The organism is Cellulomonas sp. P1_C4 (assembly GCF_056406355.1).
Genome location: NZ_JBFUAI010000022.1, coordinates 1 through 57,671 on the forward strand (window position 1 = coordinate 1; position 57,671 = coordinate 57,671).

Sequence of the window (57,671 nt, forward strand, 5' to 3'; positions counted from 1 at the left end):
GGCGGCGGCCGCGGCGCGCTGACCGGTGGCCGTCGCGTCGTCGGCCAGCTGGGCGGCGATGTCGGCCTCGGCTGCGCGGCCGCCCGCGACGAGCGACGTGAGCAGCTCCCAGCGCAGGTCGGTGTCGATCGACAGGCCGTCGAGGGTGGCCTTCCCGTCCAGCAGGTCGCGGACGGCGTCGAGCTGACCGGTGGTCGCGGCGCGCCCGGCGAAGGCCTTCACCAGCTGCAGCTGCGTGTCCGAGCCGGCCTCGGCGGCGCGCGCGAGCTCGAGCAGGCGGTCGGCCGCGGCGACCTCGGTGGCCGAGCGGTGCTCGGGGGCCACGTACAGGTCGAGCGCGGTGGTCAGCTGGCGCAGGAGCACCAGCACCACCGAGGAGTCGGTCTCGTGCGCGATGTTGTTCAGCACCAGGTCGACGAAGTCGCGCGCGGGCGTCTCGCCGTCCCGCGTCGCGTCCCAGGCGGCCGTCCACACCAGCGTGCGGGGCAGGGAGTCGTCGAACGAGCCCAGCAGGTCGATCGACGCGGCAAGCGACCGGTCGTCGAGCCGGACCTTGGCGTACGCGAGGTCGTCGTCGTTGACCAGCAGGAGCGCCGGGCGCGGCACGCCGACCAGCGCGGGCACCTCGGTGCGCGGGCCGTCGATGTCGAGCTCGACGTGCACCGTGCGGGCCAGCCGGCCCGTGGTCGGGTCGGGGTCGTAGCCGCCGATCGCGAGGCGGTGCGGGCGCTGGACGGGGTACTCGGCGGGCACCTCCTGCAGGACCGCGAACGACGTGATGACGTCGGCGTCGTCGACCTCGAGCGACGGGCGCAGCAGGGTCACGCCGGCCCTCTCCAGCCAGAGGCCCGACCACGCGGAGAGGTCGCGGCCGCTGGTGGCCTCGAGCTCCGTGAGGAAGTCGCGCAGCTCGGTGTTGCCCCACGCGTGCTTGGCGAAGTAGGCGCGCACGCCCGCGAAGAACTCGTCCTGACCCACCCACGACACCAGCTGCTTGAGCACGCTCGCGCCCTTGGCGTACGTGATGCCGTCGAAGTTGACCTCGACGTCCTCGAGGTCGCGCATGTCGGCGACGATCGGGTGCGTCGATGGCAGCTGGTCCTGGCGGTAGGCCCAGTTCTTCTCCAGCGACGAGAACGTGGTCCACGCGCTGGTCCAGCGCGTGGCCTCCGCGGTCGCGAGCGTCGACATGTACTCGGCGAACGACTCGTTCAGCCACAGGTCGTCCCACCAGCGCATGGTCACCAGGTCGCCGAACCACATGTGCGCGAGCTCGTGCAGGATCGTCACCGCACGGCGCTCGATGGTGGCCTCGGGGACCTTGGACCGGAACACGTAGGACTCGAGGAACGTCACCGCGCCGGCGTTCTCCATGGCCCCCGCGTTGAACTCCGGCACGAAGAGCTGGTCGTACTTGGCGAACGGGTACGGGACCCCGAAGGCACGCTCGTAGAAGTCGAAGCCCGCGCGGGTGATGTCGACGATGTTGTCAGTGTCGAGGTGCTCCGCCAGCGACCCACGGCAGTAGACGCCGAGCGGGATGGTGCGGCCGTCCTGGCTCGAGAGCTCGCGGTGCTCCGCGTGGTACGGCCCGGCGATGATCGCGGTGATGTACGAGGCGATCCGCGGCGTGGTCTCGAACGTCCAGGTCGCGGTGCCCTTGTCCACGCCGCCGTTGCGGTTGACGCCGTCCTCGACCACCACGGGCATGCCGACCTGCGGGTAGTTGGAGACGACCGTCCAGTGCGCCGGGGCGGTCACGGTGAACGTGAAGTTCGCCTTGAGGTCGGGCTGCTCGAACACCGCGAACACGCGCCGGGAGTCGGCGACCTCGAACTGGGAGTACAGGTAGACCTCGTCGTCCACCGGGTCGACGAAACGGTGCAGCCCCTCGCCGGTGTTCATGTAGGCGGCGTCGGCGACGACCAGGAGCTCGTTGGTCGCGGCGAGGTCGTCGAGCCGGATCCGGGAGTCCGCGACCACGTCGGCGACGTCCAGCGACCGGCCGTTGAGCACCACCTCGTGCACGGTCGGCGCGATGAGGTCGATGAAGGTGCTCGCGCCCGGGTCCGCCGCGAACCGCACCACCGTGCGGGAGGCGAAGGTCGTCGGCCCCGTCGTCAGGTCGAGGGTGACCTCGTACGACTCGGAACGGACGACGGCGGCGCGCTCGCGCGCCTCGGCACGGGTGAGGTTCTCTCCAGGCACGCAGGTACTCCTTGGGAGGCGATGGGCTGGCTCTTGGCCGGGTCGATCATCGCACCTGCGGGCGGTCGATCTCCTGCCGTGCGGGCCTAGGGTCGACGCGTGCACGCGACGTACGACGCCGTCATCGTCGGCGGGGGCCACAACGGGCTGACCGCCGCGGCCTACCTGGCCCGTGCCGGGCGGTCCGTGCTGCTGCTCGAGCGCGCCGACCACGTGGGCGGCGCGACGCAGTCGGCGCGGGTGTTCCCCGGCGTGGACGCCCGCGTCTCGCGGTACTCGTACCTGGTCTCGCTGATGCCGCGGCAGGTGCGCGACGAGCTGGGCCTGCGGCTCGACCTGCGCCGCCGCCGCATTGCGTCGTACACGCCGTCGGGGGACCGCGGCCTCCTGGTGGACACCGCCGACGACGCTGCGACGGCCGCGTCGTTCGCCGACGTCGGCGCGGCCGGCGATCTCGCCGCCTTCCGCGCGTTCGGCGCGCGCACCGCGGCGCTCGCGGAACGCCTCTGGCCGACGATGACCGAGCCGCTGCTGTCGACGGAGGACGCCCGGCGGCTGCTGGGGCCGGACGACTGGCGCGACCTCGTCGAGCGGCCGATCGGCGAGGTGGTCGACGCGACGTTCGGCACCGACCTCGTGCGTGGCGTCGTGCTCACCGACGCGCTGATCGGCACCTTCGCCCGCACCCACGACCCCGACGGGCGCGCGAACCGCTGCTTCCTCTACCACGTGATCGGCGGCGGGACCGGGGACTGGGACGTGCCGGTCGGGGGGATGGGCGCGGTGAGCGGCGCGCTGGAGTCCGCGGCCCGGGCGGCCGGGGCCGAGGTGCGCACGTCGGCCGAGGTCGTCGCGATCGAGCCGGGGAGCGCGTCGGCGCCGGCCGAGGTCGTGTGGACGGACGGCGAGGACGGCACCGAGCGCAGGGTCGGCGCCCGGCACGTCCTCGCGGCCTGCGCGCCGGCGGTCCTCGACCGGCTGCTCGGGCGTGCGCCGTCCGGCCCGGCGCCCGAAGGCGCCCAGCTCAAGCTGAACATGCTCCTCACGCGCCTGCCGCGCCTGCGTTCCGGCGTCGACCCTCGCGTCGCCTTCGCCGGGACCTTCCACGTGCACGAGTCCGCGACCGAGCTGGAGACCGCCTACCGCGAGGCGGCCGCCGGACGGATCCCGCAGACGCCCCCCGTGGAGACGTACTGCCACTCGCTCACCGACGACTCCATCCTCGGCCCCGGGCTGCGCGCGTCCGGCCACCAGACGCTCACCGCCTTCGGGCTGCACATGCCCGCCCGGCTCTTCGTCGCGGACCCCGAGGGCGCCCGCAGCGCGGCGCTCGCGGCGACGCTCCGCTCGATCGACAGCGTGCTGGCCGAGCCGCTGAGGGACTGCCTCGCGCTCGACGAGCACGGCGACCCCTGCCTCGAGGTGCGCAGCCCGGTCGACCTCGAGGCGGACGTGGGCCTGCCCGCCGGCCACATCTTCCACCGCGACCTGTCCTGGCCGTGGGCGGAGACGGACGACGAGGTCGGGACGTGGGGCGTCGGCACGTCGGACGCTCGTGTCCTGCTCGCGGGAGCCGGTGCCCGGCGCGGCGGCGGTGTCAGCGGCATCCCGGGCCGGGCCGCGGCCCTGCACGTGCTCGCCAACCTCTGACCACCAGGGGAATACAGGGACGTTCCCCGATGGTTGCGCGAGGCACCCACACCTTCGGAGGACCTTGTGACGAGCACGCCCACCACCCGCCCCGTCGTCGACTTCTGGTTCGACCCCGCCTGCCCGTGGGCGTGGATGACCTCCCGCTGGATGGACGAGGTCAGCGCCATCCGGGACGTCGACGTTCGCTGGCACGTGATGAGCCTGTCGGTCCTCAACGAGAAGCGGGACGACCTGCCGCAGCAGTACCGCGACATGCTGGACGAGGGCTGGGGCCCGGTCCGCGTCATCGTCGCCGCCGCCCGCGACCACGGCGAGCAGGTCATCAAGCCGCTCTACGACGCCATGGGCACGCGCCGCCACCCGGGCGGACGCAAGGACACCGCCGCGATCATCGCCGAGTCCCTCGCCGAGGTCGGTCTGCCGGCCGAGCTGGCCGACGTCGCCGGGACGGACGAGGTCGACGTGCTGCTGCGCGAGTCGCACGGCGAGGGCATCGGGCTCGTCGGCGAGGAGGTGGGCACGCCGGTGGTCGCCATCGACGGGGTCGGCTTCTTCGGCCCGGTCATCACCCCGGCTCCGAAGGGCGAGGACGCGGGACGGCTGTTCGACGGCCTCGCGCTCATGACCACCGTGCCCGGCTTCTACGAGCTCAAGCGCACCCGGACCGCCGGCCCGTCCTTCTGATCGCCTGACCAGGACGATTGGCCCGTCCGGTTCGTCCCGTGTGATCCTGGTCGCCGAGCCCGCCCGAGCACCGGGCGGGCCGGCGTCCCCACGGGGAGGATCGGAGCGGTATGACCTCGGCGCGCAACGTCCGGCTCTTCGTCATCGTCGACGTGGTGCTCGTCGTGCTCGCCGTGGTGCTGCTGCTCATGTTCATGAACAACGACGGCGACGGCGGCGGCGACTCTGCCGGTCAGACGCCGGCCGCGACAGCGTCGGCGGGCCCGTCGGCCAGCTCGTCCTCCACCTCCACGGAGCCGGTCGCGTTCGCGCTGCCCAGCGGCAACATCCAGTGCCTGATGTCGGTCGACGGCGTGACCTGCACCATCGCCAGCTACACGTACGCGCCGCCCGTCGTCGCGGGCTGCGCCGAGGTCACCGGGCACGTGCTGGTGCTCAACAGCGACGGAGTCGCGTTCGACTGCGTGAGCGGCCCCCCGCCGGCGGTCGCCGGTGACGACGTGCCGGTGCTCGAGTACGGGCAGGCGACGAGCGTGGGCGCGTACACCTGCAGCAGCGGGACCGACGGCGTGCAGTGCGTGGATGGGTCGGGCGTCGGCTTCAAGCTCGCGAGGGCCTCCTGGTCCGAGCTGCCGGCGTAGCGGCGGCCCGCCCGGACCAGGGCGCCCTGCTCAGCTGATCACCAGATCCGCACGCGCTCCTGCGGCGGGAGGTACAGCGCGTCGCCGGGCTGCACGTCGTACGCCGCGTAGAACTCGTCGACGTTGCGCACGACGCCGTTGCAGCGGAACTCGTTGGGCGAGTGCGGGTCCATGGCGAGGCGGCGGATGATCTCCTCGTCGCGGCCCTTCGCCTGCCACACCTGCGCCCAGCCGAGCAGCACGCGCTGCACGCCGGTCAGCCCGTCGATCACGGGGGCCTCGTCCAGGGGCCGGCCCAGCGCGATCCGGTACGCCTGCAGCGCGATCGACAGCCCGCCGAGGTCGCCGATGTTCTCGCCGATGGTCAGCTCGCCGTTGACGTGGTGCGACCCGCCCAGCTGCACGGGGGAGAACTCCGAGTACTGGTCGATGAGCGCCTTGGTCCGGGTCTCGAACTCGGCGCGGTCCGCGGCCGTCCACCAGTCCTCGAGCCGTCCGTCGCCGTCGTACTTCGACCCCTGGTCGTCGAACCCGTGGCCGATCTCGTGCCCGATGACCGCCCCGATGCCGCCGTAGTTGGCGGCGTCGTCGGCCTCGGCGTCGAAGAACGGCGGCTGGAGGATCGCGGCGGGGAACACGATCTCGTTCATGCCGGGGTTGTAGTACGCGTTGACGGTCTGCGGCGTCATGAACCACTCGTCGCGGTCGATGGGCTTGCCGATCTTGCCCAGCTCGCGGTCCTGCTCGAACGCGTTGGCGCGGCGGACGTTGCCCAGCAGGTCGTCGGCCGTGACCTCGAGCGTGCCGTAGTCGCGCCAGCGGGCCGGGTAGCCGATCTTCGGCGTGAACGCCTCGAGCTTGGCCAGGGCCTTGGAGCGCGTCTCCTCGCCCATCCAGTCCAGCTGCGAGATCGACTCGCGGTAGGCGGCCACGAGATTGGCCACGAGCCCTTCCATGCGCTCCTTGTGCGCGGGCGGGAAGTGCCGCTCGACGTAGACCTTGCCGACGGCCTCACCGAGCACGCCCTGCACCAGGGAGACGCCGCGCTTCCACCGGTCACGCAGCTCCTGCGCGCCGGTCAGCGTCCGGCCGTAGAAGTCGAAGTTCGCCTCCACCAGCTCGTCGCTGAGGTACGGCGCCCGGTCGGAGATGACGTGGTAGGCAGCCCACGCCTGCCAGTCGGCCAGCGGCTCGCTGGCCCACAGCACCGCGAACGCCTCGGCGAACGACGGCTCGCGCACCACCAGCTGGTCGAACGACCCCGCCGGCGCCCCCAGCGCGAGGACCCACGAGTTCCAGTCGAAGCCCGGCGCGCGCGCCGCGAGCTCGGTCAGGCTCAGCGCGTTGTAGGTGAGGTCGGCGTCGCGGTCCTTGACCACGTCCCAGTGGCCGGCGGCGAGCTTGGTCTCCAGCGCGACGACGCGGCCCGCGAGGTCGTCGGCGGCTGCGTCGTCCGCGGCGGCCCCCCCGAGGCGCAGCATGCGCGCGACGTGCGGGCGGTAGGCCGCGAGCACCTCGGCGTACTGCTCGTCGCGGTAGTAGGCCTCGTCCGGCAGCCCCAGACCGCCCTGCACGAGGTGCACGACGTACCGGGTGGGCTCCTTGGCGTCGTTGTCCACGTAGAACCCGACGACGCCACCGGCGCCGGTGCGCTGCAGGGCGCCCAGCGCCCCGGTCAGCTCGGCCTGCGTCGCCGCGGACTCCAGCAGCGCAAGGTCGGTGCGCAGGGGAGCCGTGCCGGCGGCGGCGATGGCGTCGGTGTCCATGAACGACGCGTAGACCGCACCGACCTTGGCCTCGACGGGATCGGTCGACCGACCTTCGGCGGCGGCGGCACCGGCGTCGGCGATGATGTCGCGCACCTGCTCCTCCGCCTGGTCGTGCAGGGCGCGGAACGAGCCGTCCATCGCGCGGTCGGCCGGGATCTCGTGCGAGGCGAGCCACCGGCCGTTCACGTGGGCGTAGAGGTCGTCCTGGGGACGGACCGAGGGGTCGAGGGCGGTGAGGTCGATGCCACTGCGCGTCATGGGCGACAGCCTAGGTTCGGGGGCAGGGACGAGGTCGTCTCTTATGCCGAGGGCGGACGGCCGCACGCCGACCAGTCCGGCAGGATGGGCCCATGCGCATCCACGTCGCCTCCGACCACGCCGGCTACGAGCTGAAGGTGGCGCTCGTCGAGCACCTCGGCGCCGCCGGCCACGACGTCGTCGACCACGGCGCCCACACCTACGACGCCCAGGACGACTACCCGCCGTTCTGCTTCGCCGCCGGCGAGGCCGTCGTCGCGGACCCCGGCTCGCTCGGCGTCGTCATCGGCGGGTCGGGCAACGGCGAGCAGATCGCCGCCAACAAGGTCGCCGGCGTGCGCGCGGCCCTCGCGTGGAACCTGACCACCGCCCAGCTCGGCCGGCAGCACAACGACGCGAACGTCGTCGCGATCGGGGCGCGCCAGCACTCCCTGGACGAGGCGCTCGCGCTGGTGGACGCGTTCGTGGCCGAGCCGTTCAGCCACGACCCGCGCCACCAGCGCCGGATCGACCTGCTCGCGGACTACGAAGCCGGTCGCTGACTACCAGACGTACGAGCAGAAGGGCGCGACGGGCCACAGGAACGCCGCCGCGGCGGACTGCAGCGCGCCGGGCGTCTCCTCGACCGCCAGACCGGCCCGGGCCTGTGCCGCGAGCGACCGACCGCCCAGGTAGGCGGCCCCGAGCTCGCGGACGTCGAGCCGCAGGTCGGCGGCCTCGTGCGTGCGGACGACGGTCGCGGCGAACGTCCCGTCCGCCTCCGCCTCACCCGTGACCAGCCGCCAGCGACCGGCGTTCGCGGGCAGCCGCGCGTCGGTCACCTCGAGGACCACGTCGACCGGCGCCGCGTACCGTCGGCCGGCCAGGGCGACCGGCAGGTCGAGCAGGCGGATCCACAGGTTGTCGTTCACCTTGGGCACGATGGCGCGGGGGTCCACCAGCAGGTGCAGGAGCGCATCGTCGACGGGGAGCATCGGACCCTCGACGGTGGCGGTGAGGTCGAGATCGAGCAGGAACGCCCAGAGGGTGTGCGTGGCCGCGGGGTCGAGCGCCACGGCCTCACGGACCTTGACCATGCCGGCCGAGCCGCCCTCCGCCCAGTTCTCCTTGCGTCGGAACAGCGCGTACGCGCGCACCGCCCCGGCCGCGTCGTGCACGGTGACGATGCGCAGCGGCTCGCCGCCGTCCCGCCACTCCGGCGGGTCGACCACGGCGCGCGTGCGCCACGCGTCGCTGTCGCGCGTCGTCCAGCCCGGTCGGCCGGCGCCGCCTGCCCGGTGGATCTCGTCGACGACCGTGCTGTGCACCGCGACGTCGGCCGTCGCGAGCCTGACGGTCAGCCCGTCCCTGCCGGCCACGTCCCGCAACGCGGCGCCGCGGGCGATCTTCACGCGGACGTCGTCGGCGGCCGAGCCGTAGCCGTACCGGCCGTAGATCGCGTGCTCGGCCGCGAACAGCGCAGAGACGGGTTCCGCGCGCGCGAGCGAGCGGGCGAAGTGCGACTCGATCATGGCCGTGAGCAGGCCCCGGCGGCGCTGGTCGGGCCGCGCGCCCACCCACGTCAGGCCCGAGCACGCGATCGTGTCGCCCGGCACCGGCAGGGCGTGCTCGTACGAGGCGTGGACCGCCGCGAGGCGGCCGTCCGGGTCCTCCACCGCCTGCGCGCGATCCCAGGCGAAGGTGATCGGCACGAGTGCGTCCGTCTCGGGCGTCGGGTGGAACCCGAACGCGAGCTGGTCGACCTCGAGGAACTCGCCCTTGCGGCTCTCAGGGACGTCGACGAGGCGGTATCCGGCGGGGAGGGGGCTCATGCCAGCCATCGTGCGCCATCGGAGGTCGCGGTGGCACCCCCATTTCCGGCGCGGACGACGCATGGCGGGCGTGCGACCTGCGGATACGCTCGCCGGGTGTGGGGGAGACGACGGGCACCGGAGCAGGGGCGCTTCACGCGCGCCACGCTCGCGCTGCGCCGGTGGAGCGGGCGGTCGCAGGCGAGCCTGACGGCCGTGCTGGTGCTGTGCGCCGGGCTCGTGACCGTCGGGGTCGCGCAGCTGCCCGAGTGGGTGCCGCCGTCGACCTTCCTGCTGCTCGAGGTCGTCGCGGCGTTCCTGCTCCGGCTCCGCACCCTGGTGGTGCTCGGCGTCGTCGTCCTGGGCTGCGCCTGGGGCCTGTGGTGGTGGGGTGCGCCGACCATGATCCCCGGCATCCTCGTCGTCATCACGGCGTCGGTGGTCGCGATCGTGGCGTTCGCGCGCGAGCGGGAACGGCTCGGGCTGCAGGGCGCTCCCGGCGACCTCATGCTGGTCGACCTGCGCGACCGGCTCGCCGCCCACGGGCGCGTCCCGCCGCTGCCGGAGGGGTGGAGCGTCGACAGCGAGATCCGGTCCGCCCACGCCGACGGCTTCTCCGGCGACTTCATGGTCGCGGGGGCCCGGTCCGGTGGCACCGCGCTCGAGATCGTGCTGGTCGACGTGTCGGGCAAGGGCCTGGACGCCGGCGTGCGCTCGCTGCAGCTGTCCGGCGCGTTCGGCGGCCTGCTCGGCGCGATGCCGCGCGACGAGTTCCTGGCGGCGGCCAACCAGTACCTGATCGACCAGGCGTGGGACGAGGGGTTCGCCACGGCGATCCACGTCGCGGCCGACCTGACCACGGGCGACTTCTGGGTGTCGTCCGCCGGACACCCGCCGGCGGTGCAGCTGCACGCGGGATCGGGTCGCCTCGAGCTGCTCGACACGGTGGGCAGCCCGGCGCTCGGGGTGGTCGCCGGGGTCCGGTGGCAGGCCCGCGCCGGCCGCCTCGACCACGGCGACGTGCTCCTGCTCTACACCGACGGCCTCATCGAGAAGCGCGGCGGTGACCTCGACCAGGGGATCGACCGGCTGATGGGCGCGGCCGACCGGGTGCTCGCGTCCGGCCGCGGCACCGCGGCAGCGGTGCTGGCAGGCGTGCGGGCGGGCGACGACGACGACCGTGCAGTCGTGCTGCTGCGGCGCGCCTGACTCAGGGCTGGATCGAGGCCGCCAGCCAGTCGGCGTAGCCGTCGCGCCCGCCGCCGGTCCGCAGGTGGATGTCGTCGCCGTACAGCCAGTCGCGGTGCCCACCCGCCAGGGTGTTCCAGTCGAGCACGTGCGCGTTCGGGTACTCGGGGACCACCCGGGCGAACAGGTCGTTGTCGTAGCCCGCCCACGTCCGCGGGACGTGCACGTTCACCAGGTAGACCCGGCGGTCCTTGGTCAGGTCGAGGAACGCCCGGAGCGTGGCCTCGTCGATGGGACCGTTGGTCCCGCCGTGCACGATGACGGTGTGGCCGAGCGTGCCGGCCGCGGCCACGGCGCGGACCTGATCCACCATGGTGCCGAACTGGCGGGACTCCACCGCGTCGACCGCGATGCCGCGGGCGGCGAGCTCGGCGGCGGCGCCGAGCATCACCGAGTCGCCGAACGCGGAGGCACCGCCGATCTCCTCGGGCGGCGGTGGCGGCGGGACGACCGCGACCGTCGGGGTGGGCGTGGGGGTGCTGGTGACCGTCGGCGTCGGTGCGGAGGTCGTCGTGTGGGTCGGTGACGGTCGCAACGACGTCATGGTCGGCTGGGCGCCCGGTCGCCACGCGGCGGCGTCGGTCGTCGCGCCGGGGACCTGGGCGAGGGCGGCGGTCGCGGCCCCGCCGACGATGAGCAGCCCGACCGCGGCCGCGACCACCCGCAGGAGCGTCCGCGGCCCGTCACCGCCCGGTCGGCGGACGCCGGCGAGCACGCGACCCAGCGACCCGTTGCGCACGGGGAGCTCGACGCAGCGGTACGACAGCTCCGCGATGCCGAGCACCGCAGCGAGTCGCAGGGGCGTCGCGAGCCACGGCGAGGCCTCGAGGTCGACGCCCGGACGGGTGAGCATGAGCACGGGCCAGTGCCAGAGGTAGATCCCGTACGAGCGCTCGCCGAGCCAGCGCAGCGGCTGCAGGCCGAGGGCGCGGCCGAGGATGCCGGCCGGGTCGGCGACCGCCGCGACGAGCACGGCGGCCAGCAACGAGAAGGCGAGGAAGCCGCCGCGGTACAGCGCCGCGCTGAACTCGTCGACCCAGACGAAGGCGGCGAGGACGCCGAGCAGGGCCAGGACGCCGAGCACGTCGGTCACCCCGGCCTCGAACCGCCGGACGGAGCTGCCGCGCTCACGCCACCACGGTCCCGACCGCTGCCAGGTGCGCCACGGCATCCAGACCGTGGCCATGGCCGCACCCACCAGCAGGCCCATCGAGTGCGTGTCCGTGCCGAAGTACACGCGGCTCGGGTCGTTCGGTACAGGCGCCGATCCGCGGATGGCCAGGACCGCCATCGTCACCGTGGACACCAGCGCCAGCACGGCCGCCACCTGCCCGACGCGGGCGCGCCCGGCGCGCAGCGCCAGCAGGACCACCAGCGGGAACACCAGGTAGAACTGCTCCTCGATCGCGAGCGACCACAGGTGCTGCAGCAGCGGCGGCCTGCTCACCATCTCGAAGTAGGAGCGCTCGGCCAGCACCTGCCACCAGTTCGACACGTACCCCGCCGCGGCGGCGATGTCCCCGCGCAGCTCGGCCGCCTCGCTCGGCATGGCGACCGCGACGCCGGCCATCGCGAGCAGCAGCAGGCCGAGCGCCGGGAGCAGGCGTCGGGCGCGGCGCGCGTAGAAGCGCCGGAACGAGAAGCGCCCGGTGCCCTCGACCTCGTCGAGCACGAGCGTCGTGATGAGGTAGCCCGACAGGACGAAGAACACGTCGACGCCGAGGAACCCGCCGCGCATCCACGGCGCCCCGAGGTGGTAGACGACGACGCCCGCGACCGCCAGGGCCCGGATCCCGTCGAGCCCGCGCAGGTGGGGCATCCGGGCTGCGGGCTGCACCAGCCGGACCGGCGCAGGGGGTTCCGCGAGGACCACCGCGGGCGCGGAGCGCTGGGCGGTGATGGTCATGGATCCCCCGGTCGGTGCCTCGATCGCGGGCGGCGGACCACCCGTGCGGCCAGGTTAAGTCGGGCGGTGCGGGGCAGAGCGCGAGGACACGCGGGGCGGGTCAGGTCTCCGGGAACCAGATCGCCGTGCGCAGCGCGACCCGCGTGCCGTCGGCGCTCAGCGGAGTCCCCTCGTCGGCCAGCAGGTCCAGCGCGCGGGTCCGGTGCCGGGCCGGCGGGCTCCCCGCGGCGTTGACCACGCGCCACCACGGCACACCCGAACCGGCCCGGCTGAGCACCTGGCCCACCTGCCGCGGACCGCCTCGCCGCCGGCCGTCACGGGCCTCCAGGCGCTCGCCGACGACCTCGGCGATCGTGCCGTACGTCATCGCCCGCCCGGCGGGGATCTCGTCCACGAGGTCGAGCACGGCCTCGGCGTAGTCGTCGTCCATGTCGGCTCCCAGGGTCCGGCTCGACCAGCGGGTCAGGCGGACGGGCGCAGCGCCTCCGCGATCGCCGGGAGGGTCCGCGGGTCGGCCTGCACCAGCATCGTCGTCACCGCCGTCGCCTCCCACGCGGGCAGCTGGGCGCGGAGGTCGTCGACGGTGCCCACGAGCGCGATGTCCCGCACCAGCTCGAGCGGCACCGCGGCGGTCGCCCGGGCACGGTCCCCGGCCAGGTAGTGCGCCTGGATCTCGTCGCACGCCTCGGTGTACCCGAGCCGGTCGAGCACCGCGCGGTGGTAGTTCGCGCCCTTGGCGCCCATCCCGCCGGCATAGAGGGCGATGAACGGGCGGACGCTGTCGGCCGCGCTCTCGACGTCGGCGCCCAGCACCACGGGGACCGTCGCGACGACCTCGAAGTCCTCGATCGCGCTGCGCTCGGGGGCTCGCAGCGCGAAGCCCTCGGCCAGCAGCGCCCGGTACTCGGCGTCCATCCGCGGCGAGTAGAACAACGGGAGCCAGCCGTCCGCGATCTCGGCCGACATGGCGATGTTCTTGGGGCCCTCGGCGGCGAGGTGGATGGGCAGGTCGGCGCGCAGCGGGTGCACGGTCGAGCGCAGGGCCTTGCCCAGGCCGGTGCCCTCGTCGGGTCCCAGGGGCAGGCGGTAGAACTGCCCGTCGAACGTGACCGGCGCCTCGCGGGCGAGGACCTGGCGCACGATCGACACGTACTCCCGGGTGCGGGCCAGCGGGCGGGGGTACGGCTGGCCGTACCAGCCCTCGACCACCTGCGGCCCGGACGCGCCGAGCCCGAGGACGAACCGTCCGCCCGAGAGGTGGTCGAGCGTGAGCGCGGCCATCGCGGCGGCCGTGGGGGTGCGGGCCGAGATCTGGGCGATCGCGGTGCCCAGCCGGATGCGGGTGGTGCGCGAGCCCCACCAGGCGAGCGGGGTCAGGGCGTCGGAGCCGTACGCCTCGGCGGTCCACACCGAGTCGAAACCGAGCTGCTCCGCGCCGAGGACCGCCTCCTGCGCGCCGGGCGGCGGTCCCGCCGACCAGTAGCCCGTGTGGTAGCCCAGCCGCATCGTCAGTCCTCCCGGTCCGGCGTCGCCGTCGACGCCCGCGCCAGGCTACCTGGTACCGCGGGTATCGCGTGCCTGGGGGACGCGGGACCGCGCGGCGAGGGTGTTGAGCAGCGCCGCTCCGGTGCCGGCGTCGTCGACGGTCACGACGAACGACCGCCCGCCGGTGCGCTCGACCTGCAGCCCCTCGCCGGTGCGCAGCACCACGCCGACGCGTCCTCCGCGCCCGACGCGGTAGCCCCAGCCGCCGAACTCCGGGAACGGGCGGACGGTGACGACGTCGGCGCGCACCACCTCGTCGAGGGGCACGACCATCCGCGGCCAGCCGACGGCCGAGCGCACGGTGAGACCGCGGCGGTCGACCGTGACGATGAACCACGTGCTGGCCAGCACGGCGGCCGCGACGACGAGGGCCGGCACCAGCACCAACGGCGTGGAGAGGAGCAGCCCGAGGACCGCGACCAGCACCGCCACGCCGCCGCCGACGAGCAGCGCCACGCGGCTGCGCGCATGCGTGACCCAGCTGGCCGTCTCGTCCGGACGAAGGTCGAGCACGGCGGCCGAGGGCGGCGGCGGCGCGGTCGTCGGGTCGTACGGGTCGCCGGGCGTCAGCCACGCACCCAGGGCGGCCGCGGCGATGCCCACGGCGAACGCGAGTGCGGCGACCAGGCCGATGCTGCTGATGTCCGCGGCGTCGGCCAGCCCGCGCTGCAGGTCGAGCAGCCCGACGGTCACGGTGCAGAGGAACGCGGTGAGCCCGAGGGCCAGCCCGGCGCAGACCCTGCGGACGTATGCGGTACGACCCCAGAAGAACGCGACCGCCCAGCACGCGGCCGCCACGACCAGCGCGATGATCGCGGGCGGCCAGAGCAGGCCGGCGACGGAGCCGAAGCCGTCGGGTCCGTCGTTCCCGAAGTGCACCGCCACGGGATCGGGCAGCTCGTCCCGCCAGGCGCCGGCGACGACGAACGTGCCCGCGACCAGGGCGGCGGGCACGACGGCCGTCAGCACGGTGGTCAGCGTGCGGTGCGGAACGGGGGTCACCGGAGGGCCTCCTTGACGAGGGCTGTCGTGGTCTGGGGTGCGATACCGAGCGACCGGGCGACGCGAACCAGGGTCTCGATGGCGGCGTGCAGCTCGGCGTTGTCCTGCGGTGGCGCGGTCACGACCGCGCCGCGGCCCCGCCGCAGCTCGATCAGACCCTCGTCGCGCAGCTCTTGGTAGGCGCGCAGGACGGTGTGCAGGTTGATGTCGAGGGAGGCGGCCAGGTCCCGGGCGCCGGGCAGGCGCTCGCCATCGGCCAGCTCCCCGCGCGCGACGGCGGCGCGCACCTGCCCGGCCAGCTGCGTGAACAGCGGGTCGGCGGAGGACGGGTCGACGCGGAACAGCACACTCCGACCCTAGTTGTTAGAGGACAACTAGAACAACTTCGGGAACGCGGAGGAACCCGGCCGAAGTCCGGTCGGGTTCCTTGCTCCGCACTGTCGGACCCGGCAGGGCTTCCCAGTCGTCCTTCGCGTTCGTGCGGGCGAGCGTCAGATGTAGATCGCCGGGTCGTCGATCTCGACGTCGAACGGCGCCGCCTTCGGGCGCAGGCGGATGGTCGCGGGGACCCCGACGGCGATCGCCCCCGCGGGGACGTCGTGGATCACGACCGCGTTCGCGCCGATCTGCGCGCCGGGACCGATCCACACCGGACCCAGCACCTTGGCGCCCGCCCCGACGACGACCCCGTCGCCGAGCGTCGGGTGCCGCTTGCCGTGCCGCATCGTCTTGCCGCCGAGGGTCGACCCGTGGAACAGCACCACGTCGTCGCCCACCTCGGCGGTCTCCCCGATGACGACGCCCATGCCGTGGTCGATGAACAGCCGCCGGCCCAGGCGTGCCCCGGGATGGATCTCGATCCCGGTGACTGCCCGCGCGAGCTGGGAGACCAGTCGCGCGGGCAGCTGCAGGCCGGGCTGGTGCCACATCCGGTGCGCCAGCCGGTACACCCACACGGCGTGCACCCCCGGGTACCCGAGGGCGACCTCGGCGAGCGACCGGGCCGCGGGATCGCGGTGCCGGGCGGCCTCGAGGTCCTCCCTCAGGGTGGCGAGGAGGTGCTGGTGCTCGGGCATGGAGCCTTCGTCCTGTGGGGGTGTGCGGGGGACGTGGAGGACGGTCAGTCGAGCAGGTCCGCGTAGAGCACGGTGGACAGGTAGCGCTCACCGAACGACGGGATGATCGCGACGATGAGCTTGCCGGCGTTCTCCGGCCGGTTGGCCAGGATGGTCGCGGCGTGCAGGGCGGCGCCGGACGAGATGCCGACCAGCAGGCCCTCCTCGGCGGCGGCGCGGCGGGCGACCTTGACGGCCGTCTCGGCGTCGACGTCGATGATCTCGTCGTAGATCGTGGTGTCGAGGATCTCGGGCACGAAGTTGGCGCCGATGCCCTGGATCTTGTGCGGGCCGGGGGCGCCGCCGTTGAGGATGGGCGACTCGGCAGGCTCGACGCCGACGATCTGGATGTTCGGGTTGCGCGACTTGAGCACCTGGCCGACGCCCGTGATGGTGCCGCCGGTGCCGATGCCGGCGACGAAGATGTCGATCTTGCCGTCGGTGTCGGCCCAGATCTCCTCGGCCGTGGTGGTGCGGTGGATCTCGGGGTTGGCCTCGTTGGCGAACTGGCGGGCCAGGATGGCACCGTCGCGCTCCTTGACGATCTCGTCGGCCCGGTTGACCGCGCCCTTCATACCCTCGGAGCCCGGCGTGAGGATGAGCTCGGCGCCGAACGCGCGCAGCAGTGCGCGACGCTCCTTCGACATGGTCTCCGGCATGGTCAGGACGACGTCGTAGCCGCGCGCCGCGCCGACGAACGCGAGCGCGATGCCGGTGTTGCCGCTGGTGGCCTCGACGATCGTGCCGCCGGGCTTGAGGTCGCCGGACGCCTCGGCCGCGTCGATGATCGCGACGCCGATGCGGTCCTTGACCGAGTTGGCGGGGTTGTAGAACTCGAGCTTGCCGACGACGGTGGCGGGGGCACCGTCGGTGATCTTGTTGATGCGGACCAGCGGGGTGTTGCCGATGAGCGCCGTCGCGTCGTCGTAGATGCGTGCCATGGTTCCTCTTCGGTCGAAGCTGCCGGCCGGCCGACAGCTGGTGGGGGACTAGCGGAGTCTGGGGCTCCGGCGACGACTGTGCGCCGGTCGGTCAGCGCGGGTCACGGGGGTGTCCACGCCTGGGGCGAGCGCTGGCGCGGGAGGGAACCCGGTCAGGGGATCCTCGCGCGAAGGAACGGCCAGCGCTCTACAGACAGCGACAACAGGGGCGCGCCACGCAGGCGCGCACGAGGACGGCGGGGGCGGCAGCCTGCACGCTCATCGCTTCGTCCTCCGAGACCGTTCGGTCGGTCAGTTCGCTCGTCGTCACGCGGGTGCGGGACACGATCGGCCACGACGCTAGCGTCAACGCCGCCGCGGGCGCAAAGCATCCCCATCAGGTGGACGACGGGCCGATCCCGACCGAGCGCAGCCACGCCTCGGCGAGCAGCCCGTGCCCCGCCGGCGTCGGGTGCACGCCGTCGAAGGCCCACTCCTCCGGGGCCGTGCGGACCGCCGCCGCGGCGAACAGCCCGTCCGCGGGCACCAGCACCGCGCGGTGCTCGGCGGCCACCCGGCGGACCACCGCGATGCGCGGGTCGAGGTCCTCGCGCCAGGCGTGCTGGTCGGCCGTGACGGGCAGCAGGAACGGCTCGACCAGGACCAGGCGGTCGACGGTCGCGACGATCGCCCGGAGGTTGTCCTCGTACTCGTCGGTCGACGTCGGGGTGCCGGCGTCGTAGCGGCGCCAGGTGTCGTTGACGCCGACGAGGATCGAGACGACCGTCGGCGCCAGGCCGGCGGCGTCGGCGTCCCACCGGGCCCGGAGCATCCCGGACGTGTCGCCACCCACGCCCCGGTTGAAAAACGTGAGGCCGAGGTCCGGCCGGCGGGCCCCCGCGAGCGCCGCGACGATGCCCGCGTACCCGTGGCCGAGGCTCGTCGGGTCGGAACGGTCCCGGCCCCAGTCGGTGATGGAGTCGCCCGTGAGCAGGACGCGGTCGTCGGGCTGCAGGAACGTCACGGCGGCACGCTAGCGGCTACCCCTGCGTCGGCGTGATGTTCACCAGCCAGTGGGTGCCGAACTTGTCGTCCAGCATGCCGAACGTGGCACCCCACGGCGCGGCGGCCAGGGGGACGACGATTGTGGCGCCGTCGGCGAGCTTGTCCCAGTAGCCCCGGAGCTCGGACTCGTCCTCGCCGCTGAGGGACACCGAGGTGCTGCTCTCCGCGGGAAGTTCCATGTGCGTCGGGGTGTCGGCGCCCATGAGGACGAACCCGGAGGGCGTCTCGAGCTGCCCGTGCATGATGTGGTCGGTGTCGGCCGGGTCCTCGCTCGCGTGGAACTCCCCGAAGGTGCTGAGCGTCAGCTCGCCGCCGAACACGGACTGGTAGAACTCCATCGCCGGGCGCGCGGTGTCGCGGAAGTTCAGGTACGGGTTCAGGTACGTGGGCACAGGGGTCTCCTTCGACGGTCCTTCGCTGGCGCCTTTCACCTTTCCACGGGCCGCCGACATGCAACAGGATCGATGTCCATGGATCGCCTCGAGGCGGCGCACCGACGGCTGCACACCCAGCATCTGTCCGGCCCGCCGCTGCAGGACCCCGCGGCGGTCGTGCGACACCTCGGCGCCGTGCAGGCCCAGGAGCTCGCGATGGCCAGGTGGTCGCTGGGGCAGCGGTCGGCGGGCGTCGACGACGACGCCGTGCTGGCCGCGCTCGACGCGGGGACCGTCTTGCGCACCCACGCGATGCGGCCGACGTGGCACTTCGTCGCACCCGAGGACCTGCGCTGGATCCAGACGCTGACCGGGCCGCGCGTCCGCCGGCTGAGCGCGTACTACGAGCGGCAGGCCGGCATCGACGACGAGCTGGTCGAGCGCGCGACGGCGGTCATGGTCGGTGCCCTGCAGGGCGGCAACCACCTGACCCGGCAGGAGCTCGCTGCGGCGCTCGCGGGCGCCGGGATCGAGGCCGACGGCGTGCGGCTMGCGTACCTGGTCATGGCGGCGGAGCTGGCGGCGGTGGTCGTGAGCGGGGTGAGACGTGGCAACCAGCAGACGTACGCCCTCGTCGACGAACGCGTGCCGCCCACGTCGCCGCGGGAGCCCGACGAGGCGCTCGCCGAGCTGACCCGGCGTTGGTTCAGCAGCCACGGCCCGGCCACCGTCAAGGACTTCTCGTGGTGGTCCAGCCTGACCCTCACGCAGGTCCGCCGCGGGCTCCAGATCGTCGGCGACGACCTCGAGGCGGTCGACGTCGATGGCCTGACCTGCTGGTTCGCCCCGTCGGCCCCGCCGGTGCGCGACCCGTCGCCCACCGCACACGTGCTCCAGGGGTACGACGAGTACGGCGTCGCGTACACGGAGAGCCGGCTGGTGCTCAACATCGCGGGCCGCGCGATCGCGCCGGCGGACGCCAACCAGGTGATCCAGCCGCTGCTGCTCGACAGTCAGGGGATCGGCTGGTGGCGTCGCAAGGTCGGGCGGGGCGAGGTCGCCGCCGAGGTGCATCTGGCCGCCCCCGTGTCGGACGCCGAGATGGTCGCGGTGCACACGGCGTTCGACCGGTTCGCGGCGTTCGTCGGCACTCCGGTCCGGGTCGATGTGGACAGATGACCAGGATCCGTGTATAGTTCCATCTTGGATCTCCCGGTCTGCGTGATGGTGTCAGCATCCCATCGCGAAGGATCGGCCCGGATGTGGAACGCGCCGCTACGAGAGCGGCTGACGGCCATGGTTCGGGTGGCTGATCTTCGACAGCCCCCAATGGCGCTGGGGGCGGTTCAAGCCGCGCGCAACAAGGACAAGCGGGCGCGGTGGGCGAAGGCCAACAGGTGCTGACGGACATGCGGCCCCGGTGCAGCCCGCGACGAGAGTCGCGGCGCAGCACCGGGGCCGTTGTCGTCCCCTCACCCCTGGTACAGCCACACCACGTTGGCGTCGGGGTCCCGCACCGCCGACGACCGCGGCATGCCTTCGGACTCGTGCGGCCCGAGCACCTCGGTCGCACCCGCGGCCAGCGCTCGGCGGTGGGCCGCGTCGAGGTCGTCGACGAGCAGGCCGATGGTCGCCGGTCCCGCGGCGCCCGGGTAGTCGGCCGTCTGGAGGTGGACGAGGAAGAAGTCGTCCGCGCCGTACCGGCCGAAGACGAAGCCGGAGAAGTCCTCGTCGGCGGTGCGCTGGGTCACCTCGGAGTCGAACCCGAAGGCGTCGATGTAGAACGCGGCCGCGGCGTCCTGGTCGGCGACCAGCAGCTTGATCTGCACGGGACGGGCGCCCGCCGGACGGGGCTCGTTGGGCAGCCCATTGTCGGCGACCCGTGCGGTGTCCCCGAGGCTCGCCGCGATCCGTGCGCGCTCGCGCTCGAGCCGGGCGCGGTGGGCGTCGAGCACGGCCGGTGCGCCGTCGGGGTCGTCGAGGACCGTGCGGGTGTCCTCGACGGAGAGGTCGGTCCACCGCAGGGAACGGATGTGGCGGGCGCGGTCCAGCTGGTCGGCCCGGTAGTAGCGGTAGCCGGTCGACTCGTCGACCCGGGCCGGGGTCAGCAGGCCGACGTCGTCGTAATGCCGCAGCGTGTGCACGGAGAGGCCGCAGAGGCGCCCGAACCTGCCGATGGTGAGGTCGTCGGTGTCCACAGCAGAACTGTGGACCCTCGGGTGGCCCGAGGGTCAACCGCCGGCCCGCAGCGCCGGCAGGTCGTCGAGATCCCCGTCAAACACGTTCACGTCGGGAACCCCAACCCTTCGGTCGCCTTGACGTACGCGAAGTCGACGTCCTGCGCGGCGAGCGTCGGCCAGTCGATCTGCCCCTGGTGCGACGACACGTCGACGCCGCGCACGTCGTACCGCCCGGCCAGGGGCGGTTGGGCCACAGGACGCCGCGCGCGACGAGCACGGCGAGGAGGGCGAGCACCACGGCTACGGCTGCCACGGGCACCAGGGCCGCCCGTGCGCGTGGGGTCGGCATCGGCGAAGCCTGGCGCACCCCGGCCGTCGGCGGGGGTCTTTCGTCATGCCCGCGCGAGCGACATCGGGGCGAGCATGGAACGAGGGGTTTCGACCCCGGACAGGAGATCGACATGCTGACCTACACCGAGGGCTGGCTGCGCCTCACGGGCAACGACCAGCGGCAGCACTACTTCCGCGACGGCGTGAGCGTGTGCGGCCGGTTCGTCGCGCCGAGGACCCAGTTCCCCGAGGACGACGGACCGGATCCGGGGGAGTGCCCCGGCTGCCGGCACATCGTCGACACCGAGCAGGGCACGACGCAGTACTGAGGGCTCAGCGGGCCGCCCTGCTTGAAGGCAGACGCCGTGCGCGGTCGGGCCGGGCTTCAGCCCTCGCCCGGATAGACGACCCCGACCTGGCGGCGGATCTCGTCGGCCGTCTCGAGGATCGTGACCGTCTCGTCGAGGGGCAGCAGCGGCGAGTCCGTTCGGCCCTCCGCGACGTAGGTTGCGAGCGCGGCAGCCTGGAAGCACAGGCCGCCGTAGCCGTGGATCCGGTTGGCGTCCCACGAGCCGGTGCGTTCGCCGACGGTCACCGTGACGCCGGCCGGGACGTAGCAGCGGTCGTCCACCTCGATCCGACCCAGGGAGCCGTACACCTGCGCGGTGTGGCCGGAGGCGGTGAGCATCGACGTGAAGAGCTGCGCCTGCGCGGGGCCGTAGCCGATCTGGGCGCTGACCTGCGCATCCACCCCGGTCGCGGCGAGCGATCCGGCGGCCTGGACGCTGGTCGGGTGCAGGGGGAGGCCCGCCGCGCGCGCGACCGCGGAGGCGAACGACAGGGGATAGATGCCCAGGTCCAGCAGCACGCCGCCCGCGAGGGCGGGGTCGAGCAGCCGGTGCTTCGGGTCCTGGGCGGCACGCACGCCGTAGTCCGCGGTGATCCGGTGCACCTCGCCGACCAGGCCGTCCTCGAGCACGCGCCGCACGACGTCGGTGTGGGGGAGGTAGCGCGTCCACATGGCCTCCATGAGCAGCACGCCCGCCTCGCCCGCGGCGGCGACGAGCTCGTGCGCCTCGGCCGCGTTGCGCGTGAACGCCTTCTCGACGAGGACGTGCTTGCCGGCCCGCAGCGCGAGCAGGGCGTGGTCGCGGTGGTGGCTGTGCGGGCTCGCGACGTACACGGCGTCGACTTCGGGGTCCTCGACGAGCGCGTCGTACGACGTGTGCACCCGGTCCGCGCCGTGCTCGCGCGCGAACGCCGCAGCGCGCTCCGGCGAGCGCGACCCGATCGCGACCAGCCGTTGGCGGGTGTGCTCGCGCAGCGCGGTTGCCCAGTGCCCGGCGATGTGGCCGGGGGCGAGGATCCCCCAGCGCAGAGGGGGAGCGTCGACCGGGTCGGGGGTTCGCGGCTCGGGAAGCGTCAGCATGCGCACAGCCTGGCATCGACCCAGGTCACGGGACGATCGGCAGCACCAGGCGCGTCTCGTTCTGGTTGGGCTCGACCTCCGACGGGTCCGTGACGTACACCTCGAGGAAGTCGCCGCGCATCTGGGCTGCCTGCCCCGAGAACCACGCCCGCAGCTCGGCCCAGGCGCCGGGGAGGCCGTCGTAGGTGCCGACGTGCACCCCGACCGCGGCCGGGCCGCCGGGAAGCTCGACGACCTCGACGCCGCCCGCGAGGACGCCGACGGCCTCGGCGCCGACCCCGAAGCCGGCAGCGAGGTCGACCGAGTCCGTCGGCATGTCGAGGTACCAGCCGAACGCCGGACCGGTGATGGCCAGTCCCGCGGCCGTGACCTCCTGGACGACCAGGCCGTAAGCCCGGTCGTAGAACGCCGCCAGGGCGTCCATGGCGACGCGCTCACGCACGACGGCGACGAGCGTGGTCGGCTGGTCCTCGACGGTGATGTCCATGGTGCTCGTCACGCGTCTCGGCGAGTCAGGCGCAGCACAGGGATCGTGCGCGACGTGCGTTGCTCGTAGGACGTGAACCCCTCCGACCGGGCGGTGAACCTGCCCCAGGCCGTGTCGCGCTCGGCGCCGACCAGCTGTGTCGCGTGCACCTTCACGGTCCCGTCCTCGGGCGTCTCGATCTCGACGTCCGGGTGCGCGAGCAGGTTGTGGAACCAGGCGGGGTTCTGCGGTGCGCCGCCCTTCGACGCGGCGACGAGCCACGCGGCCTCGCCGTCCGCGATGCCGGCGACGGGGCTGATGCGCTCGGCGCCGGACTTCGCGCCCCGGTGGTGGAGCAGAACGAGGCCCTTGCCGAACCCGTTGGTGCGGACGTCGCCGCCGTTCGTGCGGAACTCGTCGATGATCTGCTGGTTCCAGTCGCTCATGGGCCCAGTGTCACGCCGGTCGGCGCCGCCTCGCGACCGGCACGCGCGAAGGTGGGCGCCGATGTGGGATCCCCGGGGCTCGGCGAGCGTCGCTGCACGGCCCGGCTTCATGTCGCGCTGGCGCGCACACGGGGGTGGATCTGCTGAGCGGCGGTGGTTACCCAGCGGGGCCGCGAGAACGACCTCGCGACCGCGGCGACCCGATCGCGCGCACGACGGAGCGCGGCATCGCCCGGGCCACGCCGGACCCCAGCCGGTACCGCAGGCTCGGTGTGGAGATGACGACGCCGCGCCGGACGTCGGCAAGGGCGGTGGCGACGACGTCGTCGGCGCGGAGCCAGGCGATCTCCGGCAGCCACGACATGTCGATGCCGGCGCGGTCGTGAAACTCGGTGTGGACGAACCCGGGGCACACGACTGTCGCGGTGACCCCGGTACCCCGCAGCTCGACCGCCAGGCCCTCGGTGAACGTCCGAACCCACGCCTTGTGCGCGGAGTACGTGCCGAGGGCGATGAGCGCGGCGACCGACGCGACGTTGAGGATCGCGCCACGCCCGCGCGCGGTCATCTGCCGGACGGCGGCGTGCGACAGCACCAGGACAGAGCGGACCATGACGTCGTGCACGGCCTCCTCGCGCCCGAGGTCGCCGCCCACGAACCGCTGCCCGGGCGCGGCACCGGCGTTGTTGACGAGCAGCCCGACCGGGCGTTCGGTCGACCGGAGCCGCTCGGCGACAAGCTCGACGTCGCTGCGGACCGACAGGTCCGCGACGAGGACCTCCACGTGGACGCCGGCAGCGGCGTGCAGCTGACCGGCCAGCCGCTCGAGCCGCTCGGAGTCCCGGTCGACGAGGACCAGGTCGTGGTGCGCGGTGGCGAGCTGCCAGGCGAACTCGAGCCCCAGGCCGGCGGCCGCCCCGGTGATCAGTGCGGTACCCACCGGACCACCGTAGAGAGGCACGGTCGGCCGCGCAGGCGTCGCGTCAGGCGGATGACCCACCCGGCCTGCCCGGGACGCCCGTCGATCTGGGTTCGTTCGAGGTCTACGGTGAAGGTCTGCTCGTCATCAGCGGTTCCGAGGTCCCCAGTGGTGCTACGCGTCTACTTCAGCAGGCGGGTGCGGTCGGTGAAAGACCCTCAAGGGAGCAATCATGAACACCTCCACCATCGACCCGGTCGCCCTCGACGCGTGGGCTGGGTTCACCACCGGGCCGTGGGCTGACGGCATCGACGTCCGGGACTTCATCCAGCGCAACTACACGCCGTACGAGGGTGACGACCGGTTCCTGGCCGGTCCGACGGCGCGCACCACCGCGGTCTGGGCGCAGATCGCTGCGATGTTCCCCGAGGAGCGCGCCAAGGGCATCTACGACGTCGATGCGCACACGCCGTCGACCATCACGTCGCACGCGCCGGGCTACATCGACAGGGACAAGGACCTGATCGTCGGGCTTCAGACCGACGCCCCGCTCAAGCGCGCGATCATGCCGAACGGCGGCTACCGGATGGTCGAGAACGCCCTCACGACCTACGGCTACGAGCCGGACGAGCTCGTGCGCGACATCTTCACCAAGTACCGCAAGACGCACAACGACGGCGTCTTCGACGCCTACCCGTCGGACGTGCGCAAGGCACGCTCCGCGCACCTCATCACCGGGCTCCCGGACGCCTACGGTCGCGGCCGGATCATCGGCGACTACCGCCGCGTCGCGCTGTACGGCGTCGATGCACTGATCGCGGCCAAGCAACGCGACCGCGCGATGCTCGACATGGAGCGCTCGGTCGAGAACGTCATCCGCGACCGCGAGGAGCTGGCCGAGCAGATCCGCGCGCTCGGTGAGCTCAAGGTCATGGCCGCCTCCTACGGGTACGACATCTCCGGCCCGGCGACCAGTGGGCGCGAGGCCGTGCAGTGGCTGTACTTCGCCTACCTGGCCGCCGTGAAGGAGCAGAACGGCGCCGCGATGTCGCTCGGCCGCACGTCGACGTTCCTGGACATCTACCTGCAGCGTGACCTGGCGACGGGCGTCCTCACCGAGGAGCAGGCGCAGGAGCTCATCGACGACTTCGTCATCAAGCTCCGGGTCGTGCGCTTCCTGCGCACCCCGGAGTACGACGAGCTGTTCTCGGGCGACCCGACGTGGGTGACCGAGTCGATCGGCGGTATGGGGGACGACGGGCGCACACTCGTCACGAAGAACTCGTTCCGCTTCCTGCAGACCCTGTACAACCTGGGCCCCGCCCCGGAGCCGAACATGACGGTCTTCTGGAGCGAGAAGCTCCCGGCGGGCTTCAAGGAGTTCTGCGCGAAGGTCTCGATCGACACCTCGGCCATCCAGTACGAGTCCGACGCGCACATCACGTCCGTCTGCGGCGACGACGGGGCCATCGCATGCTGCGTCTCCCCGATGCGGGTGGGCAAGCAGATGCAGTTCTTCGGCGCGCGGGTCAACCTCGCCAAGGCGCTGCTCTACGCCATCAACGGCGGCCGCGACGAGGTGACCGGCAAGCAGGTCGCGCCGGTGTCCGCGCCGGTCGAGGGCGACGTCCTGGACTACGCGGACGTCGACGCCAAGTTCGACGCGATGATGGACTGGCTCGCGCAGACCTACATCGACGCGCTCAACGTCGTCCACTTCATGCACGACAAGTACGCCTACGAGCGCATCGAGATGGCGCTGCACGACAGCCAGGTTCTGCGCACACTCGCGTGTGGCATCGCCGGGCTCTCGGTGGTGACCGACTCGCTGTCGGCCATCAAGTACGCCAGGGTCCACCCGGTGCGCGACGAGTCGGGCCTGGTTGTCGACTACACCATCGAGGGCGACTACCCCACGTACGGCAACGACGACGACTCGGTCGACGAGATCGCCGTCGACGTGGTCCGGACGTTCATGGCGAAGATTCGCAAGCTGCCGACCTACCGCGACGCGGTGCACACCCAGTCGGTGCTGACGATCACCTCGAACGTCGTCTACGGCAAGGCGACGGGCAACACCCCCGACGGCCGCCGCGCCGGTGAGCCTTTCGCGCCGGGCGCCAACCCCATGAGCGGCCGCGACTCGCACGGCATGCTCGCCTCCGCCCTGTCCGTCGCGAAGCTGCCCTTCGACGAGGCGCAGGACGGCATCTCGCTGACGAACACGGTCACCCCTCCGGGCCTCGGCCGCACGCGCGCAGAGCAGGTGCACAACCTGGTCGGCCTGCTGGACGCGCAGATGATGGCTGAGGGCTACCACATGAACGTCAACGTGCTCAACGAGGACACGCTGCTCGACGCGATGGAGCACCCGGAGAACTACCCGCAGCTGACCATCCGGGTGTCCGGCTACGCGGTCAACTTCGTCCGCCTCACCCGCGAGCAGCAGCTCGACGTGCTGTCGCGGACCTTCCACGGCTCCATCTGAGCTTGTCTGCCGACGGTCCGGTCGTCCGCGCAGGAGAGGCGATGGTCAGCAACGAGACCACGGGAGCAGAGGTGGTGCCTCTCGGGCTCCCTGTCGTCGGGGGTTCGAACGAGCGTCCGGTAGGTCACGGCACCGCCGGGCTGGAGGACGTCGAGTACGACCACGGCGGTCGGCTCGCAGCCGTGCGCGCCGGCGAGCTCGGGTCGGTGCACTCCTGGGAGCTGGTGACGGCCGTCGACGGGCCCGGCACCCGCCTGACCGTGTTCCTGGCTGGCTGCCTGCTGCGGTGCCTGTACTGCCACAACCCCGACACGCTGGAGATCCGACGCGGCCAGAGCGTGACCGCCAAGGAGCTGCTCCGTCGGGTCAAGCGCTACCGGGGTGTCATGACGGCGACCGGCGGTGGGCTGACACTCTCCGGCGGCGAGCCGCTGCTGCAGGCTCCGTACGTCCGCACGCTGCTGCGCGGCGCCAAGGCGATGGACGTCCACACCGCGATCGACACCTCCGGCTTCCTCGGAGCGTCCTGCACCGACGAGATGCTCGACGACATCGACCTGGTCCTGCTGGACGTGAAGTCCGGCCTGCCCGAGACGTACAAGCGGGTCACCGGTCAGGAGCTGGCCCCCACGCTGGCGTTCGGCCGGCGTTTGGCGGCGCGCGGCACGGAGGAGGTGTGGGTCCGCTTCGTGCTCGTCCCGGGCCTGACCGACGCCGTCGAGAACGTCGAGGCGGTGGCGCAGTACGTCGCCTCGCTGGGCGCCGTCGTCACCCGCGTCGAGGTGCTGCCCTTCCACCAGATGGGCCGCGACAAGTGGGCTGAGCTCGGCATGACGTACGAGCTGGACGGTGTCCCCTCGCCGGACCCCGAGCTGATGGACCGGGCTCGGGGCCAGTTCCGTGCACACGGCCTGACCACGTACTGACGGTCGGCCCGTCCGAGGACGGACGGCTGGAGGGTGGTTCCGGAAAGGGTCTGAGCTGCGGCGCCCGTGACATCCGGGGAGTACCTCCACACACTGGGTGTCACGCGCTCCACACACGCGCTCTGACCTGCGGGTTGCGTAGATCAGCCGCGAACTCCGTTGCACGCGGGTCATCGCGAGTCGGTGAGCAAGGCTGAGGCGGCCTGGTTCGTCGAAATCGGCCGACCCGCACCCCGGTGTGGAGCGCTCATGACAGCGATCTCGCCGACGCTGATCCTTCTGAGTCGACGGCGATGAACTGGGCGACATCCGGTGGCGATCACGGCGCGAGCCCTGGACACCCGGGTGTCACGTCCAGTCCTATGGTGCTGACGTGGACACCATCACCGCTTCACCCCAGGTACTCGTCATCGGCCTCGATCCCTACCGGGTCCCCGGGCCGTGGGACCCGGCGCCTGTCGCCCAGGCGATCGCGCAGGGACTGTCCACGTTCGCCGACCACGGCGTCGGGGTCGAGGTCTGCCTCGTGGGAATCGACGGGAGCGACGACGTGGGAGCGGTCGTTGGTCGCGCGCTGCGGGCTCACCGGTGGGAGTGCGTGGTCGTGGGCGGAGGCCTGCGCCATTCGGACGACAACGTCGAGCTGCTGGAGCAGGTCGTCAACCTCATCCGGCGGCACGCGCCCGACGCGGCGATCGCGTTCAACAGCACCCCCGCTACCACGTACGAGGCCGCGGCTCGCTGGATCGGGTGACGCCCGCGGGGCCGGCCGGCTCCGTCGAGGCCGGCGTGTCCCGCGCGGAGGCGGCCACCTCGGCGCCACCGGCGACCACGAGTGCACGCCGGGCTGGCCTACCGCACGCCCACCGAGTTCTCCCCGCAATGGCCCGACCCCAAACCCCATTCCGGCATGGGGGACTCGCGACGGACCTTCCGGAATTGCAGGGAGCGCGACGAAACCACCGAGGGTTGGAGCGGACGACGGGAATCGAACCCGCGTAGCCAGTTTGGAAGACTGGGGCTCTACCATTGAGCTACGTCCGCACTGGTCCCGGCTCTGGTCGAGCCCGGACCGCGGCACCCAGGGTACCGGGTGCAGGAGGGCGTCTCGTGCACCCGGGTCGCCCGCGAGGGCCGCTGCCGGGTGCGCACGGGGTGTGGCGCAGGTTGGTAGCGCGTCCGCTTTGGGAGCGGAAGGTCGTGGGTTCGAATCCCGCCACCCCGACAGAACGCCTGACCACGGTCAGGGGAGTGGGTACGGAGCGGCTCCCCGGTCCGGGGGGTCCGCGACGACACACTGGCGCTGTGCTGCACCTGCGGATCGCGAGCCCGACGCACCTGACCGAGGGCGTCGTCGCCGCGCTCGAGCGCGCGCCGGCGGTGAGCAGTCTCGCGGTGCTCGACGGGGCGTCGCGTCGTCCGCCGGGTGACGTGGTGCTCGCCGACGTGGCGCGGGAGGCGGCCAACGACATCCTCGACGAGCTCCTCGAGCTCGGGGTGCAGCGCGAGGGCACCGTGCAGGTCGAGCCCGTGGACACGTGGGTGTCCCAGCCCGGGTACGACGCCGAGCGCCTCGCTCCCGGCAGCAGCGCCGACGCGGTCGTGTGGATCGACGTCACCAGGCGTGCGTACGCCGACTCGGAGCTCAATTGGACCTACCTGAGCTTCATGTGCTTCGCGACCATGATCGCCGGCATCGCCATCGTGCTCGACTCGCAGATCCTCGTGATCGGCGCGATGGTCCTCGGGCCGGAGTTCGGCCCCATCGCCGCGCTCGGCATCGCGCTGGTCCGCCGCCGCTTCAACCTCCTGCGGAGCGCGCTGTGGACGCTGGTGGTCGGCTTCCTGATCGCGATCGCCGTGACGTGCGTGGCCGCGCTCGTCGGCAAGCAGCTCGGTTGGGCGACGGTCGAGCAGGTCACGGCACCGCGGCCCGACACCGAGTTCATCTACACCCCTGACAAGTGGTCGTTGATCGTGGCGGTCATCGCCGGAGCGGCCGGCGTGCTCTCGCTGACGTCCGCACGCGTTGGTGGGCTCGCGGGGGTCTTCATCTCGGTCACCACCGTGCCGGCCGCGGGCAACGTCGCGCTCGGCCTCGCGTTCGGGCAGATGGCCGAGGTCCGCGGCAGCGCGCTGCAGCTGGCGGTCAACATCGTCGGCATGGCGCTCGCGGGCTGGCTCACGCTGGTCTTCCAAAAGACCGTGTGGAACCGGTTCGCCGAGCGGCGCGAGCGCCTGCGCGACCGGATCCTGCATCACCACTGACGCGGGGATGTATCAGGGCGAATCGCCCAGGGTCTTGTTCGGGAAACGCCCCGACACCTCTGGGAGATCCGCACCATGAGCAGGATCCTGTTCACCCTGACGCCCGTCACCGGCCACGTGCGACCCGCGCTGCCGCTGGCTCGTGCCCTCGTCGAGGAGGGCCACGACGTCGTCGTCTACACGGGTCGCAAGTTCGCGCAGGCGGTCGCGGCGACCGGCGCCAAGCACGCGCCGATCGTGCAGGGACGCGACCTCGACGACGCCGAGCTCGACGCCTGGTCGCTGGCGCACGGCGCTCCGGCGACCGGGCCCACGCGGCTCCAGTGGGACGTGCTGCACCACGTCGTCGAGACCGTGCCCGGCTTCCTCGCCGAGATCGACGACCTCGTCGCCGCCGAGCGGCCCGACGTGCTCGTCCTCGACAACGCGTTCGTCGCCGGGGCGATCGCGGGGCGGCGGCACGACCTGCCGACCGTCCAGTTCACCGTCTCGCCGCTGGCCATCCCCAGCAAGGACGCTGCGCCCTACGGGATGGGGCTGCAGCCGCCGCGGACGGGCCTCGACGGCCTGCGGTACGCGTTCCTCGGCTGGTTCACGCAGAACGTCGTGTTCCGGGACGCCCAGAGGGCGGCGCAGCGGGTCGTCGCGGACGCCGGCCAGCCCGTCCCCGCCGGCTTCTTCCTCGACTGGACGCAGACCGAGGTCACCCGCGTGCTGCACACGTCCGTGCCGTCGTTCGAGTACCCGCGCAGCGACCTCCCCGAGCACGTCGAGCTGGTGGGCCCGTACCTGCCCTCCGGCAGCGACTGGTTCGAGCCCCCGGCGTGGTGGGACGACGTGCTCGAGGCCCGGGCCGCGGGTCGGCCCGTCGTGCTGGTCACGCAGGGCACGATCGCGACCGACCCCGAGCGGCTGCTGTGGCCAGCGATCGACGCGCTCGCCGACGAAGACGTCCTCGTCGTCGCAACCACCGAGGACCTCGGGTTCGCGTCGAACGTGCGGGCGGCGCCGTTCATCCCGTTCGACCGGCTGCTGCCGCTGGTGGACGTCCTGGTCACCGACGGCGGGTTCGGCGGGGTGCAGCAGGCGCTCGCGGCCGGGGTCCCGGTCGTCGTCGCCGGGCGGTCGGAGGACAAGGCCGAGGTGGGCGCCCGGGTGGTCTGGTCCGGCGTGGGGCTGTCGATCGCGACCGACAAGACCACCGACGCCACCACCGCGGAGGCCGTGCGCGAGGGTGTGCGGCGGGTCCTGGACGACCCGTCATTCGCGCGCCGGGCCGGCGAGCTGGCCGCGGAGTACGCCGAGTACGACGGGATCGCCCGGACCGTCTCGGTCGTCACGGAGGTCGCGGGCGCGGGTCGGTGAGCGGGTGCGGACGGGATACCGACGGGGTACGGACGGCGTGGGCGGTCCCACAACCTGCGGGCTTGGGACCGCCGCCCGCCGTGGCGTACTGTCGAGGGTCGCCAGCGTGCGGTCGTCGGCCCCCTCCACAGGGTGGCGGTGCGACGGTGCGAGGCCCTGACACCACGGAGATCGCCGGAGTCGCCGGCGCCCGCCCCGATCAGTTGGAGACCATCGAAGTGAAGAGCGCCGTCGAGACCCTGGAGCCCACCAAGGTCAAGCTGACCGTCGAGGTGACGTACGACGAGCTCAAGCCGAGCATCGAGCACGCGTACGAGCACATCGCCCAGGACGTCGTGGTCCCGGGCTTCCGCAAGGGCAAGGTGCCGCCGCGCATCATCGACCAGCGCATCGGCCGCCCGGCCGTCCTCGAGCACGCGATCAACGAGGGCCTGTCCGGCTTCTACGCCGAGGCCGTGCGCGAGAACAAGCTCCGCCCGCTGGGTCAGCCCGAGGTCGAGGTCACGCAGGTCCCCGGCCTGACCGCCGCGCCGAAGGGCGAGGAGGGCGAGCTGCACTTCACCGCCGAGGTCGAGGTCCGTCCCGAGATCACCGTCCCGGCGCTCGACGGCCTGGCCGTCACGGTCGACGACGTCGAGGTCTCCGAGGAGGACGTCCAGGGCCGTCTCGACGCCCTGCGCGAGCGCTTCGGCACGCTGGTCGGCATCGACCGCCCGGCCGCCGAGGGCGACTTCGTCGTCATCGACCTCACCGCCACCATCGGCGACGAGCAGGTCGACAACGTCTCCGGCGTCAGCTACCAGATCGGTTCGGGCAACATGCTCGAGGGTCTCGACGAGGCGCTCACGGGCCTGTCGGCCGGCGAGTCCACCACGTTCGAGACCGCCCTCGCGGGCGGCGACCACGCCGGTGAGACCGCGCTCGTCGCCGTCACCGCCACGACCGTCAAGGAGCGTCAGCTCCCCGACGCCGACGACGACTTCGCGCAGCTGGCCAGCGAGTTCGACACCCTGGAGGAGCTGACGGCGGACCTGCGCGAGCAGGCGTCGCGGATCAAGATCTCCAACCAGGCCGTGCAGGCCCGCGACCTCCTGCTCGAGCAGCTGCTCGCCGGCACCGAGATCCCGGTCCCGAACGGCGTCGTCGAGGCCGAGGTGCACCGTCACCTCGAGGGCGAGGGCCGGCTCGAGGACGACGAGCACCGCGCCGAGGTGGGCGAGCAGGCCACCACCGCGCTGCGCAACCAGATCCTCCTGGACACGCTCGCCGAGCAGCTCGAGATCAAGGTCAGCCAGAACGAGCTGCTCGACTACCTGGTGAACGCGTCGCGCCAGTACGGCATGGACCCGAACACCTTCATCCAGACCATCGACCAGCAGGGCCAGATCCCGACGATGGTCGCCGAGGTCGCCCGCTCGAAGGCGCTCGCCGTCGCGCTGCGCCGTGTCGCGGTGACCGACAACGCCGGGCAGGCCGTCGACCTGTCGGAGTTCATCGGCTCGGACGCTGAGGACGCAGCGGACGCCGAGGAGGCAGCCACGATCGCCGGTGGCGACGCCGCCGCGGACATCTCGGTGCTCGACGACGCCGAGACGGTCGAGGAAGCCAAGGCCTGACGCGTCACCTCGTCGGAAGGCCCCGCACCCGCTCGGGTGCGGGGCCTTCCGCGTTCTGGCGGGGTCCACGGGCCCGGCTCTGCCGTCAGCGAAAACGCACGGCGGCGGGACATGGGCGGGTGGGGCCGCGCGTTAGGGTCACTGCATCGCACGGGTCCCCGACAGGGGAGTGCCGCGCGGTGCAGGACAGACGTCACCGTCAGACGAGGGAGCCTTCGTGAACGAGCTAGTGCCGATGATGGCCAGGGCAGACGGCCCGGCCTTCGGCCTCAATGACTCCATCTACAACCGACTGCTCCGCGAGCGCATCATCTGGCTCGGCTCCGAGGTGCGCGACGAGAACGCCAACGCCATCTGCGCGCAGATGATGCTGCTGGCCGCGGAGGACCCGGACAAGGACATCTGGCTGTACATCAACTCGCCCGGTGGATCGATCACCGCGGGCATGGCGATCTACGACACCATGCAGTACATCCAGCCGGACGTCGCGACGATCGCGATGGGCATGGCCGCCTCGATGGGCCAGTTCCTGCTCTCGTCGGGCGCCCAGGGCAAGCGCTACGCCCTGCCGCACGCCCGCGTGATGATGCACCAGCCCTCGGGCGGCATCGGAGGCACCGCGACCGACGTGCGGATCAACGCCCAGCTGATCCTCCACATGAAGACCGTGCTGGCCGAGCTCACCGCGGCCCAGACCGGCAAGTCCGTGGACCAGATCAACGCCGACGCCGACCGCGACCGGTGGTTCACCGCCCCGGAGGCGTTGGAGTACGGGTTCGTGGACAAGGTCGTCACCAAGGCGGACTCGGTCGCCGGCGGCGGCGGCACGGCCTGACGGCAGCGCCGGTCGACCACCCTTCATCTTGAGGAGAAGCTCGTGAGCATGGAATCCCAGTTCATGGCCCGTGCCGGGATGCTGGCCGGCCCCGGCGGCCTTGCGCCGTCGTCGCCCGCCAGCCGGTACGTGCTGCCGCAGTTCGAGGAGCGCACGGCCTACGGCTTCAAGCGCCAGGACCCGTACACCAAGCTGTTCGAGGACCGCATCATCTTCCTCGGCGTGCAGGTGGACGACGCCTCGGCCGACGACGTCATGGCCCAGCTGCTGGTGCTGGAGAGCACCGACCCGGACCGCGACATCATCCTGTACATCAACTCGCCCGGCGGCTCGTTCACGGCGCTCACGGCGATCTACGACACGATGCAGTACATCAAGCCGCACATCCAGACGGTCTGCCTCGGGCAGGCCGCCTCGGCCGCGGCCGTGCTGCTGGCGGCGGGCTCGCCGGGCAAGCGCCTGGCCCTGCCCAACGCGAGGGTGCTCATCCACCAGCCGGCGATGGAGGGTGGCGGCTACGCGCAGGCGTCCGACATCGAGATCCACGCCAACGAGCTCATCCGGATGCGCGAGTGGCTCGAGCTCACCATCGCCCACCACACCGGGCGGGACATCGAGCTGGTCCGCAAGGACATCGAGCGCGACAAGATCCTCACGGCGCAGCAGGCGCTGGAGTACGGGATCGTCGACCAGGTGCTGGCCAGCCGCAAGGGCGTCGTCCCGACGACGGTCCAGCCCAAGCCGTAGCACCACCTCGGGCCGGGTCCGCGACCAGCGGGCCCGGCTCGGGTCGCCTCTGAACGGGTGGCGGTCGTGACACTACGTGCTGACTCTCGGCGTGTGTACGGCTGACATCCCGGCCGCGGTGGTGTGCAATGGGGGAGGACGCGCCACCCCGCGGGGCGGCGCCAGAACGACGCACCGCCCGACGGGCGGAGGGCGACACGAGGAAGGGGATCGACGTGGCTCGTATCGGGGACGGGGCCGATCTCCTCAAGTGTTCGTTCTGCGGCAAGTCGCAGAAGCAGGTCAAGAAGCTCATCGCCGGGCCTGGCGTCTACATCTGCGACGAGTGCATCGAGCTGTGCAACGAGATCATCGAGGAAGAGCTGGCGGAGGCCACCGAGGTCGGGCTGGTCGAGCTGCCCAAGCCGAAGGAGATCTTCGAGTTCCTCGAGCAGTACATCATCGGCCAGGAGTCCGCGAAGCGGGCCCTCGCGGTCGCGGTGTACAACCACTACAAGCGGGTCCAGGCCGGTGAGACGCGGACGTCCACCACGGACGACCACATCGAGATCGCGAAGTCGAACATCTTGCTGGTCGGCCCCACGGGCACCGGCAAGACGTACCTCGCGCAGACCCTGGCCCGCATGCTCAACGTCCCGTTCGCCATCGCGGACGCCACGGCCCTCACCGAGGCGGGCTATGTCGGCGAGGACGTCGAGAACATCCTCCTGAAGCTCATCCAGGCCGCCGACTACGACGTCAAGAAGGCCGAGTCGGGGATCATCTACATCGACGAGATCGACAAGATCGCCCGCAAGAGCGAGAACCCGTCGATCACGCGCGACGTCTCCGGCGAGGGCGTGCAGCAGGCGCTGCTGAAGATCATCGAGGGCACCACCGCCTCGGTCCCGCCGCAGGGCGGTCGCAAGCACCCGCACCAGGAGTTCATCCAGATCGACACGACGAACGTGCTGTTCATCGTGGCGGGTGCCTTCTCCGGCCTGGACGACATCATCGCGGCCCGCGCGCGCAAGCGCGTCGTCGGCTTCGGGGCCCCGCTGCTCGACACCGTCGACGAGGGCGACCTGTTCTCCGAGGTCCGGCCCGAGGACCTGCAGAAGTACGGACTCATCCCCGAGTTCATCGGCCGGCTCCCCGTCGTCGCCGCCGTCTCCCGGCTCGACCAGGACGCGCTCGTGCGGATCCTCACCGAGCCCAAGAACGCGCTGGTCAAGCAGTACCAGCGGATGTTCCAGATCGACGGCGTCGAGCTCGAGTTCGACGACGAGGCCGTGGCCTCGATCGCCGACCAGGCGCTGCTGCGCGGCACCGGTGCGCGTGGCCTGCGGGCCATCATGGAGGAGGTCCTCCAGCAGGTGATGTTCGAGGTGCCCAGCCGCGACGACGTGGCCCGGGTGGTCATCACGCGCGAGGTCGTGCTCGAGAACGTCAACCCGACGCTGATCCCGCGCGACACCGCGCAGGAGAAGCGCCCGCCCCGTGAGAAGAGCGCCTGACCGTCCAGCGTCCCGGCCTAGGATCGCGTCCGTGAGCGACCTGCCGACCCCGATCCCCGCCGAGCTGGCCCGCCTGCGCGGCAGCATCGACAACATCGACGCGGCCCTCGTGTACCTGCTGGCGGAGCGGTTCAAGGCCACGCAGCAGGTGGGCGTGCTCAAGGCGACCACGGGGCTGCCCCCCTCGGACCCGGCACGCGAGGAGCAGCAGGTCGCCCGCCTGCGGGAGCTCGCGCACACGGCCGACCTGGACCCGGTGTTCGCGGAGAAGTTCCTCGCGTTCATCGTCGAAGAGGTCATCCGCCACCACGAGGCCATCGCGCAGGGGCACGCACGCAGGGACTGACCGTCCGGGGTGGCGCACCGTCCCCGAGGGGCGGAAGGTAGGAGGGGTCAGCTCCGGCGGGCCGTGCGGGGCGGAGCACGCCTGCGGTCGCCGGGGATCGTCGATCCCGGAGGTGCTGCCCATGGACCTGCACTGGCTCAAGCCGCTGCTCGGCCGCCCGTCGCCATTCACGACCGTCTACCTCGACGCCACGCGCGCCGGGGCGACCGGTGATGCGGAGGCTCTCGAGCGGTGGAAGGCCGTCCGCCGCGCCCTCGAGCGCGACGGTGCGCCCGCGGGCGTGCTCGACGACATCGCGGACGTCGTGTCCGTGCCGACCGGCGTGCGTGGTCCGCACGGTCGGGTCGTCGTTGCGGACGCCCAGGGGGTGGTCGTGGACCGCGTGCTCTCCGAGCCGCCGGCGCAGTCGCACGCGGTGTTCGGGCCGGCGCCTGCGCTCCTGCCCGCGGTGCGGGCGGCTGACCAGACCGTGACCTATCTGCTCGTGGAGGTGGACCGCAACGGCGCGGACCTCACGTGGGCGGCGGGGGGAACCGTACGGACCGAGGGGGGTCCGGAGACCGAGACCGTCGAGGGCGGGCACGACGACGTGCACAAGACGCGCGAGGGAGGGCTGGACCGGCGCAGCCAGACCCGCGCGGAGGACTCCTGGGAGCGCAACGCGGAGGCCGTCGCCGCGGTGCTGGACAAGCGGGTCACCGAGCGCAGTCCGGACCTGGTGCTGGTGACCGGCGACGTGCGCGCCGTCTCGCTCGTCTGCGAGGAGCTCGGGCAGCACGCGCGGGAGCTGGTGGTCGAGGTGCCCGGCGGCGGGCGCGGGGACGGTGTCCGTCGCGACGCGTTCGAGACCAAGGTGACCGAGACGCTGGCGGCGTTCCGCGAGCGGCGCCGTCAGGCCGTGGTGGACCGGTTCCGGGAGGCTCAGGGGCGCGGTGGCGGTGCGGTGACGGCGCTCGACGACGTCATCGAGGTGCTGCGGCGCGGCCAGGTGGCCGAGCTGGTGATGCACATCGACGCGCTGTCCTCGGGCCTCGGTGAGCGGACGCTCTGGGTGGGACCCGAGCCGCTGCAGCTGGCCACGAGCGCGGCCGACCTCTCGTCGATCGGCGTGACCGGTGAGGCGCGGGAGATGGACGCGGGCGTCGCGCTCGTCCGGGCGGCGCTCGGGCAGGACGCCGGGCTGACGTTCGCCGAGGACGGCACGGTCGACCTGGTGGACGGCATCGGCGCCGTCCTGCGCTGGTCCGACGACTCGACCCCGAGCGAGGCGGTCCCGACCCAGTCCGCCGACCAGGCCCGCCTGCGCACGGTGGTGTGACAGCACGCAACGTCCGAGCAGAGGAAGCCCAGGGCCCCCATCTGCTCGGACGTTGCGCTGCTGCCGAGGCTTGCGTCCGAGCAGATGGGGGTCAGGACCTGCATCTGCTCGGACGTTGTGGTCAGTCGGTGGGGCGGGTGTCCACGTAGAGCGCGTCGATGTCTGCCGCGAAGTCCTTGAGGACCAGGGCGCGCTTCACCTTCTGGGACGGCGTGAGGTAGCCGTTGGCCTCGGTGAAGTCGGTGGTGAGCACGCGCAGCTTGCGGATGGACTCGGCGCGCGAGACGGCCTCGTTGGCGCGGTCGGCGGCGCGGTCGAGCGCCTCGACGACGCCAGGGTCGGCGGCGGCCTCGTCGACGGACATCGCCGGCATGCCGTGGTTCGAGAGCCAGCCGGGCAGCATCTCGGCGTCGAGCGTGACCAGGGCGCCGATAAACGGGCGCTGGTCGCCGACGACGACGACCTGGCTGACCAGGGGGTGCCCGCGCAGCCGGTCCTCGAGCACCGCCGGGGCGACGTTCTTGCCGCCCGCGGTGACGATGATCTCCTTGGTGCGGCCGGTGATCCGCAGGTTGCCCAGATCGTCGAAGGAGCCCAGGTCGCCGGTGCGGAACCAGCCGTCGACGAGCACCTCCGCGGTCGCCTCGGCGTCGTGCCGGTAGCCGCGGAACACGTGCGGGCCGGAGACGAAGATGTGTCCCTCGTCGTCGACCCGCAGCGCCGTGCCGGGGTACGGCGGACCCACGGTGCCGATGGTCGTCGCGCGGGGGTGCGTCACGGCCGTCGCGGCGGTGGTCTCGGTCAGGCCGTAGCCCTCGAGGACCTCGACGCCGATGCCACGGTAGAAGTGCCCGAGCCGCTCGCCCAGCGGCGCACCGCCGGAGATCGCGAACTCCGCGTGGCCGCCCAGCGCCGCGCGCAGCTTCGCGTGCACCAGCCTGCCAGCCAGCGCGTGGCGGGCACGCAGGGCGGCGCTCGGGCCGCCGGTCTCCAGCGAGCGGGAGTAGTCCTCGGCAGCTTTGGCGGCCCAGCGGAAGAGCTTGAGCTTCGTCCCGGAGCCGGCCTTCTGCTCGGCCGAGTTGTAGACCTTCTCGAAGACGCGGGGCACCGCGAGGATGAACGTCGGCTGGAACGTCCCGAGGTCCGCGACCAGGGACTTGGTGTCCGGGGTGTGGCCCAGCACCGCTCCCGAGGGCACGCAGAGCACCTGGATGAACCGCGCGAACACGTGCGCGAGCGGCATGAAGAGCAACGTGCGCGAGTGGGGCATCGCGACGACCTCGCCCAGGCCGGCCACCCCGTTGCGGGTGATCGCGACGAAGTTGCCGTGCGTGAGCTCGACGCCCTTGGGCCGGCCGGTGGTGCCGGACGTGTAGATGACGGTCGCCAGGTCGTCGGCGCGGGCGATCGCGCTGCGACGGCGGATCTCGGCGTCCGAAACCGCGGCGCCCGACTCGACGACGGCCGCGACGGCGCCGTCGTCGATGACGAGAACCTCGGTGAGGCCGGGCAGGTCGTCGCGGACCTGCGCGACGACCGCCGCGTGCTTCGCGGTCTCGACGAGGGCGAGCCGGACCCCGGCGTCGGCCATGATCCAGCGGACCTGCTCGGCCGACGAGGTCTCGTAGACGGGCACGCCGAGCGCTCCGGCCGCCCAGCAGGCGAAGTCGAGCAGGGTCCACTCGTAGCGCGTGCGGGACATGATCGCGACGCGTTCGCCCGGCTCGATGCCGTGCGCGACGAGGCCCTTGGCCACGGCCGTCACCTCGGCGACGAACTCCGCGACGGTGATCGCGGTCCACGCGCCGTCGACCTGCCGCTCGGCGAACGTCCCCGTCGGGTCACGCAGCAGCCGCTCCGCGAGCATCCCGGGGATGCTGTCCGCGGGGTCGACCTCGACGAGGGGCTCGGACCGGATCTCGCGCACGTCAGGCCTTCGGCTCGGGGGGCACCAGCTCGGCGTCGCGGGCGACGCAGGTCTCGCCGTTGCCGTCCGCCAGCGTGAGGGTGCCGGTGACCCGGCCCGCGGCGCGGATATCGTCGAGCGCGACCTCGACGCCCCGTCGCAGGGCGGCCGGGACGGCGAGCTCGACGGCGGTGATCTCTGTGCGCATCGACAGCTTGGCCTCGGACTTCACCTTGCGCAGCGCCGCGAGCGCCGAGCCCGCCGCGGCGACGACGCCGGGGTCGGCGGCGGTGCGCAGCGGCTYGGCGGACGGCCACGGCGCGCGGTGCACCGAACCGTCGCGCCACCACGACCAGACCTCCTCGGTGGCGAACGGCAGGACCGGAGCGAACAGGCGCAGCAGCACGTCGAGGGCGATCGCCAGGGCGGTGCGGGCGGAGACCGTCTCGGGGGAGGGGTCGCCGTACGCGCGGTCCTTGACCAGCTCGAGGTAGTCGTCGCAGAACGTCCAGAAGAACGTCTCCGACAGCTCGAGCGCGCGGGTGTGGTCGTACGCGGCGAGGGCGGCGGTGGCCTTGTCGACGACGTCGGCCAGGCCCGCCAGCATCGCGCGGTCGATCTCGACGGTGACCAGCGCCGGGTCCAGCGCGAGGGGCTCGTCGGCCGCGCCGAACGAGAGCGCGAACTTGGAGGCGTTGAGCACCTTGATGGCCAGGCGGCGGCCGATCTTCATCTGGCCGATCTCGAACGCGGCGTCGGTGCCCAGGCGCGCCGAGGCGGCCCAGTAGCGGACGGCGTCGGAGCCGTGCTCCTCGAGCAGGCCCATGGGGGTGACCACGTTGCCCTTGGACTTCGACATCTTCTTGCGGTCCGGGTCGAGGATCCAGCCGCTGATGGCCGCGGCCGACCACGGGAGCGAGCCGTGCTCGAGGTGCGAGCGGACCACCGTGGAGAACAGCCAGGTGCGGATGATGTCCTGCCCCTGGGGGCGCAGGTCCATGGGGAACACGCGGCTGAACAGGTCGGGGTCGGTGCGCCAGCCGCCGACGATCTGCGGGGTCAGCGAGCTGGTGGCCCACGTGTCCATGATGTCGGGGTCGGCGGCGAACCCGCCGGGCACGCCGCGCTGGTCGGCCGTGTAGCCGGCGGGCACGTCGGAGGACGGGTCGATCGGCAGCTCGTCCTCGGTGGCCAGCAGCGGCGCGTCGTGCCGCGGCTCGCCCTGCTCGTCGAGCGGGTACCAGACCGGGAACGGGACGCCGAAGAACCGCTGCCGCGAGACCAGCCAGTCGCCGTTCAGGCCGCTGACCCAGTTCTCGTACCGGACCTTCATGAAGTCGGGGTTGAACCCCAGCTCCGTGCCGCGGGCCAGCAGGGCCGCGCGCAGCGTCTCGTCGCGACCGCCGTTGCGGATGTACCACTGGCGGCTGGTGACGATCTCGAGCGGCTTGTCGCCCTTCTCGTAGAAGTTCGCCTTGCGCTGGGTGGTGACGGGCTCGCCGTCGAGGTCGCCCGTCTCGCGCAGGCCGGCGACGACCGCCTCGCGCGCGGAGAAGGTGGTCTTGCCGGCGAGCTCCTCGTAGCGGGCGCGCGCCTCGTCGGTGCTCAGCCACTCGGGGGTGTCGCGCAGGATGCGGCCGTCACGGCCCACGACGGAACGCGTCGGCAGCTGGAGCTCGCGCCACCACTGCACGTCGGTGAGGTCGCCGAACGTGCAGCACATCGCGATGCCGGCGCCCTTGTCGGGCTCGGCCAGGGTGTGGGCCAGGACGGGGATCTCGACGTCGAACAGCGGCGAGCGGACCGTGGTGCCGAACAGGTGCTGGTAGCGCTCGTCGTCGGGGTGCGCGATGAGCGCGACGCAGGCGGGGAGCAGCTCGGGCCGGGTGGTCTCGATGTAGACCGGTCCGTCGGCGCCGTGGAACGCGACGCGGTGGAACGCGCCCGGGTAGTCGCGCGCCTCGAGCTCGGCCTGCGCGACGGCCGTCTGGAACGTCACGTCCCAGAGGCCCGGCGCCTCGGCCTGGTACGCCTCGCCGCGCGCGAGGTTGCGCAGGAACGCCTGCTGGGCCACGGCCCGGGACTCCGCCGAGACCGTCTGGTAGGTCCGCGACCAGTCGACGGACAGGCCGAGCCGGCGCCAGACCGCCTCGAACAGCTGCTCGTCCTCGACGGTCAGGCGCTCGCACAGCTCGACGAAGTTCTTGCGGCTCACCGGCACCTGCGGCCCGGACTTGCCCTCGCCGCCCTCGAAGGGCGGGGTGAACTCGGCCTCGTAGGGCAGCGACGGGTCGCAGCGGACGCCGTAGTAGTTCTGCACGCGGCGCTCCGTGGGCAGGCCGTTGTCGTCCCAGCCCATCGGGTAGAACACCTCGCGGCCACGCATCCGCTGGAAGCGCGCGACGACGTCGGTGTGCGTGTAGGAGAACACGTGGCCGATGTGCAGCGAGCCGGACACGGTGGGCGGCGGCGTGTCGATCGAGTAGACCTGCTCGCGGGTCGCGGTGCGGTCGAACCCGTACAAGTTCTGCGCGGTCCACGCCTCGTCCCAGCGGGTCTCGACGCCGTCGAGCGAGACCCGGTCCGGTACCTGCCGCGTGCCGGTCGTGACGACGGGTGCGGTGGGCATGTTGGGGTGCGCGGAGCTCATGGGCAGACATCTTCCCAGATCGGTGGGGCCGGGGTGGCCGGGCGACCATCCGACGAACAGTCGGTGAACACGGCTGGACGCGTGCGCGACCGGAGCGCGCGTGATGCAAGGATCGCCACTCGCCGGTCGGGAGCGGATGATCGGGTGGACTCATGCAGACGGAGCGACGGGGAGGCTGGGCGATGGCCTCCGAGGGCTTCCTCCGGTCGCACCTCGCTGCACCCGCGCGCACCCTCCTGGACGTGCTCGACGCCACGGTGGCCGCGCACCCGGACGCCCCCGCGATCGACGACGGCAGCGCGGTCCTGACCTACCGGGAGCTGGCCGAGGCGGTCGGCGCCGGGGCCGCGGGACTCGCCGCGGTCGGCATCGGGCCGGGCGACCGGGTCGGGGTGCGCATCCCGTCGGGCACGGCCGAGCTCTACACGGCGATCCTGGCCGTGCTGGCGGCCGGCGCCGCGTACGTGCCGGTGGACGTGGACGATCCCGACGAGCGCGCGCGGACCGTGTTCGGCGAGGCGGACGTGGCGCGGGTGCTCACCGAGGGCGACCTGGAGACCAGGAAAGCGGCGCCCCCGTCGCGGCCGGGACTCGATGACGACGCGTGGATCATCTTCACGAGCGGCTCGACCGGGGCCCCCAAGGGCGTGGCCGTGACGCACCGGTCCGCCGCGGCCTTCGTGGACGCGGAGGCCCGGCTGTTCCTGCAGGACGCGCCGCTCGGCCCGGGCGACCGCGTGCTCGCCGGCCTGTCGGTCGCGTTCGACGCCAGCTGCGAGGAGATGTGGCTCGCCTGGGCGCACGGTGCGTGCCTGGTGCCCGCACCGCGCGCGCTGGTGCGCACGGGCATGGACCTCGGGCCGTGGCTCGTGGCGCAGGGCATCACCGTGATCTCGACGGTCCCGACGCTGGCGGGGCTGTGGCGCGGCGAGGAGCTGGCCGGCGTGCGGCTGCTCATCTTCGGCGGCGAGGCGTGCCCGCCCGAGCTGGCGGCACGGCTGGTCGGGGACGGGCGCGAGGTGTGGAACACCTACGGCCCGACCGAGGCGACCGTCGTCGCGTGCGCGGCGCTGCTCACCGGCGAGGGACCCGTGCGCATCGGCCATGCGCTCGACGGCTGGGACCTCGCGGTCGTCGCTCCCGACGGGACCCAGGTCGAGGAGGGCGGCGTCGGCGAGCTCATCATCGGCGGCGTCGGCCTCGCGCGGTACCTCGACCCGGTGAAGGACGCCGAGAAGTACGCGGCCGTCGACGGGCTCGGCTGGGAGCGGGCGTACCGCAGCGGTGACCTGGTCCGGTACGAGGCCGACGGGCTGCTGTTCCAGGGTCGGGCCGACGACCAGGTCAAGGTCGGTGGCCGGCGGATCGAGCTGGGCGAGGTCGACTCCGCGCTGCTGGGCCTGGCGGGCGTGGCCGGCGCCGCGGCGGCGGTCCGGCGGACGCCCGCGGGGACGGCCGTGCTCGTCGGGTACGTGGTGCCCGAGCCGGGCGTCGAGCTGGACCTGGCCGAGTCGCGCCGGCGTCTCAGCGCCAGCCTGCCCGCGGCCCTGGTCCCGCTGCTCGCGCGGGTCGACGCGATCCCGACGCGCGGCTCCGGCAAGGTCGACCGGGACGCCCTGCCCTGGCCGCTCGAGCGGCCCGACGAGGAGTCCGCGCCCGCCGTCGGGCTCACGCCCACCGGTGAGTGGGTGGCCGAGCGCTGGACCGCCGCGCTCGGCGTCGCGGTGGCCGGCCCCGGCGAGGATTTCTTCGCGTCCGGCGGCGGCAGCCTGGTCGCCGCGCAGCTGGTCAGCGCGCTGCGCGCCCGGTTCCCCACGGTGACGGTCGCCGACGTCTACGACTACCCGCGCCTCGGGGACCTGGCCGCGCGGCTCGACGAGTTCGACGCGCCGGTCGCGGCCGACGAGCGCGTCGTCGTCCCGACGCCGCGGCGGGCCCAGCTGCTGCAGACGGTGCTCGGGATCCCGCTCGCCACGTTGGTGGGCCTGCGCTGGCTCACCTGGCTGCTGGCCGCCGACGCCGTGCTCGTCGCGACGACGTCCGCTCCGTGGGTGCCCGTCGTGCCGGGCGTGTGGTGGTGGGTCGCGCTCGGCTGGGTGGTGCTCATCAGCCCGCTGGGCCGGATGGGGACCACCGTGCTCGTCGCGAGAGCCCTGCTCAGCGACATCGAGCCGGGCCGCTACCCCCGCGGCGGGTCGATGCACCTGCGGCTCTGGTTCACCGAGTCCTGGGCCTCGGCCGCGGGGGCCGAGAACCTGTCGTGCGCGCCGTGGGTCTCCGAGTACGCACGCGCGCTCGGCGCGACCGTCGGCAAGAACGTCGACCTGCACGCGCTCCCGCCGGTCACCGGCCTGCTCACGCTCGGCAACGGCTGCGCGGTCGAGCCGGAGGTGGACCTGCGCGGGCACTGGCTCGACGGCGACGTGCTGCGCGTGGGGCGCGTGCGGATCGACAAGCGCGCGACCGTCGGGACCCGCAGCACGCTCGCGCCGGGCACGCGTGTCGGTGCCTGGTCCGAGGTCGCGCCCGGGTCCGCGGTGCTCACGTCGGTGCCGCCCGGCGAGCTGTGGGTCGGCTCTCCGGCCACCTTCGACGGGCCGTCGCGCCGGCGCTGGCCGCGCGACCGCGCCCCGCGAAGCCGCCGCTGGGTCGCGGCCTACGGGGCGACCGCCGCCCTGCTCGCGGCTCTGCCCGTGGTCGCCGCGGTGTGCGGGCTGCTCGTCGTGGGTCTCGGGCTGCGTGGCTCGGTGACGTTGGGGGACGCGGCGGTCGACGCCCTCATTGCCGTGCCGCTCGGTGCCGTCACCATGGTGCTCGTGCTCGCGGTCGTGACGCTCGTGGCGGTGCGCCTGCTCGCGGTCGGGATGCGCGAGGGCTACCACGCGGTGCGCAGCCGGACGGGCTGGCAGATCTGGGCGACGCTGCGGCTCATGGACGACGCCCGCACCACGCTCTTCCCGCTCTACTCGAGCATGGCGACCTCGGTCTGGCTGCGGGCGCTCGGCGCTGACATCGGCCGCGACGTCGAGGCGTCGACCGCGCTGATGATCCCGTCGATGACCTCGGTCGGGGACGGCGCGTTCCTGGCCGACGACACCCTGATCGGCTCGTACGAGCTCGGGCACGGGTGGCTGCGGGTCGAGCGCAGCAAGGTGGGCAAGCGCGCCTTCCTCGGCAACTCGGGGATGATCGCGCCCGGCCGCACGGTGCCCAAGCGCGGGCTCGTCGCGGTCCTGTCCGCCACGCCCGAGGACGCGCGCGCCGGGACCAGCTGGCTGGGTTCCCCGCCCGTGAAGCTGCGACGGGTGGCGGGGGAGTCCGACGACGCGCGCACGTTCGAGCCGCGGACGCGCCTGCGGGTGGCCCGCGCGCTGGTCGAGCTGTGCCGAATCGTGCCCGTGATCTGCACGTTCGGGCTCGGCGTGCTCGTGCTGCTCGCGCTCCAGGCGGTGCTCGACACGTGGGGCCTGGGAGCCGCCGCGGTGCTCTCCCCGGTGGTCGTGCTGGCCGCCGCCGGCGTGGCCTGCGCGCTCGCGACGGCCGCGAAGTGGATCCTCGTCGGCCGCCTCCGGGCGGGCGACCACCCGTTGTGGAGCTCGTTCATCTGGCGCAACGAGCTCGCGGACACGTTCCTCGAGTCGGTCGCCGTCCCCTGGATGGGGCCGGCCACCATCGGCTCGCCCGCGCTCACGGTGTGGCTGCGCACCCTCGGCGCGCACATCGGCCGCGGCGTCTGGTGCGAGACGTACTGGCTGCCCGAGGCCGACCTGGTGACGCTCGGCGACTCCTCGACGGTGAACCGCGGCTGCGTCCTGCAGACCCACCTGTTCCATGATCGGGTGATGAGCATGGACACCGTGGTGCTCGGACGCGGGGCGAGCCTCGGTCCGCACGGGGTGGTGCTGCCCGCGGCCAGCCTCGACGACGGGTCTCGCGTGGGTCCGGCGTCCCTCGTGCTGCGCGGCGACGCGATCCCCGCGGGCTCCCGGTGGACCGGCAACCCGGTGGCCCCCGCGTGACCAGCCCGGCGGAGGACCCCTACCTGCCTGGGCGGCCCGAGGGGGGCATCGACGTCGCCCGGTACGAGCTCGAGCTCGAGTACCGCGTCGCCACCAACCGGCTCGCGGGCCGAGCGGTCGTGCACGCGCGCGCGACCCGGCCGATCGACAAGGTGTCTTTGGAGCTGCACGGGCTGCGGGTGTCGCACGTGCTCGTCGGCGGCCGGCGCCCCGACCGGTGGACGCACCGGGGGGACCGGATCTCCATCCGGCTGGGCCGCGAGGTACCCGCCGGGACCGTGCTCGCCATCGAGGTCGTGTACGGCGGGCAGCCCGGGCCGGTCAAGGGCCCGTGGGGTGAGGTCGGCTGGGAGGAGCTCGAGGACGGCGTCATCGTCGCCGGGCAGCCCGACGGCGCGCCCAGCTGGTTCCCGTGCCACGACAGCCCCGCGGACAAGGCGACGTTCGGCATCGCCATCTCGGCCGAGGCCGGCTACGAGGTGGTCGCCAACGGGCGCCTGCTGTCGCGCACCCCGCGCGCGGGCCGGGTCCGGTGGGTGTACGAGCAGAGCGAGCCGATGGCGCCCTACCTCGCCACCGTGCAGATCGGCCGGTACGCGCGGGCCTTCTCCGGCGGCGAGGTGCTCGTCCCGGCACGCCTGCGCGCCGCGGCCATGCACGACCTCGGGCGCCAGCCGCAGATGCTCGCGCTCTTCGAGGACCGCTTCGGGCCCTACCCGTTCGGCTCGTACACCGTGGTGGTGACCGACGACGACCTCGAGATCCCGCTCGAGGCGCAGGGGCTGTCCGTGTTCGGCGCCAACCACATGGACGGGCGGCGCGGGTCGGAGCGCCTGGTGGCGCACGAGCTCGCGCACCAGTGGTTCGGCAACAGCCTCACGGTCGCGCGCTGGAAGGACATCTGGCTGCACGAGGGGTTCGCCTGCTACGCCGAGTGGCTGTGGTCGCAGGAGGCCGGCGGCTGGGCCGCCGACCGGCACGCGCGGGCGGCCTGGGGGCGACTCGCCGGCCTGCCGCAGGACCTCGTGATCGGGGACCCTGGGCCTCACGCCATGTTCGACGACCGGTTGTACAAGCGCGGTGCGCTGGCCCTGCACGCCGTGCGGGTCACGGTCGGGGACACGACCTTCTTCGACATCCTGCGCGCGTGGACCGCCCGGTTCCGGCACGGGTCCGTGAGCACCGAGCTGTTCGTCGCGACCGCGAGCCACGTCTCCGGGATCTTCCTCGGGCCGCTGCTCGACGAGTGGCTCTACGCCGCGGCGCTGCCCGCGCTGCCGGTGCCCGCGCGCGGTTAGGGTGAATGCGGGGATGACCTCGCGGACCACCGCGAATCCCTCGTTCACCAGGAGTGTTGATGGCACAGGTCACGGCGGACGGCCTCACGGTCGGGTACGCGGCGATGCTCGAGCAGTTCCACCCCACCGAGGCGGTCGACCTGTCCGCCCACGCGGAGGCCCACGGGTTCTCCGGCGTCATGGCGGCCGACCACTACCAGCCCTGGGTGCCGGCGCAGGGGCAGGCGGCGTTCGTCTGGAACGTGCTGACCGCGCTGGGCGAGCGCACGACCGGTGACATCGGCCCCGGCGTGACGGCGCCGACGTTCCGCTGGCACCCGGCGATGGTCGCGCAGGCCTCGGCGACGCTCGCCGCGATGTACCCGGGCCGGCACTGGCTCGGGCTGGGCTCGGGCGAGGCGCTCAACGAGCACATCGTGGCCAACTACTGGCCCGAGGCCCCCGAGCGGATCAACCGCATGTTCGAGGCCATCGAGATCATCAAGAAGCTGTTCTCGTCGTCGATCGCGGGCAAGGACGTCAAGCACGCCGGGCAGTTCTACAAGCTCGAGTCGACGCGGCTGTGGACCATGCCGGAGGTCGCGCCCGAGATCCTCGTGGCCACAGCCGGGCCCGTGACCGCCAAGCGCGCGGGCCGGCTCGCGGACGGGCTCATCACCGTCGGGGCGCCGCTGGAGAAGATCTCCGGTCTGTTCGGCAAGTTCGACGAGGGCGCGCGCGAGGCCGGCAAAGACCCCGCGTCGATGCCGAAGGTGCTGCAGCTGCATCTCTCGTGGGCCGAGACCGACGAGCTGGCGCTGGCGCACGCGATGCACGAGTGGCCGAACGGCGGCATGAAGTTCCCCAAGGCCGACATCCGCTCGCCGTTCGACTTCGAGCAGATGGCCAAGCTGGTCCGGCCCGAGGACTTCGAGGGCCGCATGGTCATCTCCGCGGACCCCGACAAGCACCGCGCCGAGATCCAGAAATACGTCGACCTCGGCTTCGACCGCATCTACCTGCACAACGTCGGGCGCAATCAGCGCGAGTGGATCGAGACCTTCGGGGCGGACGTGCTGCCCAAGCTGGTGCGATGACCGCGCGCCTCGAGGTCTGGGCGCCGGCCGGGCTGCCGGAGATCGCACCCGGCGACGACCTGGTCGCGCTGCTCGCCGACCTGCTCCGAGATGACCCGCCGGTCGACGGCGACGTGCTCGTGCTCACGTCGAAGGTGGTCTCCAAGGCCGAGGGCCGCGTGGTGTCCGCCGACGACCGCGAGCAGGCGATCACCGACGAGACCGTGCGCGTCGTCGCCACCCGCGAGCACTCGACCGGGGTCACGCGGATCGTCGAGAACCGGCTCGGCCTCGTCATGGCCGCGGCCGGGGTCGACGCCTCGAACACGCCCGAGGGGACCGTGCTGCTGCTGCCGGTCGACCCGGACTCGTCGGCGCGTCGCCTGCGGGCCGGGCTGTCGGACGTGTTCGGCGCGCGGATCGGCGTCGTCATCACCGACACCGCCGGGCGGCCGTGGCGGCAGGGCGTCACCGACATCGCGATCGGCGCCGCCGGGCTCGTGGTGCTGGACGACCTGCGCGGACAGGTCGACACGTTCGGCCGCCCGCTGGTCATGACGCAGGCGGCCGTGGCCGACGAGATCGCGTCGGCCGGCGAGCTGGTCAAGGGCAAGGCGGAGGGGCGGCCGCTGGCCGTCGTCCGCGGGCTCGGGCACCTGGTGACCGACGACGACGGGCCCGGTGCGCGGGCGCTGGTGCGGCTCGGGGCCGAGGACATGTTCGCCCAGGGCAGCGCCGAGGCGTACTCGCAGGGCTGGAAGGACGCGCTGCGCGATCAGTGAGCGGTCGAGGCGTTCTGCGCCTTCGCCGCCGCCTTGGCCGCCTGCTTCGTCGCGCGGACCTCGCTCAGCGAGACCGGATCGGTGACGTCCGCGATGGACCGACGAGCGCCCGGCTCCCCGTAGGCGCCGGCCGCCTCGGCCCAGCCGGCGGGCTGCACACCGCGCTGCTTGCCCAGGAGCGCGAGGAAGATGCGGGCCTTCTGGTCGCCGAAGCCGGGCAGCGCCTTGAGCCGCCTGAGCACCGTGGGCCCGTCGGGGTCGCCGTCGGTCCACAGCCGGGTCACGTCGCCGTCGTACTCGTGCACGATCGCCGCGGCGACGGCCTGGATGCGGCCGGCCATCGAGCCGGGGTAGCGGTGCACCGAGGGCGGGGTCGCGCACAGGGCGGCGAACGCCTCGGGATCCGCCTCCGCGACGCGGTGCACGTCGAGACCGTCCATGCGGGCGGCGATCTTGGCGGGACCCGCGAAGGCCGACTCCATGGTGACCTGCTGGTCGAGGAGCATGCCGACGAGCAGCGCGAACGGGTCGTCGGTCAGGAGCTGGTCGGCGGTCGGGTCGCCGGTGAGCCAGAGCGTCATGAGGGCATCCTCTCGCGAGTGGGGGAGGATGCGCCCGTGCGATGGGTCGTGGTGGTACCCGTGAAGCCGGCCGCCGACGGGAAGACGCGGCTGGCCGGGGCGTTGTCCCCGTCGTCGCGGGAGCGGCTGGTGCGGGCGATGGCGATCGACACGATCGTCGCGGCGGCGGCCGCCGAGGGCGTCGACCGGGTGGTGGTCGTGACCGCCGACGGGCCGTTGCGGGAGCTGCTCGCGGCGACCGTGGAGCTGGTGGACGAGCCCGGCGGCGGCCTGAACGCGGCCGTGCGCGCGGGGATCGACCGCGCCCGCGTGGGGGACGTCGGGGTCGCCGCCCTGCTGGGCGACCTGCCCGCGCTGCGACCGGCCGACCTCGCGGACGCCCTGAGCATGGCCGCGGCGCACGACCGTGCCGTCGTCGCCGACGCCGATGGGACCGGCACGACCCTGCTCACGGCGCTGCCCGGGCTCGCGCTCGATCCGCGGTTCGGCGCGGGCTCCGCGGCGGCGCACGAGCGGGCCGGGCACGTCCGGCTGGCGGTGCCCGCCACGTCGACCCTGCGGCGGGACGTCGACGTGGCCGACGACCTGGCCGAGGTCCAACGGCTCGGGGTCGGCGCCGCGACACGCGCGGTGCTCGGCGTGGACTGAGGGTCCGGTCCGAGTCGGGTCGCGCGTGGGCTAGCGTCGGCCGCGTGCTCCTCTACCGTTGCCCCCGCTGCGAGAGCGTCGCCTTCATCGAGACCACCGCGTGCGACGCCTGCGGCCTGCAGATGGGGCTGCACCCACCCACGCTGACGATGCGCCCGGCGCCCGAGCAGGGCACCGACATCGACGGCACGTGGTGGTTCCCGTGCACCAACCGCAGCTGGGGCTGCAACTGGCTCGCCGCGTCGGACTCGGGTGCCGGTCGATGCGTCGCGTGCCGCCTGATCCGCACGCGCCCGAGCAACGACGACACCCTCGCGCTGGAGAAGCTGGCGAAGGCCTCGACCGACGAACGGCGGCTGCTCGTGCAGCTCGCCGATCTCGGGCTCCCCGTCGTGCCCTGGCACGAGAAGCCGGGCGGCCTCGGGTTCGACCTGCTCTCGTCGCGTTCCGACGGTGCGCGCGTGCCGATCGGGCACGCGAACGGGATCATCTCGATCGACCTCGCGGAGTCCCTCGACGCGCACCGCGAGGCGCTGCGGATCAGCCTCGGGGAGCCGTACCGCACGATGCTCGGGCACTTCCGGCACGAGGTGGGGCACTACTACGAGTGGATCCTGGTCGAGCAGACGGGCTGGATCGACGAGTGCCGCACGATCTTCGGCGACGAGCGCGCCTCGTACCGGGACGCGATCGCCCGCCACTACCGCACGGGGGCACCGCGGGACTGGGCGGACAGCTTCATCTCGGAGTACGCGACGATGCACCCGTGGGAGGACTTCGCGGAGTCGTTCGCCCACTACCTGCACCTCACGGGCACCCTGCAGACGGCGGCCGCCGGGCGGCTGACCGTGCAGGTCGAGGGCGTCCGGCAGTTCCCGGACGGTGAGGTGCGTCCGCGCACCAGCTACGCCGACGCGACGATGGACGAGGTCCTGGCCGACTGGCTCCCGCTGGCCACGTTCCTCAACCGCGTCAACCGCGCGATGGGCAAGCACGACCTGTACCCGTTCACCATCTCCACGCCCGTCGCCCGCAAGCTCGACTTCGTGCACCGCGTCGTGACGGCCTCCCGGGTCGAGCACCCGTTCGGGGCCTAGCGGCCCACCAGCGCGAGGGCGTCCGCCGCGATGCGGGCGGTCGTCGGCACGTCCGTCATGAGCGTGTCGACGGCGCGCGTGGTCAGTCCCGCGGCCCGCAGCGCGACGACCGCGTCGGCGTCGCGCGCGTCGACCAGCCACGCGTCGAGGATCCCGTCCGGCCGTCGGCCGTAGTGCTCCGCCACCGCGAGCGCCGTCGTCTCGACGCCGATGGCCGCCAGGCAGGCGTCGGCCATGCCCCGCACGGGGGCGCCACCGATCACCGGGCTGACCCCGACCACCGGCGCGGCCGTGGTGCGCAGCGCGTCGCGGATGCCGGGGATCGCGAGGATCGTGCCGACGGAGACCACCGGGTTCGACGGCGGGATCACGACGACGTCGGCGTCGGCGATCGCCTCCAGCACGCCGGGCGCCGGTCGGGCCGTCGCCAGGTTCGTCTGGACGAACTGCGTCGCGGGCAGCGCGGCGCGGTGCCGGACCCACCACTCCTCGAAGTGGATCGTCCGGCCGTCCTCGACGACGACGTGCGTCTCCACCTCGTCGTCGGTCATCGGCAGCAGAGTCACGCCCGGCTGCCAGCGGTCGGCCAGCCGCGTGGTGACGCCCGAGAGCGGCAGCCCGCCGCGGAGCAGCTCGGTCCGGGCCAGGTGCGTCGCCAGGTCGAGGTCGCCGAGCGTGAACCACTCCCAGCCCAGGCCGTACGCCTGGAGGTCGTCGCTCACGCGCCGGGACTCGTCGCGCCGGCCCCAGCCCTGGTCCTCGTGCACGGCGCCGCCCAGCGTGTACATCAGGGTGTCGAGGTCGGGGCACACCCGCACGCCGTGCAGCCACATGTCGTCGCCGGTGTTGGCGATCACCGTGATCTCGGTGTCGGCCAGCTCCCGCAGCCCGCGCGTGAAGCGCGCGCCGCCGACGCCGCCGGACAGGACGGTGACCTTCATCGGGACTCCTTGGACGGTTCGTGGAAGGCGATCACCGGACGACCCGTCCGGGGGTGCTCGAGGACGTCGGCCTCGACGCCGTAGACCTGGCGCAGGAGGTCCGGTCGCAGGACGTCGCGTGGGTGGCCGGCGGCCGCGAGGTGCCCGTCGGCGAGGACGAGCACGTGCTCGCAGAACGCCGCGGCGAGGTTGAGGTCGTGCAGGGCGGCGACCGTCGTCGTGCCCAGGTCCCGGACGAACGCGAGCAGGCTGAGCTGCGCGCTGACGTCGAGGTGGTTGGTGGGCTCGTCGAGGAGCAGCAGGTCGGGCTCCTGCGCGAGCGCGCGGGCGATCTGGACGCGCTGCCGCTCGCCACCGGACAGCGAGGACCAGGGGCGGTCGGCGAGGTGGTCCGCCTGCGCGCTGACCAGGGCACGGTCGATCGCCGCGTCGTCGGGATCGCTGCCCCAGATCGTCCGGTACGGGATGCGGCCGAGCGAGACGACCTCGCGGACCGTGAGGGGGATCGTGCTGGTCGACTCCTGCTCGAGCAGGGCGATCCGCTGCGCACGACCCTTCCGCGGCAGGTGGTGGACCGGCGTGGTCTCGACCAGCACGGCCCCCTTCTCGGGGAGCAGAAGTCCCGCGATGAGCCGGAGCAGCGTCGTCTTGCCCGCGCCGTTGGGGCCGAGCAGGCCGGTGAGGTGGCCGTCGGGCGGGGTCGCGTCGATGCCGTCCACCACCCACCGTCCGCCCAGGCGGGTGCCGACGCCGTCGAGGGTCAGGTCCATGCAGTCCCCTTCCCGCGCCGCAGCAGGTAGGCGAACACCGGCACCCCGATGAGGGCCGTCACGATGCCGACCGGCAGCTCGCGCGGGTCGAACAGGGTGCGCGCGAGCGTGTCCGCCCAGACCAGGAACACGGCGCCGCTCAGCGCGGCGACGGGCAGGAGCCGGCGGTGCGCCGGCCCGGTGAGCGAGGAGACCGCGTGGGGCAGGATCAGGCCGACGAAGCCGATCGCGCCGCTGACCGCGACCATCGCCCCCGTGAGCAGGGCGACGACGGTCATGAGCGTCCACCGGGTGTGGTTGACGTCGATGCCCAGGGCCGCGGCCGACGTGTCCCCGAAGGCGAACGCGTCGAGGCGCGTCGAGCTGAGGATCAGGACGGTGCCGACGACGAGCACCGCGACKCCCGCGATCGCGACCGAGCCCCAGGTGGACCCCGCCAACGAGCCGAGCAGCCAGTTGAGGATCTCGCGGTAGGAGTCGCCCGTGGCGGTCCAGAAGATGACGAAGCTGGTGCCCGCCGCGGCGAGCTGCGAGACCGCGAGACCCGCCAGGACGGTCCGACCCGGCGCGAGCGTGCCGCCCGTGCGGGCGAGCGCGAGGGTCGCGACGAGCGCGAGGAGCGCCCCGGCGAACGCCGCGACGGGCAGCAGGACGCTCACGCCCACCACCAGCACCGCGACCGCCCCCAGCGACGCGCCCGACGACAGGCCGAGCAGGTACGGGTCGGCCAGCGGGTTGCGGGTCAGGCTCTGCATCACCGCGCCGGCGAGCGCCAGGCCGGCGCCGACCGCCGCCGCGGTCAGGACGCGGGGGAGGCGCAGGTCCCACACGATCGCGTCGTGCAGGCGCGAGACGCTCTCGACCGGTAGCCCCAGGTGCCCGCCGATGCTGCGGGCCACCTCGGCGACGCTCAGGGCGGCAGGACCGATGGTCACGGCCACCAGCACGGTCACGACGAGCGCCGCGACGCCTGCCGTGACCAGCAGGCTCAGCGGTGTCCGGCCCTTCACCCCAGCGCGGCGAGCTGGTCGTCGAGCGACTTCACCGCGTCCGCGTTGCGCACGCCGGCCTCCGACGCCGGGAACGGGATGGTCAGGTACCGGTGCTCCTTGACGGCGGTCAGCTGGTTGGTCGCGGCGTTGGCCTCGAGCAACTCGATCTTCTTGGCGGCCGTGTTCCAGCTGGCGTCGACGAGCACGATGACGTCCGGGTCCGCCGCGACGACCTGCTCCCAGCCCGCCGACGTCCAGGTGTCGTGCACGTCGGCGAAGATGTTGGTCAGGCCCGCGGCGTCCATCATCATCTGCGGCGCGCCGATGGCCGCCCCGACGTACGGGGTGTCGGTGCCGGAGCTGTACCAGAGGGCCGTCGTCTCGCCGGTCGGCGGCGTGGCGCTCGCGAGCGTCGCCTTCTGCTCGGCGATGAGCTCCTCCGCCCGGTCCTGGACGCCGAAGATGCTCGCGACCTCGCGGATCTCGTCGTCCACCTTGTCGAACGTCAAGGGGTCGGGCATGTAGCCCTCCTCCTTGCACGCCGCCGGGGAGACATAGGTGCCGATCCCGAGGTCCTGGAGCGTGGCCCGCTCGCCGACGCCGTCGGCCGAGAAGTTCGACTCCCAGCCGCCGTAGACGAAGTCCGGCTCGAGGGCGAGCAGCGCCTCCTGGCCCGGCACCTTGTCCGAGATCACCGGGATCTGGTCGTACGCCGCCTGCTGGTCGTCCGGCACCGGCCCGTCGGCGAACGCCGTGCCGATCATCGCGTCCTGCAGGCCGAGCGCGAGCAGCATCTCGGTGGCCGTCGACTTGATCGTGACGACCTTCGTCGGGGGCGCGTCGACGGTCACCGCGGTGCCGCAGTTGTCGAGCGTGACGGGTGCGAAGGACGCCGTGCTCTCGGTCGTCGGGCTGCTCGCGGCCTCCGGCGTGCTCTGGGCCGAGCAGGCGGCGAGGGCGCTCGCGGCCGCGACGGCGACGACGGCGATCCGAGTTCTGCGCATGGGGATGCTGGCTCCGGGGGTTCGTGGGGCGCGCGGCGGCGGGTCGCTCGCGCTGGGGGTGGGGTGCACGTCGCACCTCCGGAGGGCCGCCCACAGCCGGGCAGCACGACCCGACCACATCCGGTCAGGTTCCGCGCACAGAGTAGGCCTCTGACCTGGGAGGTCTGCAACCGGGGCGTCAGGGGGCGGCCGCGAGCGCGAGGGCGCGGGCCACGTCGTCGACCTCGCTGCCCAGCAGGCCGACCGTGACCCGGACGTGGTCGCCGGGCGTGTCGGCTTGCACGGACGGACCCTCGGCGGAGAACGGGGTACCGGGGGCGACGCGGATGCCGGCGGCCTCGAGGCGGACCAGTGCGGTGCGCTCGTCGTGCACCGGCAGCCAGAGGTTGATGCCGTCGCCGGGCTCGAGGGCGATGTCGTGGGTGGCCAGGGCCTCGCGCAGGGCCCGGCGGCGGGCGAAGTAGACGCGGCGGGCGTGGGCGACGGCCTCCATGGCGGCGCCGTCGGTGAGGAGGTCGACCAGGACGTGCTGCAGCAGGCGGCTGGTCCAGCCCGGACCGAGCATCCTGCGGGCCACGATGCCGTCGAGCACCGCGGCGGGGCCCCCGACGGCGGCGATCCGCAGGTCCGGGCCGTGGGACTTGGAGTACGAGCGGACGTGGACCACGCGGTCCGGCAGCAGGGCGCCGAGGCTGACGTCGCGGGCGGACGCGATCTCGCCGGAGTGGTCGTCCTCGACGACGAGGGCGCCGTGCCGGCGCAGGACCACGGCGAGCTCGCGGGCCCGGGTCGACGTCATGCTCACCGCCGTCGGGTTGTGCGCGCGGGGCTGCAGGACGACGACGCCCGCGCCGCCCTCGAGCGCCCGGTCCAGCTCGTCGGGACGCATGCCCTGGCGGTCGAGCGTGACCGGCACGCGCTCGAGGCCCAGCTGGTCCAGCAGGTCGAAGAGCGGCGGGAAGCCGGGGTGCTCGACGGCCACCCGCGAGCCGTAGCTCGCGACGCGTTCGAGGACGCGGCTGATCGCGTCGAGGGCGCCGTCGACGACCGTGAGGCGCTGGGCGGCGAACGGCCACGACTCGCGCAGGAGCTCCTCGAGGGCCGGGACGACCGGCGCCGCGAGGTAGGCGCCGGTGTCGGCGGCGGGGCGCTGGAGCGCGACGCGGGCGAGCGCCGGACCGATCAGGGGGAGGAGCTCGGGGTCGGGGGTGCCCGTCGAGAGGTCGAGCCGGGCGGGGGCGCCGCCGGCGAGGTCGCGGTAACGCGGCGGCAACCAGCTCGCGGGCGGCGGCAGCACCACCGTGCCGGCACGGCCGCGGGAGATGACGATGCCGACCGCGGAGAGCGCCTGCCACGCCCCGCTCACGGTCGCCGGGCTGACCCCGAGCTCGGCTGCGAGGGTCCGGACCGTGGGCAGGCGGTCGCCGGGGCGCAGGTCACCGCCTCTGACCAGGCGCGCCACGGTCGCGGCGATGCCCCGCGGACTTCGGTCGTCGACGTACGCGGCGAGGTCCATGCGGGTCAGGATGCCCGTCCGCAGGGGGCTGACCAGGCCGCGGAGGCGTCGAGCCTGCTCGTGGGCCGAAGTGTTTACGTGGGCGTCATCGATGTTCGCGCCCAGGTAACGGGGAGTAACGCCGCAGAAATGTTCAACCCCGACAGTCACATTCCAGGCTACGGTGCCAAGAACGGGCACTCAGGCGCCACGTGGGGCTCCGAGGCCGGTCGAGACAGAGATGCGGAGGAGCCCTATGACCGTCGTACGCGTCGCGTTCACCCAGGCCACCTGGACGGGCGACAAGGAGTCGATGACCGCGCTCCACGAGGCCTGGACCCGGGAGGCCGCCTCGCAGGGCGCCCAGATCATCGCCTTCCAGGAGCTGTTCTACGGCCCGTACTTCGGGATCACGCAGGACACCGCGTACTACGACTACGCGGAGTCCGTGCCGGGCCCGACGACGGAGCGCTTCTCCGCGCTGGCCAAGGAGCTGGGCATCGTCATCGTGCTCCCGGTGTACGAGGAGGAGCAGCCCGGCGTCCTGTACAACACGGCCGCTGTCATCGACGCCGACGGCAGCTACCTCGGCAAGTACCGCAAGCACCACATCCCGAACCTGCCCAAGTTCTGGGAGAAGTTCTACTTCCGGCCCGGCAACCTCGGGTACCCGGTGTTCGAGACCGCCGTCGGCAAGATCGGCGTGAACATCTGCTACGACCGGCACTTCCCCGAGGGCTGGCGCGTGCTGGCGCTGAACGGCGCCGAGATCGTGTTCAACCCGAACGCCACGGCGCCCGGCATCTCCAACAAGCTCTGGGAGATCGAGCAGCCGGCCGCGGCCGTGGCCAACGGCTACTTCGTCGTCGCCAACAACCGCGTGGGGCTCGAGGACAACGAGTACGGCGACCAGGCGGTCAACTTCTACGGGTCGTCGTACGCGGTCGGCCCCGACGGCAACTACGTCGGCGAGGTGGGCTCGTCGAGCGAGAACCAGCTGCTGGTCCGCGATCTCGACCTCGACCAGGTGCGCATCGTGCGCGAGCGGTGGCAGTTCTTCCGCGACCGCCGACCCGAGGC

General features: G+C 72.8%; 51 protein-coding genes and 2 tRNA genes (1 of these 53 running past the window's edge). 26 read left to right on the plus strand and 27 right to left on the minus strand.

The features are described from left to right. On the minus strand, positions 1-2,208 hold a 2,208-nt coding region (gene pepN / locus AC1DYZ_RS16830), incomplete at its 3' end, for an aminopeptidase N (RefSeq protein ID WP_477066287.1). 99 nt (positions 2,209-2,307) lie between these two features. Here pepN and AC1DYZ_RS16835 point away from each other — a divergent pair. The 3 genes from AC1DYZ_RS16835 (at position 2,308) to AC1DYZ_RS16845 (ending at position 5,186) form a co-directional block, all read left to right on the plus strand. Next, positions 2,308-3,858, plus strand: coding sequence for a phytoene desaturase family protein (locus tag AC1DYZ_RS16835; protein ID WP_477066288.1), 1,551 nt, complete (start codon positions 2,308-2,310; stop codon positions 3,856-3,858). A 66-nt stretch (positions 3,859-3,924) separates the two neighbouring features. Further along, positions 3,925-4,545, plus strand: coding sequence for a mycothiol-dependent nitroreductase Rv2466c family protein (locus AC1DYZ_RS16840; protein WP_477066289.1), 621 nt, complete (start codon positions 3,925-3,927; stop codon positions 4,543-4,545). Positions 4,546-4,655: 110 nt separating this feature from the next. After that, a complete protein-coding gene (locus tag AC1DYZ_RS16845) occupies positions 4,656-5,186 on the plus strand; it encodes a hypothetical protein (RefSeq protein WP_477066290.1) in 531 nt (176 codons plus the stop codon). 38 nt (positions 5,187-5,224) lie between these two features. Here AC1DYZ_RS16845 and AC1DYZ_RS16850 read toward each other — a convergent pair whose 3' ends face one another. After that, on the minus strand, positions 5,225-7,213 hold the full coding sequence (locus AC1DYZ_RS16850) for a M13 family metallopeptidase (protein ID WP_477066291.1): 1,989 nt from the start codon (positions 7,211-7,213) through the stop codon (positions 5,225-5,227). A gap of 92 nt (positions 7,214-7,305) precedes the next feature. On the opposite strand from AC1DYZ_RS16850, the gene AC1DYZ_RS16855 reads away from it, so the two are divergent. Next, the gene (locus AC1DYZ_RS16855) at positions 7,306-7,755 is read left to right on the plus strand and encodes a ribose-5-phosphate isomerase (protein WP_456825618.1); all 450 of its coding nucleotides are present in this window, start codon (positions 7,306-7,308) and stop codon (positions 7,753-7,755) included. Here AC1DYZ_RS16855 and AC1DYZ_RS16860 read toward each other — a convergent pair whose 3' ends face one another. Continuing rightward, a complete protein-coding gene (locus tag AC1DYZ_RS16860; protein WP_477066292.1) occupies positions 7,756-9,024 on the minus strand; it encodes a GNAT family N-acetyltransferase in 1,269 nt (422 codons plus the stop codon). Between the two features lie 96 nt (positions 9,025-9,120). Here AC1DYZ_RS16860 and AC1DYZ_RS16865 point away from each other — a divergent pair, with 96 nt between their 5' ends. Continuing rightward, positions 9,121-10,212 carry a PP2C family protein-serine/threonine phosphatase gene (locus AC1DYZ_RS16865; protein ID WP_477066293.1) on the plus strand — a complete coding sequence of 364 codons (1,092 nt, stop codon included), beginning with the start codon at positions 9,121-9,123 and terminating at the stop codon, positions 10,210-10,212. A gap of 1 nt (position 10,213) precedes the next feature. On the opposite strand, the gene AC1DYZ_RS16870 is transcribed toward AC1DYZ_RS16865, so the two are convergent. From AC1DYZ_RS16870 to AC1DYZ_RS16910, 9 genes are all read right to left on the minus strand, one after another. After that, positions 10,214-12,157: an acyltransferase family protein gene (locus tag AC1DYZ_RS16870; RefSeq protein ID WP_477066294.1), complete on the minus strand. Its 1,944-nt coding sequence runs from the start codon at positions 12,155-12,157 to the stop codon at positions 10,214-10,216. 100 nt (positions 12,158-12,257) lie between these two features. Continuing rightward, complete coding sequence (locus AC1DYZ_RS16875) at positions 12,258-12,587, minus strand: MGMT family protein (RefSeq protein WP_477066295.1); 330 nt, start codon at positions 12,585-12,587, stop codon at positions 12,258-12,260. A gap of 32 nt (positions 12,588-12,619) precedes the next feature. Beyond that, positions 12,620-13,663 (minus strand): LLM class F420-dependent oxidoreductase, encoded by a 1,044-nt coding sequence (locus tag AC1DYZ_RS16880; protein WP_477066296.1) that lies wholly within the window; start codon positions 13,661-13,663, stop codon positions 12,620-12,622. A gap of 45 nt (positions 13,664-13,708) precedes the next feature. Then, positions 13,709-14,704, minus strand: coding sequence for a DUF1648 domain-containing protein (locus AC1DYZ_RS16885; protein WP_477066297.1), 996 nt, complete (start codon positions 14,702-14,704; stop codon positions 13,709-13,711). Beyond that, positions 14,701-15,051, minus strand: coding sequence for a GntR family transcriptional regulator (locus AC1DYZ_RS16890; RefSeq protein ID WP_477066298.1), 351 nt, complete (start codon positions 15,049-15,051; stop codon positions 14,701-14,703). The genes AC1DYZ_RS16885 and AC1DYZ_RS16890 overlap by 4 nt, the downstream gene beginning before the upstream one ends. A gap of 144 nt (positions 15,052-15,195) precedes the next feature. Next, the gene (gene epsC, locus AC1DYZ_RS16895) at positions 15,196-15,780 is read right to left on the minus strand and encodes a serine O-acetyltransferase EpsC (RefSeq protein WP_477066299.1); all 585 of its coding nucleotides are present in this window, start codon (positions 15,778-15,780) and stop codon (positions 15,196-15,198) included. A 44-nt stretch (positions 15,781-15,824) separates the two neighbouring features. Beyond that, positions 15,825-16,760 (minus strand): cysteine synthase A, encoded by a 936-nt coding sequence (cysK, locus tag AC1DYZ_RS16900; protein WP_477066300.1) that lies wholly within the window; start codon positions 16,758-16,760, stop codon positions 15,825-15,827. A 376-nt stretch (positions 16,761-17,136) separates the two neighbouring features. Next, on the minus strand, positions 17,137-17,763 hold the full coding sequence (locus tag AC1DYZ_RS16905) for an SGNH/GDSL hydrolase family protein (protein WP_477066301.1): 627 nt from the start codon (positions 17,761-17,763) through the stop codon (positions 17,137-17,139). Positions 17,764-17,779: 16 nt separating this feature from the next. Continuing rightward, entirely contained in the window at positions 17,780-18,196 is a 417-nt protein-coding gene (locus tag AC1DYZ_RS16910) for a VOC family protein (RefSeq protein ID WP_477066302.1), read from the minus strand. A gap of 78 nt (positions 18,197-18,274) precedes the next feature. Between AC1DYZ_RS16910 and AC1DYZ_RS16915 the strand changes: the two genes are divergently transcribed. Continuing rightward, a complete protein-coding gene (locus AC1DYZ_RS16915) occupies positions 18,275-19,357 on the plus strand; it encodes a winged helix DNA-binding domain-containing protein (protein WP_477066303.1) in 1,083 nt (360 codons plus the stop codon). 293 nt (positions 19,358-19,650) lie between these two features. Here the strand turns inward: AC1DYZ_RS16915 and AC1DYZ_RS16920 are convergent, their stop codons facing one another. Both AC1DYZ_RS16920 and AC1DYZ_RS16925 read right to left on the minus strand, forming a co-directional pair. Further along, positions 19,651-20,376: a MerR family transcriptional regulator gene (locus tag AC1DYZ_RS16920; RefSeq protein WP_477066304.1), complete on the minus strand. Its 726-nt coding sequence runs from the start codon at positions 20,374-20,376 to the stop codon at positions 19,651-19,653. Between the two features lie 86 nt (positions 20,377-20,462). Then, complete coding sequence (locus tag AC1DYZ_RS16925) at positions 20,463-20,612, minus strand: GH25 family lysozyme (protein ID WP_477066305.1); 150 nt, start codon at positions 20,610-20,612, stop codon at positions 20,463-20,465. A gap of 207 nt (positions 20,613-20,819) precedes the next feature. On the opposite strand from AC1DYZ_RS16925, the gene AC1DYZ_RS16930 reads away from it, so the two are divergent. Beyond that, positions 20,820-21,017: a hypothetical protein gene (locus AC1DYZ_RS16930; protein ID WP_477066306.1), complete on the plus strand. Its 198-nt coding sequence runs from the start codon at positions 20,820-20,822 to the stop codon at positions 21,015-21,017. Positions 21,018-21,073: 56 nt separating this feature from the next. On the opposite strand, the gene AC1DYZ_RS16935 is transcribed toward AC1DYZ_RS16930, so the two are convergent. The 4 genes from AC1DYZ_RS16935 to AC1DYZ_RS16950 form a co-directional block, all read right to left on the minus strand. Then, the gene (locus AC1DYZ_RS16935; RefSeq protein WP_477066307.1) at positions 21,074-22,117 is read right to left on the minus strand and encodes a Gfo/Idh/MocA family protein; all 1,044 of its coding nucleotides are present in this window, start codon (positions 22,115-22,117) and stop codon (positions 21,074-21,076) included. A gap of 25 nt (positions 22,118-22,142) precedes the next feature. Next, the gene (locus tag AC1DYZ_RS16940) at positions 22,143-22,616 is read right to left on the minus strand and encodes a GyrI-like domain-containing protein (protein ID WP_477066308.1); all 474 of its coding nucleotides are present in this window, start codon (positions 22,614-22,616) and stop codon (positions 22,143-22,145) included. Further along, positions 22,613-23,029, minus strand: a complete 417-nt coding sequence (locus AC1DYZ_RS16945; RefSeq protein ID WP_477066309.1) for a nitroreductase/quinone reductase family protein — start codon at positions 23,027-23,029, stop codon at positions 22,613-22,615. The genes AC1DYZ_RS16940 and AC1DYZ_RS16945 overlap by 4 nt, the downstream gene beginning before the upstream one ends. Before the next feature lie 157 nt (positions 23,030-23,186). Next, a complete protein-coding gene (locus tag AC1DYZ_RS16950; protein WP_477066310.1) occupies positions 23,187-23,969 on the minus strand; it encodes an SDR family NAD(P)-dependent oxidoreductase in 783 nt (260 codons plus the stop codon). Between the two features lie 211 nt (positions 23,970-24,180). On the opposite strand from AC1DYZ_RS16950, the gene pflB reads away from it, so the two are divergent. The 3 genes from pflB (at position 24,181) to AC1DYZ_RS16965 (ending at position 28,116) form a co-directional block, all read left to right on the plus strand. Continuing rightward, positions 24,181-26,436 (plus strand): formate C-acetyltransferase, encoded by a 2,256-nt coding sequence (gene pflB, locus AC1DYZ_RS16955; RefSeq protein ID WP_477066311.1) that lies wholly within the window; start codon positions 24,181-24,183, stop codon positions 26,434-26,436. A 41-nt stretch (positions 26,437-26,477) separates the two neighbouring features. Next, complete coding sequence (gene pflA / locus AC1DYZ_RS16960) at positions 26,478-27,362, plus strand: pyruvate formate-lyase-activating protein (protein ID WP_477066312.1); 885 nt, start codon at positions 26,478-26,480, stop codon at positions 27,360-27,362. Between the two features lie 373 nt (positions 27,363-27,735). Then, the gene (locus tag AC1DYZ_RS16965) at positions 27,736-28,116 is read left to right on the plus strand and encodes a hypothetical protein (RefSeq protein WP_456825597.1); all 381 of its coding nucleotides are present in this window, start codon (positions 27,736-27,738) and stop codon (positions 28,114-28,116) included. Between the two features lie 216 nt (positions 28,117-28,332). Here AC1DYZ_RS16965 and AC1DYZ_RS16970 read toward each other — a convergent pair. Beyond that, positions 28,333-28,406 (minus strand) — tRNA-Gly (locus AC1DYZ_RS16970). A 107-nt stretch (positions 28,407-28,513) separates the two neighbouring features. Here AC1DYZ_RS16970 and AC1DYZ_RS16975 point away from each other — a divergent pair. The 9 genes from AC1DYZ_RS16975 (at position 28,514) to AC1DYZ_RS17015 (ending at position 37,353) form a co-directional block, all read left to right on the plus strand. Continuing rightward, positions 28,514-28,587, plus strand: a tRNA-Pro gene (locus tag AC1DYZ_RS16975). 80 nt (positions 28,588-28,667) lie between these two features. After that, positions 28,668-29,630 carry a DUF389 domain-containing protein gene (locus AC1DYZ_RS16980; RefSeq protein ID WP_477066313.1) on the plus strand — a complete coding sequence of 321 codons (963 nt, stop codon included), beginning with the start codon at positions 28,668-28,670 and terminating at the stop codon, positions 29,628-29,630. Between the two features lie 75 nt (positions 29,631-29,705). Beyond that, a complete protein-coding gene (locus AC1DYZ_RS16985) occupies positions 29,706-30,995 on the plus strand; it encodes a glycosyltransferase (protein ID WP_477066314.1) in 1,290 nt (429 codons plus the stop codon). 218 nt (positions 30,996-31,213) lie between these two features. After that, the gene (gene tig / locus AC1DYZ_RS16990; RefSeq protein WP_477066349.1) at positions 31,214-32,611 is read left to right on the plus strand and encodes a trigger factor; all 1,398 of its coding nucleotides are present in this window, start codon (positions 31,214-31,216) and stop codon (positions 32,609-32,611) included. 217 nt (positions 32,612-32,828) lie between these two features. After that, positions 32,829-33,446, plus strand: coding sequence for an ATP-dependent Clp protease proteolytic subunit (locus AC1DYZ_RS16995; protein ID WP_477049902.1), 618 nt, complete (start codon positions 32,829-32,831; stop codon positions 33,444-33,446). Positions 33,447-33,488: 42 nt separating this feature from the next. Then, positions 33,489-34,193, plus strand: coding sequence for an ATP-dependent Clp protease proteolytic subunit (locus tag AC1DYZ_RS17000; protein WP_456825578.1), 705 nt, complete (start codon positions 33,489-33,491; stop codon positions 34,191-34,193). 215 nt (positions 34,194-34,408) lie between these two features. Beyond that, positions 34,409-35,689, plus strand: a complete 1,281-nt coding sequence (gene clpX, locus AC1DYZ_RS17005; protein WP_477066315.1) for an ATP-dependent Clp protease ATP-binding subunit ClpX — start codon at positions 34,409-34,411, stop codon at positions 35,687-35,689. 31 nt (positions 35,690-35,720) lie between these two features. Beyond that, positions 35,721-36,035, plus strand: a complete 315-nt coding sequence (locus tag AC1DYZ_RS17010) for a chorismate mutase (RefSeq protein ID WP_456825576.1) — start codon at positions 35,721-35,723, stop codon at positions 36,033-36,035. Positions 36,036-36,156: 121 nt separating this feature from the next. Further along, positions 36,157-37,353 carry a baeRF2 domain-containing protein gene (locus AC1DYZ_RS17015; protein WP_477066316.1) on the plus strand — a complete coding sequence of 399 codons (1,197 nt, stop codon included), beginning with the start codon at positions 36,157-36,159 and terminating at the stop codon, positions 37,351-37,353. Positions 37,354-37,474: 121 nt separating this feature from the next. Here the strand turns inward: AC1DYZ_RS17015 and AC1DYZ_RS17020 are convergent, their stop codons facing one another. Together AC1DYZ_RS17020 and valS are read right to left on the minus strand one after the other, a co-directional pair. Beyond that, the gene (locus AC1DYZ_RS17020) at positions 37,475-39,280 is read right to left on the minus strand and encodes an AMP-dependent synthetase/ligase (RefSeq protein ID WP_477066317.1); all 1,806 of its coding nucleotides are present in this window, start codon (positions 39,278-39,280) and stop codon (positions 37,475-37,477) included. A gap of 1 nt (position 39,281) precedes the next feature. Further along, positions 39,282-41,909 carry a valine--tRNA ligase gene (gene valS / locus AC1DYZ_RS17025; protein WP_477066318.1) on the minus strand — a complete coding sequence of 876 codons (2,628 nt, stop codon included), beginning with the start codon at positions 41,907-41,909 and terminating at the stop codon, positions 39,282-39,284. Between the two features lie 152 nt (positions 41,910-42,061). Here valS and AC1DYZ_RS17030 point away from each other — a divergent pair, with 152 nt between their 5' ends. From AC1DYZ_RS17030 to AC1DYZ_RS17045, 4 genes are read left to right on the plus strand one after another with little or no spacing between them, the layout of a single operon-like run. Beyond that, a complete protein-coding gene (locus tag AC1DYZ_RS17030) occupies positions 42,062-45,928 on the plus strand; it encodes a Pls/PosA family non-ribosomal peptide synthetase (protein ID WP_477066319.1) in 3,867 nt (1,288 codons plus the stop codon). Next, positions 45,925-47,226, plus strand: coding sequence for a M1 family metallopeptidase (locus AC1DYZ_RS17035; protein ID WP_477066320.1), 1,302 nt, complete (start codon positions 45,925-45,927; stop codon positions 47,224-47,226). Before AC1DYZ_RS17030 ends, AC1DYZ_RS17035 begins: the two co-directional genes overlap by 4 nt. 59 nt (positions 47,227-47,285) lie before the next feature. After that, positions 47,286-48,302, plus strand: a complete 1,017-nt coding sequence (locus tag AC1DYZ_RS17040) for a TIGR03557 family F420-dependent LLM class oxidoreductase (protein WP_477066321.1) — start codon at positions 47,286-47,288, stop codon at positions 48,300-48,302. Further along, complete coding sequence (locus AC1DYZ_RS17045; protein WP_477066322.1) at positions 48,299-49,063, plus strand: coenzyme F420-0:L-glutamate ligase; 765 nt, start codon at positions 48,299-48,301, stop codon at positions 49,061-49,063. The genes AC1DYZ_RS17040 and AC1DYZ_RS17045 overlap by 4 nt, the downstream gene beginning before the upstream one ends. Here the strand turns inward: AC1DYZ_RS17045 and AC1DYZ_RS17050 are convergent. After that, positions 49,057-49,644, minus strand: coding sequence for an HhH-GPD-type base excision DNA repair protein (locus AC1DYZ_RS17050; protein WP_477066323.1), 588 nt, complete (start codon positions 49,642-49,644; stop codon positions 49,057-49,059). The two genes, AC1DYZ_RS17045 and AC1DYZ_RS17050, sit on opposite strands and share 7 nt — an antisense overlap. A 36-nt stretch (positions 49,645-49,680) precedes the next feature. Between AC1DYZ_RS17050 and cofC the strand changes: the two genes are divergently transcribed. Together cofC and AC1DYZ_RS17060 are read left to right on the plus strand one after the other, a co-directional pair. After that, positions 49,681-50,292 (plus strand): 2-phospho-L-lactate guanylyltransferase, encoded by a 612-nt coding sequence (cofC, locus tag AC1DYZ_RS17055; protein ID WP_477066324.1) that lies wholly within the window; start codon positions 49,681-49,683, stop codon positions 50,290-50,292. A gap of 44 nt (positions 50,293-50,336) precedes the next feature. Next, positions 50,337-51,389: a zinc-binding metallopeptidase family protein gene (locus AC1DYZ_RS17060; protein WP_477066325.1), complete on the plus strand. Its 1,053-nt coding sequence runs from the start codon at positions 50,337-50,339 to the stop codon at positions 51,387-51,389. On the opposite strand, the gene cofD is transcribed toward AC1DYZ_RS17060, so the two are convergent. The 5 genes from cofD to AC1DYZ_RS17085 all read right to left on the minus strand — a co-directional run bounded on the left by cofD (position 51,386) and on the right by AC1DYZ_RS17085 (position 56,612). Continuing rightward, positions 51,386-52,330 carry a 2-phospho-L-lactate transferase gene (cofD, locus tag AC1DYZ_RS17065; protein WP_477066326.1) on the minus strand — a complete coding sequence of 315 codons (945 nt, stop codon included), beginning with the start codon at positions 52,328-52,330 and terminating at the stop codon, positions 51,386-51,388. The two genes, AC1DYZ_RS17060 and cofD, sit on opposite strands and share 4 nt — an antisense overlap. Further along, complete coding sequence (locus AC1DYZ_RS17070; protein WP_477066327.1) at positions 52,327-53,100, minus strand: ATP-binding cassette domain-containing protein; 774 nt, start codon at positions 53,098-53,100, stop codon at positions 52,327-52,329. The genes cofD and AC1DYZ_RS17070 overlap by 4 nt, the downstream gene beginning before the upstream one ends. Continuing rightward, on the minus strand, positions 53,091-54,110 hold the full coding sequence (locus tag AC1DYZ_RS17075; protein ID WP_477066328.1) for a putative F420-0 ABC transporter permease subunit: 1,020 nt from the start codon (positions 54,108-54,110) through the stop codon (positions 53,091-53,093). Before AC1DYZ_RS17075 ends, AC1DYZ_RS17070 begins: the two co-directional genes overlap by 10 nt. Continuing rightward, positions 54,107-55,096 (minus strand): putative F420-0 ABC transporter substrate-binding protein, encoded by a 990-nt coding sequence (locus AC1DYZ_RS17080; protein WP_477066329.1) that lies wholly within the window; start codon positions 55,094-55,096, stop codon positions 54,107-54,109. Before AC1DYZ_RS17080 ends, AC1DYZ_RS17075 begins: the two co-directional genes overlap by 4 nt. 178 nt (positions 55,097-55,274) lie before the next feature. Beyond that, positions 55,275-56,612 (minus strand): aminotransferase-like domain-containing protein, encoded by a 1,338-nt coding sequence (locus AC1DYZ_RS17085; RefSeq protein WP_477066330.1) that lies wholly within the window; start codon positions 56,610-56,612, stop codon positions 55,275-55,277. Positions 56,613-56,847: 235 nt separating this feature from the next. Between AC1DYZ_RS17085 and AC1DYZ_RS17090 the strand changes: the two genes are divergently transcribed. Next, a protein-coding gene (locus AC1DYZ_RS17090) for a nitrilase-related carbon-nitrogen hydrolase (protein WP_477066331.1) crosses the window boundary here: on the plus strand, positions 56,848-57,671 show its 5' portion. 25 nt of this gene lie beyond the right edge of the window; only the first 824 of its 849 coding nucleotides appear in the window; it begins with the start codon at positions 56,848-56,850; its stop codon lies beyond the right edge, outside the window.

Coding starts and splice junctions, on each gene's coding strand:
- AC1DYZ_RS16930 (WP_477066306.1), top strand. CDS start 20,820: ATGCTGACCTACACCGAGGGCTGGCTGCGCCTCACGGGCAACGACCAG.
- cysK (WP_477066300.1), bottom strand. CDS start 16,760: ATGGCACGCATCTACGACGACGCGACGGCGCTCATCGGCAACACCCCG.
- AC1DYZ_RS16845 (WP_477066290.1), top strand. CDS start 4,656: ATGACCTCGGCGCGCAACGTCCGGCTCTTCGTCATCGTCGACGTGGTG.
- AC1DYZ_RS16875 (WP_477066295.1), bottom strand. CDS start 12,587: ATGGACGACGACTACGCCGAGGCCGTGCTCGACCTCGTGGACGAGATC.
- AC1DYZ_RS16860 (WP_477066292.1), bottom strand. CDS start 9,024: ATGAGCCCCCTCCCCGCCGGATACCGCCTCGTCGACGTCCCTGAGAGC.
- AC1DYZ_RS16880 (WP_477066296.1), bottom strand. CDS start 13,663: ATGCGGCTGGGCTACCACACGGGCTACTGGTCGGCGGGACCGCCGCCC.
- AC1DYZ_RS16870 (WP_477066294.1), bottom strand. CDS start 12,157: ATGACCATCACCGCCCAGCGCTCCGCGCCCGCGGTGGTCCTCGCGGAA.
- AC1DYZ_RS17080 (WP_477066329.1), bottom strand. CDS start 55,096: ATGCGCAGAACTCGGATCGCCGTCGTCGCCGTCGCGGCCGCGAGCGCC.
- cofD (WP_477066326.1), bottom strand. CDS start 52,330: ATGAAGGTCACCGTCCTGTCCGGCGGCGTCGGCGGCGCGCGCTTCACG.
- AC1DYZ_RS17085 (WP_477066330.1), bottom strand. CDS start 56,612: ATGGACCTCGCCGCGTACGTCGACGACCGAAGTCCGCGGGGCATCGCC.
- AC1DYZ_RS16985 (WP_477066314.1), top strand. CDS start 29,706: ATGAGCAGGATCCTGTTCACCCTGACGCCCGTCACCGGCCACGTGCGA.
- AC1DYZ_RS17030 (WP_477066319.1), top strand. CDS start 42,062: ATGCAGACGGAGCGACGGGGAGGCTGGGCGATGGCCTCCGAGGGCTTC.
- pflB (WP_477066311.1), top strand. CDS start 24,181: ATGAACACCTCCACCATCGACCCGGTCGCCCTCGACGCGTGGGCTGGG.
- AC1DYZ_RS17050 (WP_477066323.1), bottom strand. CDS start 49,644: ATGACGCTCTGGCTCACCGGCGACCCGACCGCCGACCAGCTCCTGACC.
- AC1DYZ_RS17045 (WP_477066322.1), top strand. CDS start 48,299: ATGACCGCGCGCCTCGAGGTCTGGGCGCCGGCCGGGCTGCCGGAGATC.
- AC1DYZ_RS17015 (WP_477066316.1), top strand. CDS start 36,157: ATGGACCTGCACTGGCTCAAGCCGCTGCTCGGCCGCCCGTCGCCATTC.
- AC1DYZ_RS16850 (WP_477066291.1), bottom strand. CDS start 7,213: ATGACGCGCAGTGGCATCGACCTCACCGCCCTCGACCCCTCGGTCCGT.
- AC1DYZ_RS17040 (WP_477066321.1), top strand. CDS start 47,286: ATGGCACAGGTCACGGCGGACGGCCTCACGGTCGGGTACGCGGCGATG.
- pflA (WP_477066312.1), top strand. CDS start 26,478: ATGGTCAGCAACGAGACCACGGGAGCAGAGGTGGTGCCTCTCGGGCTC.
- AC1DYZ_RS17070 (WP_477066327.1), bottom strand. CDS start 53,100: ATGGACCTGACCCTCGACGGCGTCGGCACCCGCCTGGGCGGACGGTGG.
- AC1DYZ_RS16855 (WP_456825618.1), top strand. CDS start 7,306: ATGCGCATCCACGTCGCCTCCGACCACGCCGGCTACGAGCTGAAGGTG.
- AC1DYZ_RS16945 (WP_477066309.1), bottom strand. CDS start 23,029: ATGAGCGACTGGAACCAGCAGATCATCGACGAGTTCCGCACGAACGGC.
- epsC (WP_477066299.1), bottom strand. CDS start 15,780: ATGCCCGAGCACCAGCACCTCCTCGCCACCCTGAGGGAGGACCTCGAG.
- AC1DYZ_RS16935 (WP_477066307.1), bottom strand. CDS start 22,117: ATGCTGACGCTTCCCGAGCCGCGAACCCCCGACCCGGTCGACGCTCCC.